The organism is Mesotoga sp. Brook.08.105.5.1 (genome assembly GCF_002752635.1).
Lineage (GTDB): Bacteria > Thermotogota > Thermotogae > Petrotogales > Kosmotogaceae > Mesotoga.
Map to the genome: position 1 here is coordinate 1 of NZ_AYTW01000021.1, position 57,671 is coordinate 57,671.

Annotated in this window: 46 protein-coding genes and 1 pseudogene (1 of these 47 running past the window's edge); 32 read left to right on the forward strand and 15 right to left on the reverse strand. The window is 47.1% G+C overall.

The window, feature by feature from the left end:
* The first annotated feature begins 105 nt into the window (after positions 1-105).
* Both V512_RS08545 and V512_RS08550 read left to right on the forward strand, forming a co-directional pair.
* Positions 106-663, forward strand: a pseudogene (locus tag V512_RS08545) (DUF6305 family protein).
* Positions 664-718: 55 nt separating this feature from the next.
* The gene (locus V512_RS08550; RefSeq protein WP_099830070.1) at positions 719-1,207 is read left to right on the forward strand and encodes a hypothetical protein; all 489 of its coding nucleotides are present in this window, start codon (positions 719-721) and stop codon (positions 1,205-1,207) included.
* 58 nt (positions 1,208-1,265) lie between these two features.
* Here the strand turns inward: V512_RS08550 and V512_RS08555 are convergent, their stop codons facing one another.
* Entirely contained in the window at positions 1,266-1,973 is a 708-nt protein-coding gene (locus V512_RS08555) for a Crp/Fnr family transcriptional regulator (RefSeq protein ID WP_099830071.1), read from the reverse strand.
* Between the two features lie 596 nt (positions 1,974-2,569).
* Here V512_RS08555 and V512_RS08560 point away from each other — a divergent pair.
* The 4 genes from V512_RS08560 to V512_RS08585 all read left to right on the forward strand — a co-directional run bounded on the left by V512_RS08560 (position 2,570) and on the right by V512_RS08585 (position 7,298).
* Entirely contained in the window at positions 2,570-3,289 is a 720-nt protein-coding gene (locus tag V512_RS08560) for a hypothetical protein (RefSeq protein ID WP_099830072.1), read from the forward strand.
* A gap of 1,245 nt (positions 3,290-4,534) precedes the next feature.
* Positions 4,535-4,810, forward strand: coding sequence for an AbrB/MazE/SpoVT family DNA-binding domain-containing protein (locus tag V512_RS08570; RefSeq protein WP_099830074.1), 276 nt, complete (start codon positions 4,535-4,537; stop codon positions 4,808-4,810).
* The gene (locus tag V512_RS08575; protein WP_099830075.1) at positions 4,794-5,219 is read left to right on the forward strand and encodes a putative toxin-antitoxin system toxin component, PIN family; all 426 of its coding nucleotides are present in this window, start codon (positions 4,794-4,796) and stop codon (positions 5,217-5,219) included. Before V512_RS08570 ends, V512_RS08575 begins: the two co-directional genes overlap by 17 nt.
* A gap of 1,488 nt (positions 5,220-6,707) precedes the next feature.
* Complete coding sequence (locus tag V512_RS08585) at positions 6,708-7,298, forward strand: plasmid pRiA4b ORF-3 family protein (RefSeq protein ID WP_099830077.1); 591 nt, start codon at positions 6,708-6,710, stop codon at positions 7,296-7,298.
* Positions 7,299-7,764: 466 nt separating this feature from the next.
* Here the strand turns inward: V512_RS08585 and V512_RS08590 are convergent, their stop codons facing one another.
* From V512_RS08590 to V512_RS08600, 4 genes are all read right to left on the reverse strand, one after another.
* Positions 7,765-8,028 (reverse strand): hypothetical protein, encoded by a 264-nt coding sequence (locus V512_RS08590; RefSeq protein ID WP_099830078.1) that lies wholly within the window; start codon positions 8,026-8,028, stop codon positions 7,765-7,767.
* A 48-nt stretch (positions 8,029-8,076) separates the two neighbouring features.
* Complete coding sequence (locus V512_RS14500) at positions 8,077-8,307, reverse strand: hypothetical protein (protein ID WP_133117330.1); 231 nt, start codon at positions 8,305-8,307, stop codon at positions 8,077-8,079.
* A 129-nt stretch (positions 8,308-8,436) separates the two neighbouring features.
* On the reverse strand, positions 8,437-8,661 hold the full coding sequence (locus V512_RS08595) for a hypothetical protein (protein WP_099830079.1): 225 nt from the start codon (positions 8,659-8,661) through the stop codon (positions 8,437-8,439).
* 5 nt (positions 8,662-8,666) lie between these two features.
* Positions 8,667-8,900: a nucleotidyltransferase domain-containing protein gene (locus tag V512_RS08600; RefSeq protein ID WP_099830080.1), complete on the reverse strand. Its 234-nt coding sequence runs from the start codon at positions 8,898-8,900 to the stop codon at positions 8,667-8,669.
* Positions 8,901-9,128: 228 nt separating this feature from the next.
* Here V512_RS08600 and V512_RS08605 point away from each other — a divergent pair, with 228 nt between their 5' ends.
* The 6 genes from V512_RS08605 to V512_RS08630 all read left to right on the forward strand — a co-directional run bounded on the left by V512_RS08605 (position 9,129) and on the right by V512_RS08630 (position 16,981).
* Complete coding sequence (locus V512_RS08605; protein WP_099830081.1) at positions 9,129-9,959, forward strand: ADP-ribosylglycohydrolase family protein; 831 nt, start codon at positions 9,129-9,131, stop codon at positions 9,957-9,959.
* A gap of 1,347 nt (positions 9,960-11,306) precedes the next feature.
* Complete coding sequence (locus V512_RS08610) at positions 11,307-12,956, forward strand: ABC transporter substrate-binding protein (protein WP_099830082.1); 1,650 nt, start codon at positions 11,307-11,309, stop codon at positions 12,954-12,956.
* A 110-nt stretch (positions 12,957-13,066) separates the two neighbouring features.
* Positions 13,067-14,047, forward strand: coding sequence for an ABC transporter permease (locus V512_RS08615; protein WP_099830083.1), 981 nt, complete (start codon positions 13,067-13,069; stop codon positions 14,045-14,047).
* Complete coding sequence (locus V512_RS08620; RefSeq protein WP_099830084.1) at positions 14,047-15,024, forward strand: ABC transporter permease; 978 nt, start codon at positions 14,047-14,049, stop codon at positions 15,022-15,024. The genes V512_RS08615 and V512_RS08620 overlap by 1 nt, the downstream gene beginning before the upstream one ends.
* Before the next feature lie 20 nt (positions 15,025-15,044).
* Entirely contained in the window at positions 15,045-16,016 is a 972-nt protein-coding gene (locus V512_RS08625; protein WP_099830128.1) for an ABC transporter ATP-binding protein, read from the forward strand.
* Positions 16,013-16,981 carry an ABC transporter ATP-binding protein gene (locus V512_RS08630; RefSeq protein ID WP_099830085.1) on the forward strand — a complete coding sequence of 323 codons (969 nt, stop codon included), beginning with the start codon at positions 16,013-16,015 and terminating at the stop codon, positions 16,979-16,981. The genes V512_RS08625 and V512_RS08630 overlap by 4 nt, the downstream gene beginning before the upstream one ends.
* A 179-nt stretch (positions 16,982-17,160) precedes the next feature.
* Here V512_RS08630 and V512_RS08635 read toward each other — a convergent pair whose 3' ends face one another.
* Positions 17,161-19,269 carry a tetratricopeptide repeat protein gene (locus V512_RS08635; protein WP_099830086.1) on the reverse strand — a complete coding sequence of 703 codons (2,109 nt, stop codon included), beginning with the start codon at positions 19,267-19,269 and terminating at the stop codon, positions 17,161-17,163.
* A gap of 745 nt (positions 19,270-20,014) precedes the next feature.
* The gene (locus tag V512_RS08645) at positions 20,015-20,431 is read right to left on the reverse strand and encodes a hypothetical protein (RefSeq protein WP_099830088.1); all 417 of its coding nucleotides are present in this window, start codon (positions 20,429-20,431) and stop codon (positions 20,015-20,017) included.
* Positions 20,432-21,309: 878 nt separating this feature from the next.
* Here V512_RS08645 and V512_RS08650 point away from each other — a divergent pair.
* The 8 genes from V512_RS08650 to V512_RS08685 are packed head-to-tail and all read left to right on the forward strand — an operon-like array spanning position 21,310 to position 29,850.
* Positions 21,310-22,290, forward strand: coding sequence for a LacI family DNA-binding transcriptional regulator (locus tag V512_RS08650; RefSeq protein WP_279300416.1), 981 nt, complete (start codon positions 21,310-21,312; stop codon positions 22,288-22,290).
* On the forward strand, positions 22,290-22,967 hold the full coding sequence (locus tag V512_RS08655) for a hypothetical protein (protein WP_099830090.1): 678 nt from the start codon (positions 22,290-22,292) through the stop codon (positions 22,965-22,967). Before V512_RS08650 ends, V512_RS08655 begins: the two co-directional genes overlap by 1 nt.
* A gap of 15 nt (positions 22,968-22,982) precedes the next feature.
* Positions 22,983-24,215, forward strand: a complete 1,233-nt coding sequence (locus V512_RS08660; RefSeq protein WP_099830091.1) for an ABC transporter substrate-binding protein — start codon at positions 22,983-22,985, stop codon at positions 24,213-24,215.
* 59 nt (positions 24,216-24,274) lie between these two features.
* Positions 24,275-25,162, forward strand: a complete 888-nt coding sequence (locus tag V512_RS08665; RefSeq protein ID WP_099830092.1) for a sugar ABC transporter permease — start codon at positions 24,275-24,277, stop codon at positions 25,160-25,162.
* Positions 25,159-26,013 carry a carbohydrate ABC transporter permease gene (locus tag V512_RS08670; RefSeq protein WP_099830093.1) on the forward strand — a complete coding sequence of 285 codons (855 nt, stop codon included), beginning with the start codon at positions 25,159-25,161 and terminating at the stop codon, positions 26,011-26,013. The genes V512_RS08665 and V512_RS08670 overlap by 4 nt, the downstream gene beginning before the upstream one ends.
* 16 nt (positions 26,014-26,029) lie before the next feature.
* Positions 26,030-27,358: an FAD-dependent oxidoreductase gene (locus tag V512_RS08675; RefSeq protein WP_099830094.1), complete on the forward strand. Its 1,329-nt coding sequence runs from the start codon at positions 26,030-26,032 to the stop codon at positions 27,356-27,358.
* Positions 27,355-28,776 carry a DUF4127 family protein gene (locus V512_RS08680; RefSeq protein ID WP_099830095.1) on the forward strand — a complete coding sequence of 474 codons (1,422 nt, stop codon included), beginning with the start codon at positions 27,355-27,357 and terminating at the stop codon, positions 28,774-28,776. The genes V512_RS08675 and V512_RS08680 overlap by 4 nt, the downstream gene beginning before the upstream one ends.
* A gap of 39 nt (positions 28,777-28,815) precedes the next feature.
* On the forward strand, positions 28,816-29,850 hold the full coding sequence (locus tag V512_RS08685; RefSeq protein ID WP_099830096.1) for a Gfo/Idh/MocA family oxidoreductase: 1,035 nt from the start codon (positions 28,816-28,818) through the stop codon (positions 29,848-29,850).
* 411 nt (positions 29,851-30,261) lie between these two features.
* Here V512_RS08685 and V512_RS14725 read toward each other — a convergent pair whose 3' ends face one another.
* From V512_RS14725 to V512_RS08695, 3 genes are all read right to left on the reverse strand, one after another.
* On the reverse strand, positions 30,262-30,717 hold the full coding sequence (locus V512_RS14725) for a hypothetical protein (protein ID WP_207759750.1): 456 nt from the start codon (positions 30,715-30,717) through the stop codon (positions 30,262-30,264).
* A gap of 54 nt (positions 30,718-30,771) precedes the next feature.
* On the reverse strand, positions 30,772-31,125 hold the full coding sequence (locus tag V512_RS14730) for a hypothetical protein (protein WP_207759751.1): 354 nt from the start codon (positions 31,123-31,125) through the stop codon (positions 30,772-30,774).
* 922 nt (positions 31,126-32,047) lie between these two features.
* The gene (locus V512_RS08695) at positions 32,048-32,269 is read right to left on the reverse strand and encodes a hypothetical protein (RefSeq protein WP_099830097.1); all 222 of its coding nucleotides are present in this window, start codon (positions 32,267-32,269) and stop codon (positions 32,048-32,050) included.
* A gap of 422 nt (positions 32,270-32,691) precedes the next feature.
* Here V512_RS08695 and V512_RS15045 point away from each other — a divergent pair, with 422 nt between their 5' ends.
* From V512_RS15045 to V512_RS08715, 4 genes are all read left to right on the forward strand, one after another.
* Positions 32,692-33,435 carry a GNAT family N-acetyltransferase gene (locus V512_RS15045; protein WP_243392339.1) on the forward strand — a complete coding sequence of 248 codons (744 nt, stop codon included), beginning with the start codon at positions 32,692-32,694 and terminating at the stop codon, positions 33,433-33,435.
* A 31-nt stretch (positions 33,436-33,466) separates the two neighbouring features.
* Entirely contained in the window at positions 33,467-33,904 is a 438-nt protein-coding gene (locus tag V512_RS15050; protein WP_243392340.1) for a sterol carrier protein domain-containing protein, read from the forward strand.
* A 37-nt stretch (positions 33,905-33,941) separates the two neighbouring features.
* Positions 33,942-34,454, forward strand: a complete 513-nt coding sequence (locus V512_RS08705) for a GrpB family protein (protein ID WP_099830098.1) — start codon at positions 33,942-33,944, stop codon at positions 34,452-34,454.
* A gap of 663 nt (positions 34,455-35,117) precedes the next feature.
* Positions 35,118-35,426 (forward strand): hypothetical protein, encoded by a 309-nt coding sequence (locus V512_RS08715; RefSeq protein WP_099830100.1) that lies wholly within the window; start codon positions 35,118-35,120, stop codon positions 35,424-35,426.
* Positions 35,427-36,189: 763 nt separating this feature from the next.
* Here V512_RS08715 and V512_RS08725 read toward each other — a convergent pair.
* Genes V512_RS08725 through V512_RS08740 form a run of 4 tightly spaced genes read right to left on the reverse strand, consistent with a single transcriptional unit; the run spans position 36,190 to position 42,117 of the window.
* A complete protein-coding gene (locus V512_RS08725; RefSeq protein ID WP_165775369.1) occupies positions 36,190-37,578 on the reverse strand; it encodes a sialate O-acetylesterase in 1,389 nt (462 codons plus the stop codon).
* On the reverse strand, positions 37,575-38,540 hold the full coding sequence (locus V512_RS08730) for an ROK family protein (RefSeq protein ID WP_099830103.1): 966 nt from the start codon (positions 38,538-38,540) through the stop codon (positions 37,575-37,577). The genes V512_RS08725 and V512_RS08730 overlap by 4 nt, the downstream gene beginning before the upstream one ends.
* On the reverse strand, positions 38,510-40,264 hold the full coding sequence (locus V512_RS08735) for a class I mannose-6-phosphate isomerase (RefSeq protein ID WP_099830104.1): 1,755 nt from the start codon (positions 40,262-40,264) through the stop codon (positions 38,510-38,512). The genes V512_RS08730 and V512_RS08735 overlap by 31 nt, the downstream gene beginning before the upstream one ends.
* Entirely contained in the window at positions 40,261-42,117 is a 1,857-nt protein-coding gene (locus tag V512_RS08740; protein ID WP_099830105.1) for a hypothetical protein, read from the reverse strand. The genes V512_RS08735 and V512_RS08740 overlap by 4 nt, the downstream gene beginning before the upstream one ends.
* Before the next feature lie 286 nt (positions 42,118-42,403).
* Between V512_RS08740 and V512_RS08745 the strand changes: the two genes are divergently transcribed.
* The 8 genes from V512_RS08745 to V512_RS08780 all read left to right on the forward strand — a co-directional run bounded on the left by V512_RS08745 (position 42,404) and on the right by V512_RS08780 (position 55,230).
* Positions 42,404-43,663: an ABC transporter substrate-binding protein gene (locus V512_RS08745; protein ID WP_165775370.1), complete on the forward strand. Its 1,260-nt coding sequence runs from the start codon at positions 42,404-42,406 to the stop codon at positions 43,661-43,663.
* Positions 43,664-43,745: 82 nt separating this feature from the next.
* The gene (locus V512_RS08750; RefSeq protein ID WP_099830107.1) at positions 43,746-44,633 is read left to right on the forward strand and encodes a sugar ABC transporter permease; all 888 of its coding nucleotides are present in this window, start codon (positions 43,746-43,748) and stop codon (positions 44,631-44,633) included.
* A 13-nt stretch (positions 44,634-44,646) separates the two neighbouring features.
* The gene (locus V512_RS08755) at positions 44,647-45,489 is read left to right on the forward strand and encodes a carbohydrate ABC transporter permease (RefSeq protein WP_099830108.1); all 843 of its coding nucleotides are present in this window, start codon (positions 44,647-44,649) and stop codon (positions 45,487-45,489) included.
* Positions 45,486-47,690 (forward strand): hypothetical protein, encoded by a 2,205-nt coding sequence (locus V512_RS08760; RefSeq protein WP_099830109.1) that lies wholly within the window; start codon positions 45,486-45,488, stop codon positions 47,688-47,690. Before V512_RS08755 ends, V512_RS08760 begins: the two co-directional genes overlap by 4 nt.
* Positions 47,687-48,673, forward strand: coding sequence for a LacI family DNA-binding transcriptional regulator (locus V512_RS08765; RefSeq protein ID WP_099830110.1), 987 nt, complete (start codon positions 47,687-47,689; stop codon positions 48,671-48,673). The genes V512_RS08760 and V512_RS08765 overlap by 4 nt, the downstream gene beginning before the upstream one ends.
* Positions 48,674-48,690: 17 nt before the next feature.
* The gene (locus tag V512_RS08770; RefSeq protein WP_099830111.1) at positions 48,691-51,375 is read left to right on the forward strand and encodes a hypothetical protein; all 2,685 of its coding nucleotides are present in this window, start codon (positions 48,691-48,693) and stop codon (positions 51,373-51,375) included.
* Positions 51,372-52,613, forward strand: a complete 1,242-nt coding sequence (locus tag V512_RS08775; protein ID WP_099830112.1) for a uroporphyrinogen decarboxylase family protein — start codon at positions 51,372-51,374, stop codon at positions 52,611-52,613. Before V512_RS08770 ends, V512_RS08775 begins: the two co-directional genes overlap by 4 nt.
* The gene (locus V512_RS08780) at positions 52,597-55,230 is read left to right on the forward strand and encodes a glycosyl hydrolase-related protein (RefSeq protein WP_165775371.1); all 2,634 of its coding nucleotides are present in this window, start codon (positions 52,597-52,599) and stop codon (positions 55,228-55,230) included. The genes V512_RS08775 and V512_RS08780 overlap by 17 nt, the downstream gene beginning before the upstream one ends.
* 675 nt (positions 55,231-55,905) lie before the next feature.
* Here V512_RS08780 and V512_RS08785 read toward each other — a convergent pair.
* A protein-coding gene (locus V512_RS08785; protein WP_099830114.1) for an amylo-alpha-1,6-glucosidase crosses the window boundary here: on the reverse strand, positions 55,906-57,671 show its 3' portion. It continues 46 nt past the right edge of the window; 1,766 of the gene's 1,812 nt are visible here — the last part of the coding sequence; the start codon falls outside the window, past its right edge; the stop codon is at positions 55,906-55,908.

The following is a 57,671-nucleotide window of genomic DNA, read 5'->3' on the forward strand; positions in this document are numbered from 1 at the left end:
CCAGAGTCTGAAGATTCAACCAAACTCATAGGTATAATTTGTCCGGGAAATTAGGTTCAGAAGAGAAGGAGAGGCCTCAGCTCCTGAGTATTGAGGAGAATGATCATGAGAAGAACGATACTAATAGTTGGATTGCTGATCGTCTGTATTGCCTGCTTTGCGCAGGAAAATGAGCAAGTAAGGTTCGAGCAGCCGGTGATAGTGACCTCCGCTGGTCAGTCTCCCGGTGCCCTTCAGTTAACTGTCGTAGCCAAAATGGCGAAGATCGAACACACTTTCGAAAAGCTGCTTAACGCCGATCAGTTTGAAATTGAAAGATACAAAACGCTAATGATAGTCGTTGGCGCAAGTGGAAGGGGTCTAGGAGCTGCAGGGATAGAGATTGACGCGGAACTTCAGAGAGTCTTGCTTCTCGCTCGGAAGGCCAAAGATTACGGAACCAAAATAATCGTTGACAACCTTCAAGGAGAGTCTCGGAGAGACTCTTCATCCGATGAAATCCTGTAGGCTCTAGCGCCATATGCCGACGCTCTATTTGCTAAAGTCGACGCTAATCAAGACGATTTGTTCACCAAGATAAGTGAGGAGAGATCCATTCCCCTCAAGCTTTTCGAAAAGACAGTGGATCTAGTTGAAGTTCTCAATGAATTCTTTGTGAGATAGATTATAGGGGCCTTAGGCCCCTTGCTTTTCTCTAAACGATCGGCGGTAATAGCAAATGAGAAAAACTCTTATCATCTTCATGCTGGTTCTCGTTGCATCATTTTCGATGGCAATTTTTTTCAGGCCTGACATTCGTGCAGGTTATGGTGTAACGAGCACCGGATGGCTCTCGGATTACTTCGAACCTCTCAAGGGAACGAACATGGATACTCCAGTCTATTACATGGACAGCGGAGTTCCCGGACCCACTTTTCTACTTATGGGTGGTACACATCCAATGGAGATCGCAGGAACCGTAGCCGCGACAATATTCGTTGAAAACGCTTTGGTGAAGAGCGGCAGGATAATTGTTCTGCCTTTTGGCAACAGCAGCGCGGCTTCAATAGGAACCGTATTCTATCCGAACCAGCCGGATCACTTTCTGCAAATTGAGTCGAAGTCGGGGCCCCGTTTCCTAGTATATGGAGACAGAAACACAGATGTAAACGATCAGGGCGTGTCTGACCCCGAGATCTTCATCCATTATCCTTTCGGTCAGGAATAACCAGGATACGAGTCGAGAAATCTTAGGGATGTTAAAGTCCTGAAGAGCGAGATTCGAATCACATCTCTGTTATCCTTTGCAGCTCCGATCTATCCTTGATCGAAATCTTCTTACGAGACAATTCAAGTATTCCAGATAATTGAAGTTCGTCAAGAATTGTGGTTACAGTCTCTCGAAAAAGACCAGTAGTGTCCGCCAGTTCTTGGTGGGTAATTCTTATAATAAGACTATCCTGCGACAGTCTCAAAAGAGTACTACATACTCTGATTGTGGCACTCTGGAGCACCGTTTCTTCTAACCTTAGGCGGGTCAAACGTAATCGCTGACTTACGATGTCGAGCAATCTTATTGCAACGATAGGCTTATACATAATCAACGCCTCGATATCGGATCGACCGAGCACGCATATTAGCGAATCTTCGATAGCTTCAGCAAAAGATTCTTGCATACTTTGTGCAGTCAGTGACATCTCTCCGAAAAAAGTTCCAGGGCCCAATGTATCTATGATAAGGCGTCTCCCGTCTTGATTGATCGTGTAGATCTGTACTTTACCTTTCTTCAACATATACAAGACCTCTACCTTTTCATCGGGACTGAAAAACACGTGTCCTGCTTTGCAGTAAGTCATTCTCACCATTGCTTCAACTTGCTCAACTTCTTCATCGGACAAGTCGCGAAAAATGTCGAGCTTTGAAATAAGGGTCAATTTCATCAACTGTTTAGATCCGGTCGTCGTTTTCAAGTTTGAAAGATTCTTACTCTTCATATCTATCACCTTCTGCGAACTCTGCCTATTCTCTTTTGAACTTCATCAGCAACTAGCTGCTGATATATTTGGGCGCTACAAAAAGGAGAGCATCCAAAAGACTCAATGATGATTGCATTAAATCAATTATGAATTTTAAGGAAGCCTGAATAAATCTTATCACAAGGATGGACAAGTTCATTGTAAAGGGAACTGTAAAGAATGAGAGGAGAAGGAACAAAGAGTACGATAAGATAAAGATACTGTAGTTGCTGGTTTTGTTGCTGACCAAGATACAAACCTAGATAAGAAGAATTAGAGAGAACCAATTCATACTTGAAGATATCATTGATGGTTCAGAATCCATATGGTACACAAGGAACAGAGACTTTGATATACCAGTCGGCCTCAAGATTCTCACTTACAATATTGTGGTCATTCACAACCACCTAAACCATCGCTAATTGAGAAAGATTATGGATATCATTCATTCTATCTATTTGATTTGTGAGACACCTCATCATCTCGTATTTGTCAGTTTTGTAGTACAGATTACAGAACCCACCTGTAATTGGTTGATACAATCAATTCATCTCAATAAAGGTAGGTGGATAGAAATGACCAGAAAACTGACCGTGAGTATCATATTAACTGTTATCGCAGCACTAGCAGTTTCGATTACGGGTTTTGCAGTAACTCCAACCCCTCAAGGCTTCGACAAGTACATAGTCTATATGGCAGCGGGTCGCTACAATGCAGATGTAGCGCCGGTTGAAGGAGATCTTTCGATGTGGTATCATAAAGATGTAATGGGGCGAAGCGACGAAGAGATTGCAGAAGTTCACGCTGAAGCAGATGCATATTTCGAGAAACAGTTTGGTCCCAATCTCCCCTCAGCAATGCCATTTGCTTTCGATCCCAGAGAAGAGTACCGCGCCTATGTAAGCTCAGGAGAAGAAGTGCCTTCCGAAGGCTGGGTTGTTAGAGACGGTGGATTCATGGTAATGCTCATGGAAGATACCGTTCTCTATGGCGAATATGGCGGCGAACAGGGAAAGTTTGTTCCGGCTGGATCAATGTTAGTGTATGGGGATTACAATATCGATAGGACTCCCTCCGGGAAAGATCCAATGATTATTCATTATCATTCCGCAGCGCCCATTATGATGCATCCATATGAACCAGGCTTCAAGATAGATTGTACAATCATCTCTGAAGAATTTGGCATAGGAAGAGCGCAAGGTTTTTCCAGTCCACTGATTGTTGATGGAATGACACAAGTCAATATACGAACCGTGTTGACATTCCCCGCATATGGACCTTCTATTCAGCACTAAATCCTAACGGTTAAGAAATAGTTAAGAAACTTTTAATTGCTTGAAAGAACTCCCGATTCAGAGAAAGCAGTTCTCTGAATCGGGGGTCTTATTCTTAACCCTGAGAGTAGAAACCAACCATATCCACGCCTAAGAATCTGAGAACGAAGATAATGCCCACTTTTTTGCGTTGCTACTCTGTGTTCGCAACAACTGAATCTTTTCCATAATGTCTGGAGACAGGATTTTTCTCTCAATCAGAGAAGAGTAGATGATTGAGGACAGTCAGATTTGACCAACGCCAAAATATTAAATAACCTAAACTAGAGAGGAGGGCAAAGTATTGGACAGCAGAAGATTCGACGCGATAGTTATTGGTTCGGGCAAGGCCTATCATTACCCATAAGTTAAGGAGCTAAAAGAAATCATATTATGCTTCTTCAACCTTGGCAGTATACCCTGTATTTGACTCCTGTTGATCTTGATCTTAAATCCTCCCTTGAGGGAGGAGGACCTAAAATCATCATCCAAAGAGCTTCATAGGTCTTGAAGCTCTGCTCGGAGAACGGTGAACCGATAACGGATAACCGTTCCTGCGACTTGCAACTTGCATCTTGAAACTTGCAACTGTTTCAAAGATCGAGATCCTGGCCAGAAGCGTGCCAGGATGACCTGAAGTAAGAAAGACCGTCATTCCGCATAGCCTGCCCTGAAAAGTCCCTGTTCAGTAGCCTGCCCTGAAAAGTCCCTGTTCAGTAGCCTGCCCTGAAATGCACCTGTTCAGGAGCCTGCCCTGAAAAGTCCCTGTTCAGGGTCATCCCGTGATGATCCTGCACGGGATCTGGTCTTGAAAGCGTACCTGCAGGCAGCACGAAGATAGGGACTGACCGGCTCCATAAGAATCACTGGTCGCTTGCTAAGTGACGCTATAAGCTGTGAGGGGACGTCCTTGGTCCTTCGTCCCGGATCAAGGACCCGTCCTTCGATAGGTTCAAAGAACTGATCGCGGGATGACTGCAGAGCAAATCGTCTCTTTTCGCCAAACCCCAGACTCCAGACCCGAACCCCCGCGTGTTGTTTCCTTCCCTTCTTTTGTGCTTGCCGATACAACAACTAACACCGCTCTGATGAAACCGACCTGCTTTGGGATGAAAGTTGTGTTGATTTCATAATTGATCTCGTTTAACAGCATCGTTGATGAAGAAAACTGATCATACATAGGAAATATGAATTCATGATATCATATTACTTGCTGGAGGTGATGGCGTGTCGACCAGATTACTTAGGCCAACGGAGAGAGGACAAATAACAATACCAAAGGAAGCGAGAGATAAACTGAAGATCACTCCCGACAGCAGGTTCAAGGTCTCTGTGGAAGGAGATAAGATAATCTATCAGCTGGTGTCGCCTTTCGACGTGATAGTCAAGGAGTTTCAGAAAGAGGCGGAGGCCAGAGGCTATACTAAGGAAGAATTGGAAAACGAGCTGGAAAAGGTCAGAAAGAAGCTCTTCACAGAGATTTACCATGAGAGTGATGATTGATTCGAACACATTCCTCTCAGGCATTGTTTTTGACGGAATGGAAAGACTCCTCTTGCATACCATGGTGCATTCCAATCATGTGCTTCTGCTGGCAAAGTTTAGTGTTTCAGAGGTTGAGAGAGTATTGAGAAGGAAGTTCCCAGGTGTGATCGAAGATTACGATTACGAGGATATTCTCGAATCACTTGATGCAGAAATACTGCCCTTTCCAGACAAAAGCGAAGTGGAGCAATGTATTGAGATAATCAGAGATGAGTACGATGCTCCGATTCTTGCTTCCGCTATTAAGGCTAGACCAGATGTGTTTGTTACAGGCGACAAAGACTTCTTTGAAGAGCGAGTAAGAGCATTGATCAGAGTCGCAACTACAAGAGAGACACTCAAGCTCATACAAGAAAGCGAGATATGAAGCAAAGCTCTTCTGAGCCAATTCCCCACCAATAACGTATGATCAACCGGTCAAAGGAGAAAGAGCATTGTCGAGACGTTCGTTGAGCTCACATGAAGATGGGAGAGAAGCCAGTCACCTTCGGTGGCCAGTCAGGCTTCGCCTGGCCAGTTTCGCGTTTGGCGAGGCCAGTTCAGCTTCGCGGGCTTAGAAACGCTATGAAGATCCGTTCTCCGTTGACCGTTCAAGATCATGAACCCGTTCACCGAGAAGGTCAATCGAGAAAGAGCATTGCCGAGACGTTCGCTGAGCTCACGAGAAGACGAGAACTCTCTCCTGTTTCTCGTCCTCTCTCCTCATCTCGTTCTCTCGATGCTCTTCTTTGAAACAAACATTCTCCGCCACTTTGTGGCACTCCTCCCTCAAGGGAGGACTTAAGATCATCATCCAAAGAGCTTCATAGGTCTTGAAGCTCTGCTCGGAGAACGGTGAACCGATAACGGACAACCATTTTCTTATTCAACTTGCAACATTGCACTTGCAACTGTTTCAAAGATCGAGATCCTGACCAGAAGCGTGCCAGGATGACCTGAAGTAAGAAAGACCGTCATTCCGCATAGCCTGCCCTGAAATGCACCTGTTCAGGAGCCTGCCCTGAAAAGTCCCTGTTCAGGGTCATCCCGTGATGATCCTGCACGGGATCTGGTCTTGAAAGCGTACCTGCAGGCAGCACGAAGATAGGGACTGACCGGCTCCATAAGAATCACTGGTAGCTTGCTAAGTGACGCTATAAGCTGTGAGGAGCGTCTTGGTCCTTCGTCCCGGATCAAGGACTTGTCCTTTGAAAAAGCAGTTCCAAGTTGCATGTTCCAAGTTGCAAGCGGTAGAGCGAAAAACTCAGATTCCGTCATGCTGTAAGAGCCGTCCTTCGATGAGCAGTGAGGAGTTGCTTGTTCCAGTTGCAGGCTAGAGACCTGAAAGCAAAAATGTCACAACGCGTCATCTGAACTTGATTCAGAGTCTTACCCTTCTTTTTTCGTCTCATGTAGCTTTTCTGGTTTGACCAAGAACGAAGAACAGATCCTCGCTCTGGAACGAAGCACTGGTTTTTCCCTCGGCTAAAGGAGAACCGTTTAACGGCCAACTGATATCGCTTTGCTCTTTCCAATCCCTACCGCAACCCCCGACCCCGGCCTTTTGCTTTTTCTTACTATGCATGATCTGCTTTCTCTTCCTGCTCTTGATACTCTCGAATATGGTTTTTCTAGAAGCGAGGCTTCACCTCAAACTCAAAGCGTCTTCCCCTCTCTAGGTTTTCTCGGAGAACCGATAATCCCAGCAACTTGCATCTGGTGGAACTGATTTCTCTCTCTTCTCCGAGGGTGGATCGCCTACAACCACAACTCTCGGTCTCCAATGTGTCTTTATGAATCCCATTAGCCAAACGTGTTGTCCCATGAATGGGTAGAGCACTATAATAGTTTATCCAACCATAAGCGAGGTGAAAAGATGAAGAAGGGATACAAGCTTATCTATCAGTTTAAGATAATGCTTCTTGACATCACACCGTTAATCTGGCGACGAATACAGGTTCCGGACATCTACACATTCTGGGATCTTCACGTCGCAATTCAGGATGCTATGGGCTGGTCTGATTACCATCTCCACGAATTCCAGGTCGTTGATCCGAAGAGTGACGAGCTTGTTTATATAGGGCTTCCTATTGAAGATGATTTCAAGGAGGTTCTCGATTCCAGAAAACTGCGCATTTCCGATTATCTCTCGATTCATAACCGAAAGGCGTCATACCTCTATGATTTCGGGGATAACTGGATCCACGATATTCTTCTCGAAGAGGTTCTCGGTAGAGACTTGAGTGTCAAGTATCCTAGATGCATCGCCGGTGAACGAGCCTGCCCACCTGAAGATGTTGGCGGAGTAATGGGTTATCGAGATCTTGTTGAGGCAATGAAGAATAAGAAGCACCCTGATCGAGAAGATCTGATCGACTGGCTGGGAAGAGAGTACGACCCCGAATCCTTCGATCGGATGCAAATCCACTTTGACGACCCTGATGAACGCCTGAAGAACACATATTAGAGAAAGCAGAATAGGACGTAAGACTAGACCGGAGCTATCGTTCCAACACAAATTACTGATAGCAGTAGTCTCCAAAGGGCCCTTTTCATCGACAAGAAGACATGGAACGGTACAGCTCGAAAACAGCTCCGTTGAGATCTTGCCAGGGCGAGAGAAGCCTTCTTCAAAACCGGGCGGTTCGGCTCGAAGCATCGAAGCTGGGCAGTCTCAGAAGGCAATCGACTCACTAAGCAGCTTATGAAAAGCGGATCTTAGAAGCCTTCTCTTTGAAGCTCTCAAAGAAGGACTTTACCGAGCATTCCAGAAGAAAAGCGGCCACTACATACGTAATACAGGGCAGAGGGTTTTCAGAGCCCCGAATCTTTCTTCCTGGAGATTCTTCTTTCCGATTCCCAGTCAGCAACTGGTCCGAACATCTTCATATAGTTTCCAAAGCATGTTGTCTCCAGTTATCCGGTTTATGAAGTTACGCAAGATGGTCTTCTTCGAACTCTTCGATTGTCCGATACTTCTTCACCTGGACGTTGTTTTCGTCATAGAGCAATCTGTACTCTTCCATTGCTTCGTCGAAGGTCCTCGCCGACCGCTGTAAATCGTTGATATCGAAGTGCTTCATCAGATCGATAGACACGCCTTCGTACTCCTCTCTCATTTCATCGTAGAATCGCTGGCAACTTGCGGCCGTCATGAGAGACAAGTACTTGTTGTCGGTCTTTGCGGCAAGCTCCATCTTGTTTCTCCAGTTCGAATAGATTTCCTCGTAACTACCTGTAAGAGCCTACGAATCAAGTTTCTTCTTGCCCTTAACTCTGTACTTGATCTCTTCTATCTTCTCCCCCGTACACCGCAAAAGCGAAGTTGCGCTCTCTTTAATTGAACGCAGTGTATCGGCCTCGATGAGTCGTCTGTAATGACCTGGAAATCCAATCGGTAATTCCCGCATCCTTTCGATCTCTTCAGGTATGTGTCTAGACCCAAGACTTACATATGACTTGTTGATTAGATACATGATCATTTCGATAGAGTTGATCAGTTTGGGCGACTAGTATTTGACTCTTCCGGACTCTTCACTCAGAACCAACTCTGCGTAAGTCTTCTGACCCTACCCGAAATGCATCAATATATTCCTCAGGTCGTGTTAATTCAGCAGGCTGTTCAGACGTTCCATAGCTTTACCGCGAAGCTCCATAAACCTCTGAAGTTGCTTGTAGTCACGGTAGTAGACGATGTTCAGGTCCATCAGCCTTGAGATGTATGGTGTCGAATATTTAGCCATGTCTTCAAGCTGCTGCCAGCTCGTGCAGTAGATATCATGAGCAACGTCTCCCAAAATGAAGGATGAACCTATTCTGTATCCTTTCAAATCGTTTATTCAATGAAGAGATCTAAATCAGACTTGTCGTGTATGTCTCCAGTGGCGAATGAACCATAGATGCCGACGAACGCTACCGAGTCCGGGTTGACACGCTTCGATTTCTCAATCACCGCCTTGATGATCCTCTCGTTCTTAATCACTAGAGCCTCTTTGATCTTCTCATCCACAACATCCGCTCCATTCTGCATACTGACTTCACTCACCTGGTTATTGCCAACATAACTCATTCAGCTCCCGCAAGTTAGTTTACAGGACGATTCTATCAAGTGGAGCGGATTTATGTTGACAAACAATACTGTGCTCCATGCAATCACAGGCGATCTCCAGGAAAGGATAAGAGCTGCTAGATTCATCTGAAGAGGCATAGGGTGGGAACCTCCAGCTGCGTTCAGGTCGATGATGTTACACTTGGAATGGAGAATCTCAAGCAACATGAAAGAGGCGGGGTGTGAACTTTGCTGGGAGCAATTGTCGGCGATATCGTCGGGTCGAGATTTGAGTTCAATAATCACCGAAGCAAGGCCTTTGAACTATTCACAGATGAGTGCTTTGCTACGGACGATAGTATAATGAGCCTTGCCGTTGCCAAAGCGATCATGGAAACTGAGAAGGTTGTTGACAAATCGCGAGAAGACTACAGGCTGAGTATGTGCTATAACCGTCTGCTAAGAGAGCTTACAGTGAAATATATGCAGCAGATCGGTCGAAATTATCCTAACTGCGGTTATGGGGGAATGTTTGGAAGATGGATATTCAGCGCCAACCCTCGGCCGTACAATAGCTTCGGCAACGGAGCTGCTATGCGCATTGGCCCTGTGGGATTCACTGCGCGAAATGAATTGGAAGCGATAAGCCTCTCAAAAACGATAACCTCTGTCACTCACGACCACCCGGAAGGCATAAAGGGGGCTGAGGCGACTACCATTGCCATTTTCCTTGCGCGTCAAGGCTTCTCAAAGCGGGATATTCGCGTCAGGATCTCAAGAGATTACTACTCTCTGGATTTCACAATCGACGAGATTCGTCCATCATATGACTTCAATGAAACCTGTCAGGAAACAGTACCACAGGCCATACAGTGCTTCCTCGAATCAAATTCATTTGAAGACGCCATTCGCACGGCAGTTTCGCTTGGCGGAGACACCGACACAATCGCAGCAATAACCGGAGCGATAGCCGAAGCTTACTACAGCATACCGTATGAAATAAGAACCAAGGCACTGCACTATCTAGACAAAGAACTCCTCGCGATCTTCTTTGAATGGGAAGCCCTCCTGAAATCATAAAAACTGTCGATAGCGAGATTTCGATTTGACCGTGGTAGGGGGTAGCGGGTAGGGGGTAGGAAAGAGCGGAATAAGACGCAAGGCGCCGGAAAGCATCGGCGGACGCAAGGCTGGCGAAGACCACGCCAGGTCGCAATGCCCGGAGAAGCATCCGGGGACGCAAGGCCCGCTTCGCGGGGATGAAAACTCTTGGAGAGCAAAAGAAGCTAGTTCGCCGTTGAACGGTTATCCGTTCTCCGCCGAAAAAACCTGTTCTTCGTTCCAGAGCGAGGATCTGTTCTTCGTTCCTAGATCCGCTGTACGCTGAAAGCTCAGTTGCCAGTTCTCAGTTCCGAGTTGCAAGCATAAGAACCGTAGTGCGCTTAAAAGCGGAGAACCCGCTGATCGCTTGTAAAAGCTCAGTTGCAAGTTACAAGTTGTGAGTTGTAAGGGAAGCAAAAGGCCGGGGTTGGGGGTAGCAATGTGCGGGTCGGAAAGAACGGAATAAGACGCAAGGCGCCTGAAAGCATCGGCGGACGCAAGGCTTGGAAGAACATCCCAGGTCGCAATGCCCGCTTCGCGGGGAAAGAGCCGCTTGCAAGTTAACGTGCAGAACGCCTGAACAGGTGTACCAAACAGAAGCCCCAAACATGAGCATATTGGGGCAGGCTCTACGGGATGACAATGTCATAAGGTTATGCAATTCTTTTGTAGGGGCGAACGGCTGTTCGCCCGAAAGATTCCGACCAGGAGCTTTGTCGGAATGACGGCATTTAACGTTCCTTTACTTTAGGGCTTACAACTTGGAACTGACAACTTGCAACTGCTCCATCTCGAGGACGGCGGACCGTTGACGGACAAAGTTGTTTTTCATCAGCGATCAGCGGGTCTTTGTTCTTAAGCGCGCAGCGGATCTTCAGGAGCCAGTCACCTTCGGTGGCCAGTCAGGCTTCGCCTGGCCAGTCTCGCCAAATCGGTTTGGTGTTCTTATAGTTTTTCTCGCCACTGCTTGCAGTGACTGTCACCACGAAGTGGTATTGGCGAAGGCGAAGCCTTCACTGGCGTCGATGATCTTTGCCTTTTGACTGGCCTGCGCCAGCAGACTGGCTTTTGCTTTTCTCCTTATGGCTTTCTCCGAAACTAGCTAATGTTTCGAAATAGTATGTGTTATTAACTTTCGTAACCGGATCTAGCGTGAAATAATTGTATATATGTATTGTCATTATAGAATGCCGGCGGTCAAACAGTTTTCTCTTCGTAAACGCCCGTATTTGCACTTGATTGGCCTTGGCTGACTTTGGAATTGGATATTGAAGTGTCTATAATATTAATGATGTATCAAAACCTGTAAAAAAGGGGGGGGAACTAATGAAAAAGGTTATAGTAATCTTGACCATCGCATCACTGGTGATTTCAGCAAGTTTGTTTGCCACCGAAATAAAGAGGGGAGGGACCCTCAGGATCACCTCCATTAAACAGGGTATCCTGATCGAAAACTTCAACCCCTTCTCCCCAAATACCAACGAGATGGCTATCGGAGGTTTTTACGAGACTCTTATCTACTTCAATCCCATGACCGGAAGGATCATGAACTGGCTTGCAGAAAGCTATGAGTGGTCCGACGACCTTCTAGAACTGACTTTCAACCTGAGAGAGGGCGTTTTGTGGAACGATGGGATGCTCTTTACTGAGAAAGACGTTCTGTTTACTGTAGAACTGGGAAGAGAGAATAGGGCGCTAGACGTCGCAAGTCTTTGGTCGACGGGAGTCACCGGAGTTCGATCGGACAAGCCGATGACCGTCACATTCGAGTTTTCGGAGGTCGATACAACAATTATTCAGAGATTCTCCAGTGTCTTCATAGTTCCAGAGCACATCTGGTCTAAAGTCGATGATCCTCTAACCTGGATAGGCGAAGGAATCCCCGTAGGCACCGGACCGTTTATTCTGAAGGAAGGCTCATTCAGCGAACAGTCGTTCAGCGTGGTTAGAAATCCAAATTACTGGCAGATAGGCGAAGACGGTAAACCTCTTCCTTACATAGACGAAGTCCTTACGCTAACCACAACCAACGAGCAGGTTTCCCTAAGACTCGCCAGGGGCGAATTCGACTGGGCGGGCTACTTTGTTGCCAATATCGATGAGGTATTTGTAAAGGCCGATCCCGAGCACTTCAAGTACTGGCTTCCCGAAGGAAACCTCGTTTTCCTCAATCTAAACAACCTTAAGTGGCCCTTCGACAGCTACAATGTGAGAGCAGCGATAGCTGCGGCGATCGATCCAATAGAGATAACTAGAATAATGGCGAGTGGAGCCGTCCCTGCTTCGCTGGCCGGTGTCAAAGCGAGCTATCTCAGACTTGCAGAAGAGGGGCTCAAGGAGTACGGCATCGAATTCGACCCCGATTACGCAAGCTATCTGCTCGAGAAAGAAGGCTACAAGCTTAACAGGAACGGGATCTACGAAAAGGACGGCAAGGCCCTCTCGTTGAATCTCTATGTCCCGACGGGGTGGACCGACTGGATAATGGGAGCCGAAGAGGTGGCAAGACAACTGAAAGAGGTCGGAATCGAGGCTATCGTTACTCTGGCCGCCTGGCCTTCTCCTTACAAAGACATGATGTTCAACGGAAACTACGAGATGCTTTTCGGGATCTCCGTTACGGGAACCAGTCCCTATTATCAGTTCGACAACTGGGTACATTCAAAGCACTGGGCGCCGATTGGAGAAAACGCGGGTAATTACTACGGAATGCGTTACAAAAACGACAGGATCGACGAACTCCTCGACAGCTATAAGAAACAGACCGATCCACAGGTTCAGGATAAGATTATGGAGGAAGTTATAAGCATCTTCCTGAGGGATCTTCCCTCTGTACCAATGTTCTTCAATCCTGTGTGGTTCGAGTACAGCACAAGGAATTTCGTCGGCTGGCCCAATGCCGACAATCCCTATGCCGAACCCAGACCGACAGGCATGGACAAGATGCCCATCTTGCTTTCTATACACTTGAGGTAATTTGCTGGATATAGCTCGCGGGCCCTAGTGCCCGCGAGGCTTATTCATATTCACGAGAGGGGGTAAGGAAGGCTCGCTTTCCTCAAGAGAGAGACGCTTTCTAAACAGCATTGGCTTACTTCGCTAGAAAGATCGGATTGTTGCTCTTCGCCTTGTTTGTTGCAGTCACTCTGAATTTCTTCATTCCGAGAATGATGCCCGGTGATCCTGCGCAGGATCTGATGGACAAGATGCAAGGTGTTCCTCTAGAATCACTCGAAGCAATAAGGGCTGCCTTTGGCGTCGATTCGTCCGATCCGTTGCTTGTCCAGTACGGAAAGTATCTTCTTAACCTCCTTAAGGGCGATCTGGGTATCTCTATCTCAAGATTCCCGACTCCTGTCTGGAGAGTATTGCAGGTCGCCGTACCCTGGACAGTTGGGCTGATGGGTACGGCTACGATAATCAGCTTCTTTCTCGGCACGATAATAGGTATAGGCGTTGCGTGGAAACGTAACACGAAGCTCGCTTCCTTCACTGTCGGACTCTTTATCTTCGTGCGTTCCTTTCCATATTTCTGGCTCGGGTTGCTGCTGATATACTTTCTGGCTTTCAGGCTGCCGATATTTCCCCTCGGAAACGCCTACACACCGCAGCTTCAGAGGGGGACGATGGAATTCTTCCTCTCTGTTCTGAAACATGCGATACTTCCTGCCCTGACAATCGTTATATCTTCTATGGGGGCATGGATACTAACTATGAGGAACAACATGATCAATGTGCTGGCCGAAGACTACATCACCGTTGCCGAAGCCAAGGGGCTCCCGCTGCGTAGGATCAAGACTCTATACGCCGCAAAAAACGCCATCCTGCCATCTATAACTGGTTTCGCAATGTCTCTGGGATTTGTCGTCGGAGGCGGCTTGCTGACCGAAATGGTCTTTGCCTATCCGGGAGTCGGGCTGATGCTCTATCAGGCGGTTCAGAGCAAGGATTATCCTCTAATGCAGGCTATATTCCTTTTCATTTCAGTTGCCGTTCTCGTAGCCAATTTCATCGCGGATATCGCGATTCTAATTCTCGATCCCCGTGTCCGGGACGGTGGTAAGTGATGCTAAAGGACACTCTTGCTCTATTCATAGAGAATCGAAAGGCTCTGTTCGGGCTTATGATACTTGTCTTTTTCTCAGGAGTTGCTATCTTCGCCCCTTTGATCGCGCCTTACGACCCAAAGACGAACAAGGTAGATGTCCTTAGAATAGTGGACGAAGAGATGGACAGAACCACAACCATCGAAAGGGAGAAGATCGATGAATTCACAGAACGAAGAGTCTACACTCAATCGATCGCGACCACATATGAGAGAGTAACAACAAAACTCCCGCTAAATGCAAAACCCTCAAGAGAACACTTGCTCGGAACGACGAAGGCCGGACAGGATCTCTTTTCTCAGATGGTTTACGGAACGAGAATTACGCTTACTGTAGGGCTTGTGACAGGACTGTTCACTACTGCTCTCGCCCTCACACTCGCGCTTGTGGCCGGGTATTTCGGGGGCATTGTGGATGACATCATCTCTCTGTTTACAAACGTCTTCCTTGTTATCCCGAGCCTCCCACTGATGATAGTCATTGCCGCGTATATAACAGTTAGGGGAGTTATTCCAATCGTCCTTATACTTGGACTCACAAGCTGGCCCTGGCCTACAAGGATACTCCGCTCTCAAGTTGTTAGTCTTAAGAACAGGGATTTCGTCAGGGTGTCAAGAGTCCTTGGTGAGAAGCCCCTCTACATAGTTTTCAGGGAGATTCTGCCCAACATGATCTCACTGGTAATGGCATCCTTTTTTACATCAACAATGGCGGCGATCATGGGAGAGGCTACCCTTGAGTTTTTGGGACTAGGCAATGTCTCGATAGTGAGCTGGGGAACGATCCTATACTGGGCTCAAAACAGTGGAGCCCTTCTGTCCGGCGCGTGGTGGTGGTTCCTCCCTCCGGGTATCTGCATTGCCTTGATCGGGACTTCGTTTGCGCTCATGAATTTTGCCATCGACGAGATCTCTAATCCCAAACTAAGAAAGAGATGATTGAGTTGGATAGAAGCCAGATGACTCCTTTACTTCAGTGCAAGGATCTTGTGGCCGGTTACAGGATCAAGAGCGGCTTCGTCCATGCTGTGGACGACGTCTCATTCGACCTCGATAGAGGTGGCTTCCTGGGCATCGCCGGTGAATCGGGATGCGGAAAATCAACACTGGCCTATGCGATCATGAGACTTCTCAAAGATAACGCCATTATAGAAAGCGGCAGTCTGATTTTTAAGGGCATCGATCTGGTGAAACTCAACGAAGAGCAGATGAAGAAGATACGATGGGTCGATATTTCGATGGCGTTCCAGTCTGCCATGAATGCACTCAACCCGGTTCTTTCAGTCGGTGAGCAGCTCATTGATGCAATACATGCCCACAGAGAAGCATCGCAATCAAACGCTCGCGACAGGGCTATCGAAGTGTTGAAGCTGGTAGACATTCCTAGAGATAGGTTCGACTCTTACCCTCATCAGCTATCGGGAGGGATGAAACAGAGGGTTATGATTGCTATGGCGCTGATCCTGAACCCCGAGTTGATTATTATGGACGAACCGACGACAGCGTTGGACGTTGTCGTGCAGCGAACGATAATCGAAAAGATACAGGAGCTGAGGAAGACTCTGGGTTTCTCGGTAATATTCATCACCCACGATCTCTCATTGCTTGTGGAGATCAGCGACACTCTGGCCATCATGTACGCAGGTAAGATAGTGGAGTATGGGTCTTCGGAATCTCTATTCAACAGTCCCTTGCACCCGTACACAAAAGGGCTGATGAATTCCTTCCCGTCACTCACAGGCAGGATAAAACGGATGGGCGGAATCGAAGGAAAGCCTCCAGACCTTTTGAAACCGCCTGACGGTTGCAGATTTCACCCCCGATGTCCGCTGGCAATGCCTATTTGTAGAGAGTCCTGCCCCTCGCTGGAGGAAATCGCCGATCGCCACAGCGTCGCGTGTTTTCTTCACAAAGGAGCCGAGGCCCAGTGAACGATAACATTCTGGTTCTTGAAGGAGTCAACAAACACTTCCCCCTGAACTCTTTCAGAATGCGTGGAAAGGTTGTTCATGCAATGGACGACGTGTCTTTTTCTCTGCGAAGAGGAGAAGTGCTCGCGATAGTTGGAGAGTCCGGCAGCGGAAAAACTACAACTGCAAACGTAATAAGCAGGATCTACAAGCAGACTTCAGGCAGAGTAGCGTTTGAAGGAAGAGAGTTGAGCGGCACCATGTCGCGAAAAGAAGAGCTGAAACACCACAAGAGGGTCCAGATGATATTTCAGGACCCTTTCGGAGCCTTGAATCCGACAAGAACGGTTGGCGGGATTATGGAACGGCCCTTCATAATTCACAAGATTGCAAAGGACAAAAGATCAGTAGCGGAAAAGGTCTATAACATACTAATTCAGGTAGGCCTTGAGCCACCCGAACAGTTTACACGGAAGTTTCCCCATGAGCTTTCAGGAGGTCAGAGACAGAGGGTGAATATCGCCAGAGCCTTCTCGATCGAACCCGAACTAATTCTGGCCGACGAGCCCACTTCAATGCTCGACGTTTCAAACAGGATGAGCATAATGAACATGATGCTAAACCTCAAAGAGCGACATGGAGTATCCTTCATATACATAACCCACGATCTGGCCGGCGCCCGTTATATGAGCGACAGGATAATAGTCATGTATGCTGGCATGATCATGGAGATCGGTCCGGCAGAAGAGATAATTAACAGCTCTTTCCACCCTTACACAAAGCTGCTTAAATCGGCGGCGCCAGCCCCAGAAACTGGTCTAAAGCGAAAGCCTCTCATAACGGGAGGAGATATTCCCTCCCTGATCGATCCACCTAGTGGCTGCCGTTTCCATCCGCGTTGCCCATTCGCCGGAGAAAGTTGCTCTCTCGAGATACCCCCTATGAAGAAGATCGGCGAGGACCACTATGCGAGGTGCCTTCTCTAGTCCCGGAGTTCTTTCTTTTCTCGGTGACTCCATTTTTAACATTGATGAGACAAACGCAGAAATGCATTCCCTGATTCCGAGCAGCAAACGATAGAGATTTTTGACCGTGCCCTCTAGTAAAAGCAAAGACTAGCCAGTAAAGGCTCTTACCGGCCAAGAAAACCGAGCCAGCGTATCGTTCAGTCGGATATCCTGCGGGTCTTGAGCCAGTTGTACGCCTTGGGGCTGGATTCCCAGACCTGACGATAGTCGAGCGCATACATTGCTGCTTCTCTTTCGTCATCCTCCTTCAGTTCTTCGAACTTCACAGATCCCATATCTCTGAAGAGCATTTCTACAATCAGAGGATTCGTTCTCAACGCGCGAAGCAGATATATGTTGGCATCTTGTTTTCTGTTTCTTATTGCACTGATGAAGGCTCGCCCCATAAGAAAATCTACATCTTCCTCTTCCAGGTAGCGTTCCAGCAACTTCTCGGCTTTCATGAAGTTTTTCTGCCTGAATAAGCTGTTGAGAAGCCCGTGCTTTGCATGCACACCATCTTCCCGGTCTATATCGAGAAGCATTTCATAGGTTTCTATTGCCCGAGTCTGATCACCGACCCTTATTCGAAGAAAATCCGCATAGTCAACGATTAGATCCAGCAGAGGCTTGTTGTTCGCACGATCATACTCGAGTGAGTAAGACTCCGATTCGATTTCCCCTAATAGAGTTTCCAATTTCGAATAACCGGCTTCCAGAATGTATTGACATTTATTGTCTAAGCCTATCTCAGTGTACCCATTAGCCAGCATTGAGTAGAGCCGAAACTCGTATGGGTCTCTCGCAAGTGCGTTTTCCATCCGAACAACTCTTTCAGAACTATCCGGTATCGAGGCAAGCCTCATCAATCTGTAATTTCCTGGTGGGAGGTTGTACTCGATTGTGGGGGAATCCCCAGAACGTAAAACGGTTAGGCCAGGAAGGAGAGTCTTTCTCTCCTCAAAAATGATCTTGTGGAGATACTTTGTTGAATGATAGGCTCGTTCAAGAAGACGGGCCATTTCCGTGCTCAACGAGAGATCTTTCGAAAGTACCGGTGGAACTTTCAAATCAGAAACGAACCGATCAAAACGCTTATGGTCAGCCTTCGAAAGCATTTCATAAAGAAGCTTTGCTTTAGATGAATAGCCTGCCTTCTCTGCAACAAGAGCTGCTGCCAATCTAGTATTTGAATCGGTTTTAAGCTCTGTGACAAATGAAACCAGCTCCTCGAGTGGTTCCGACTTTTCGAGGGATTCCTCATCGAGGAGAACAGAGCACACTCCACACACTATATCTGTCGCTTCTTTCTTTTCCTTGTTTTTCAGAAGCATTCTAATAAATTTCATGATCGGTCTTCCTGAATGAGAGAAATCTGTATTGCGTACGATTTCACCAAGAATCAATGGAAGAGAATCATCAACAATCGAATTCTTCACAATGATATACAGAGGGCTGACCTGGTCTTCACTCCACTCAAGCAGATTTTCCGCGACAGTGGCAGCGTTCCTCCTTATTTGCTGATCCTTATTTACCAGAAGGCAGATAAGGGCAAGTACAGACGCACCATATCCTGCCATCAACCCGGCAGGAGTATCTTCGAAAATATACTGCAGCAGTGACACTTCAACATTTTTCTTCAGACCAAGGGCATAGTGTGCCACCATAGGCTCAATAAGCCCGAACACGACATCGGAATAAGGATTAACGTACTGCAAGTAGAACCTTGGACAGTATTTCGCCAGCCTCACTGCTTGATACTCAAGTTCTTTCTCCTCAGAATCTTCAATATCCGAATCAATTGTTCCGGCATGCTGAAGGAAGTACGAAAGCGCGCTGAGACCCGCGAGATAATACCATCGGGCCATTTCAGGTCCTCTGAATTCATTTACCCCCATTGCTTCATAGACTGACGCTTCATCATCTGAACCCGCAGAATTTCTGTTGGAAGCGCTATTCAGATTCTCGCGTCGAAGCTTGTCGCCGATTTTGACGATCTCCTTCGCCGCAGCAAATCTTGTTTCGAAGGGAATGCTTTCGTCCCAGACGAAAACACTCCAATAATAAAGCAAAAACAATTCGCTCTCTATAACCGTCTCATACTCGAGATTGAACACTTCGCACAGTAGCTTCGCGAGTTCCTCGAAGGTGTCGGAAGAAGCCTCATAAAGAAGCTTCTCGCGATCAAAATCCGGCCCGGAGTATTCTGTACCCATCTCCATAAGATCCCGAAGATAGACAATTCTACTCTTCTGATAGGTATTCAAGATAGTTGCCCTCCTTGATCAAGTATCGTTAGAGGCTCTCCATATTCTCTTAGATTTCACAATTCACTCTGAACTCAAGAAAACCGCCTCTCCCTATCCTTTAGAATCAATTTACCCCCTATAACTGCAGCGGTCGTCCATAGCAAAAATCGTTAAGCCTCATATTTGTGATTTTTGGCTAGTCACATTAAGCAACTGCTTTTTCAATTATAAGGAATTTGAGTCTATCCATCTCCCTTTTCAAGAGTTCAGTTAAGAAGGAACTTTCGCTGAAAAAACTCAGAAACTCAACTATTCATCCATTCTCTTCTGCGTACTCACATAAGAGGAAATGCCGTTTCCGTGAGAGAGGGGTTCACTCATATCCCCTTTGGCCACCTTACTTTTGCCCAAAAGCGTTTCTGAACGAATGGGCTCAATTGCTCTAAAATCCTTCCTTGAGGAAGAAAAACGAAGAGCTGGAAGATGTGTTTCAAAGATCAGACGAAAGAGGATAGAAGTGAAGATATGCAGAGTGACAGACCTCGACCTTCGAAACCATCAGTTCGCACCTCTAGCCTCTTTCTTCAAATAGCTCATCGTAACGAACACAATCGGTCCACTCGATCGTGCGGGGTTTTAAGATCAATTTCTACCTGTTCTGCCGGCAATTATTGGTTGGTAACCATGGAAGGGTTGGAAAATCGCATTCTCCACCTGAGCAACCGTAAATAAGGCTCTCGACTTGTAAGAAACAACTGCAATCTCAACTGGAGACCTGCTCCAAGTTGGCCATCATGAGAGGGTTTTCGCTCTTCTTCATGTTTCTTTTCAAGTACGAGAGAAAGTCTTCGGGAGGCTGATGGTCTCTGAATCCTTCGGCGATCTCTTCGGTTTCTTTCTCTTCTAGAGTTACTGATACTGTCAGCTCATCTGAAATCAGCCGCAACTCTCTTATTCTTCCCGGAGGCACAAAGCCTTCGAACTCCAGGATTATCATGTTTTCCTCATCCCTCTTGAGAAGTATATCTGCAGTGGTAATATAGTCCTCAAAAGAAACTCTGGGCTTTTCAGAACCCAGAGCAGCGACCGCATAAATCGCTTCCATTTTGTCGATCTTTACCTCAAAACGATCACCTTCTAAACTGGCTTCTCTGTCCTTCAGAAAGATCCCCAATATCACTTTCTCCCTCCTTCAAGCGCCAGGCAGCAGGTCAAGATGACCGTATTCCAGGTTTACCTCTGCCAACGGCCTTTCCTCTCTCATACTGGACGATTGCCTCTCCATTCCTACCATTTCAGATTCCACTCTTGCTCACTTCCTCTGCCTCTATCTTCCCCCCTCCCTTCTCTGAGCTACCATCAAGCAAGCACGCTTTCACCTGCGAAGCGCCTTTCTAAGCACGTTTCCCGGATATCAGATACTTCACTTGGAATAAGCGCAGCATTACTAGAACGGATACGTTCTTCTAACCGGACTTTTCAAACAGGACAGACTTCTACGGAGTTCATGGAGACAATACTCAACTACATCATCAATATCACGATAGAATTGCAGCTGATTTACAGATACGCAACCTTGAATCGATTCTGTTTGACCATTGCCTGTTCAGTCAGTCGGATCTAGGACAGAAAGTGATGATGAGAACCGAATAACTTAGCGGGAGAACTGTTTTAGATGGAGATCCTTCTCAAGAAATCACTTTCGCGAGTCTACTGAAGCAACTTTGCTTCTAGAGATCTCTGTTGGGAAGAAAGTCGAAAGAACTGGAATTCGGGACAAGTAGCCAAGTTACCTATGACGGGTCATTTAGCAGAACGGATCGCTTACTCTTTTGCATAGTTTGCATTCGTTCGGACTAGCCTATCTTTCAAATTGATGAGAATAATGGCTCTAATCGCTGGTGATTGTGGATATACGTTTGCAGAGTTTGTTGATCAATCCTCATGGCATTAGTTTCGTCGACTCTTAATTGCTAGAATCATATGAAGAATTCAGCTTTGCACGATTTGCATTGAATTGACGAGTTAGGAGGTCTTTTTCTGCCAACTCTGAGAGAGATATCGGAAATCACTGGCGTGGCGATTTCAACCGTGTCCAGAGTACTCAATAATGACAGCCGCATAAGCGAAGCCACCAAAAAGAAGGTCTTGAGAGTCGCGAAGAAGCTTGGATACCCGGGCGAGATATCCAGTGGCCGCGGCAGTAAGGTTGTGATGTTCTTCGTTTCCAACCCTCATAAATCAATCGAAAGCGATGAATTCTTCTCAGGAGTTCAGCGGGGGATACTGAGAGGGGCCGGGTCATCGGATATTCACTGCCTGGTTCAGTCGATCAGAAGCAAGAAGAGCTTCGATGAATCTCTGATCCCTCTCGATCTTGTCGAAGGGTTGATCGTGGGAGGCATCCCAATGCCTGACGATCTGAAGACTTTCCTGTCGGCAATGAAGATTCCGGTCGTCTTGATCGGCAAATACTCGGGCCTGGAAAACCTAGCGTCTGTAAACAATGACAATGTCAGAGGCGGTTATCTCGCCGCCAATGAAATTATCAAGTATAACTACTCTACAGTTACCGTCATTACAGGGCCGAGAAACGTCTCGACATTTGCTGATAGACTGGAAGGTTTCTTCAAGTGTCTTAGTGAAAACAGGTTCCCAACTGAGCGGGTAAAGATTATCGAATGTAACTCCTTCGAAGAGAGAGATGGAAGAATGGCCATCGAGAGACACCTCAGAACACCTGGAAACAGAGAAGTGATCTTCTGCACGACCGATTGGCTTGCAAAAGGTGTGATTGAGGCTCTACAGGACAGGAAGGTTTCCATCCCTTCAGAGATAGGGGTTATTGGATTTGGTGGGCTAGATTTCTGCAAAATGACCTCTCCAAAAATAACTACCGTCGCACTGAATCCCTATCTGCTTGGAAGAATCGCAGTAACAATGCTTCAGGAATTGATGGAGGGAAATGCTGAATCAAAGGGAGTTGTGTTTGTGGAACCGTTCTTGATGGAAGGTGAAACTCTAAGGGGGGAGAAGTAATGCATTTCAGAGAGCTAATGGATTCTAAAGGCAGACTCTTGGTAGTCAGTCTTCCCGAGAACAGTCTGGAATACGCAAGGGCTGCAGTTGAGAACGGTGCGGACGCAGTTAAGCTTCACATAAATGTGAAGCACAGGGTGACTGGAAAGGTTCATGTCACATGGACCGACGTCAGAGAGACCGCAAAGAACATCCATTCTGCTCTTGGCTGCTGTATGGGAATCGTTCCCGGAGCGGAAACAATGGCGTCAGAAGAGGAACTAGGGGAAATGAGCAAATTCGGCCTGTCTTTCTTTGACGTCTACGTCGACTACGCCCCTCTATATGTTATGAAGAACGATCTCTGCAAGATGCTGGCTCTTAATCATACATATTCCAAGTCGATGGCTTCATACTTAAGGAAAGTTGGGGCAGATGCGGTAGAGATCTCGATCATCGATCCCAAGGACTACGGGAAGGATCTTTCGCTGGAAGACCTTCTCGATTATTTGGAAGTGCTTGAGCTTTCAGGACTGCCTTCCTTTATTCCAACCCAGAAGAGGATTACCGTGGACGAAGCAGATAGAATTCTAGATCTCGGCTTCAAGGGGCTGATTATCGGCCCTATCGTAACGGGAATTGAAATCGGGAGTTTTTCACGGATTGTCAGGGAGTTCAGCAAAATTACCAGAGACTAACAGGGAGGTGTGGTAATGAAGAAATGGATTTTGATTCTTATCATCTGTCTCGCTCTAGGCTTCACGGCAATTGGCAAGACGAAGGTTACGGTTTGGTTTGCGGGTACTACAGAAGCTTTGATGGAGGCCGTAGATGATCACCTGGTTCCTGCCTTCGAGAAAGCTAATCCCGACATTGAGCTCGCGGTTGAGTATATACCTTGGGGAGAGCTTTCCACAAAACTTACAACTGCCTTTGCCGGCGGAATAGGACCAGATATATTCATGCACGGCCAGGCTGCGATCGCGGGATTTGCTGAAACGGGCGTGATAATGGACATCGACAGTCTCATCGACAAGCTAGAGGACCCTGAAGACTTTGGAGGTACTCTGGGTGTTGGTCTTTACAGGGGCAAGAACTTCATGGTTCCTGTGTTCGGTTCGGGCAGACTTCTCGCCTACAGGGAAGACTTCTTCATTGAGAGCGGTCTCGACCCCGATGAACCGCCGGTAACCTGGGAACAGCTGAGGGCCTATGCCGAGGCGCTGACAGTCTATGAATCGGGTAGACTAGTGAGGGCCGGCCTGGACATTCCTGTATCGGCGATTGATCTTCAACAAGTATGGACAGGCTTCCTGATTGCGAACAACGGCGCTCTCTTCGACAACGACTTCAATCCGACTTTCAATTCCCAGTCGGGAGTGGAGGCTCTAGAGTATTACGTAGGCCTGATACGAGAGGCCAAGGTAGCTTCTGAATACGGTCTTACCCCGATCGGAAACCTTGAGCCGATTGCGGCTGGCACAGCGGCAATGTGTTTCATGAACAACGAATCTCTCGCGGCCATCAAGGAATACAGCCCGGATGTTTACTCCAAGATTCGTCTAGCCTTCCCACCCGCAAGATATGGGAGAGCCGCTTTCTACTCATTCGCGGGTTTCATGGTTTCCAGCAGCACAAAGGACCTGGAAGCAACAACAAAGGCCCTTTCCTTCATGACGTCGAAGGATGCGCTTATTGCTATAAACACGGCTCTTGGAAGTCTGCCGCCAAGACAGTCCGGCGTCGTGGCCGAGTACATTGCGAATGATCCAAATCTGATGAAGTTCGTGGAAGGCTCGAAGTATGCCTATGGAAATCCAAATGTTCCGTTCTGGGTTCAGGCAAGAGATATTATCTCCAAGTATCTCGAACGTGCAATTATGGGCGTAATGACTCCAAAGAACGCGCTAGACGGAGCGGCCGAAGAAATCAGAAAACTGAAGTAATTACCGAAGCCGGCTCTTCCTAAGGACGGGCCGGCTCATCTATTTCTAAGAGGTGAAGCGTGAGCGGTGCGGGCAGTCTCAAGAGGCGAATAACAGTAACGGCTTTGATATTCATTGCGCCGGTGCTTGTTTACAACATAATCTTCAAAATAGTCCCGATATTTGTCTCTCTCTTTCTGAGTCTAACTAAATTCTCGGGTTTCGGAGAGGCCAGGTTCATTGGCCTGGCGAATTACGCCCGAATATTCGGTGACTCAGAGTTCTGGAGAGCGGTTCTGGTGACTTTTCAGTTCTCAATTGAAGTCCTGCCTCTCAATATGCTGATCTCTCTGCTGCTTGCCTTGCTTGTCAACAGCGGGTTAAAAGGAATCGGGATTTTCAGGGCGATCTACTATCTTCCAGTCATTACTCCTATGGTTGCGGCAAGTATGATCTGGATCTGGCTCTATGATCCTCAAATCGGTATATTGAATTTCCTCCTTTCGCTTTTCAATATACCCCCTGTGAACTTTCTCAGGAATCCAAACACAGCTCTTCACTCCATTGTAGCTATGAGGATATGGAGGGGAGCAGGATGGAACATGCTCATCTATCTGGCCGGTCTTCAAGGGATATCTAAAAATCTGTATGAAGCGGCAGCGATAGATGGTGCCTCGTCTATTCGGAGGTTTTTCAGGATCACCCTCCCTCTACTTAGACCGGTTCATATCTATGTATTGATCGTCGGTATGATCAGCACTCTTCAGTCCTTCACGGAGATGTATGTCATGACGGGAGGGGGTCCGCTGCAATCTACAACGACGGTCGGGCTTCTTATTTACAGAGCTGCCTTCGACTACATGGACATGGGCTATGCAAGTGCAATGTCGTTCGTTCTTGGGATAATAATCATGACCCTGTCCGTCGTAAGTTTCCGATCACGTAGACAGAAGGAGGCCTTCGAATGAGGAAGAACAAGGTGAGGACCATATTACTTCTTTCGATCGCGGCAGTCATTTTCGGGTCGCCCTTCTTCTGGATGGCAATCTCCTCTCTAAAGCCAAACGCAGAGCTATTTACCTGGCCGCCTACATTCCTACCGAAGACAATTACTCTGGAACATTATCAGTCGGCGCTCACCACAAGAGGCTTCAGCAACTATTTCATGAACAGCGTAATCGTCTCACTTCTTTCGATGGCGTTCAACCTCGTGTTTTGCTCGCTCGCAGGCTATGCTTTTGCCAGACTTGATTTCCCTATGAAGAATGTTTTGTTCATCCTTCTACTGAGTACTATGATGATACCCGTTCAGGTGACTTTGGTTCCGACTTTCCTTATGGTGAAGTCATTTCCGCTCGTGGGCGGAAACGATATTCTGGGAAGGGGAGGCACCGGACTTCTCAATACATATGCCGGTCTTGTAATCCCTCACATAATGACTGTCTTCGGAGTTTTCATAATGAGGCAGTTCTATATGCAGTTTCCAAAAGAACTTTCGGAAGCGGCAAGGATCGATGGGGCCTCAGAACTGAAGATCTTCAGGAAGATCTTTCTTCCGCTTGGAAAGCCTGCGATGTCGGCCCTTGCGATCTTCACATTCACCCAGGCCTGGGATGATTTCCTCTGGCCCCTCGTAGTAACAAGCGACAGGTCTATGAGGACTCTGCAGCTAGGATTGGAAGTGTTCAAGAATAGGTACACAGCCGACTGGGGACCACTTATGGCGGCAACGACAGTTTCTATTTTGCCCGTTATTTTTATATTTCTCGTGTTTCAAAGGTACTTCACAGATACCGCTTTGAGTTCTGGAATCAAATAGACTGGGAAGTGAAGAAATGGATTTAGTTTATGATGTTGTAGTTGTTGGCGGCGGCGTGGCTGGCGTATCGGCGGCTATTGCTGCCTCCAGGACAGGAGCAAGAGTGCTTCTTCTGGAGAAGGATATGTCATTCGGCGGAGTTCTTACTACTGCCCTCGTAAACCCGATGATGACATTTCACTCATCTGAGAGACAGGTGATAGGCGGGATCGGACAGGAGATTATTGACAGGCTCGTTTCAATGCGTGGGAGTTACGGACACATAGATGATCCCATTGGATTTGTAAAGTCAATCACCCCTTTCGATCCCGAAAAGATGAAATCATTGCTGATTGAGATGCTCAAAGAGGAAGGCGTGGACTTTCTGTTCAACTCACTTGTCCTGCATGTTTCGAGAGAGGGAGACTCAATCACCTCTATAACAACTGTCAGCACAGGCGAGCAGAACAGAGTGAATGCAAAGGTTTTCATCGATTCAACGGGCGAGGGAAACTTTTCCATACGCGCCGGAGCCTATTACAACATCGGAGACGGAAGCCCTTCCAGCTGCCAGCCGATGACTTTGGTGATGAGAATCGGGGGCGTTGATAGAGAAGAGATAGTGTCTTATGTTACAAGGAACAGAGATGATTTCGTCATAAGTGAGCATACCGACCTGAGCTATCTGGGAATTGCCGGGTTCTTCAGCTTCATGAAAAGGCTTGACGACTACGGAATCTACTTCAAAAGGGACAGGCTCTTGTTTTTCGAAGTCCCCTACCATCCCGGGCAGATATTCATGAACACAACCAGATACGCCGGTTACGCCAACAAAAGCAAAGAACTAACTGAAGCCCAGACCAACGGGAGCACCGATGTCTGGCGATTCATGGACTTCCTCAAGAAAGAGATTCCCGGATTTGAAGACTCCTTTCTAATTCAGACTGGCTGTCACATAGGGGTGAGAGAGACCACCCACATAGTGGGAGATTACGTTTTGAGAACTAGTGACTTGATTGATAGAAAAACATTTGATGACGCCATTGCAGTAGGGTCGTATCCGATTGATATTCATCTGCCCGGTTCGGCACAACTGAAGACGATCTCAATTCCTTACCCGGGCGAGTACCATATTCCCATGAGTTCTCTCATACCAAAGGGCTTAGCTAATGTTGTTCTTGCCGGAAGAGCTATCAGTGCCGATCATACGGCCTTTTCTGCAGTAAGGACCAGCCCGCTGGCAACTGCAACCGGCATGGCGGCAGGGATTTCTGCGGCACTTGCCGTGAAACATCGAAAGCTTGTCAGAGATGTGAACATTGACCTGATACAGAGAGAGATCGTCGAGATGGGAGGAATTCTTTGAAGACAGTAGTTGTTCCAATGGATGAAAGACCCCCAAACTACCAGCTGGTTTCCATGATTGCAGATCTTAATGGTATCGAGATCGAGCTCCCGAAAAAGAGTCTGCTGGGAAGATACATGAAGCCGGGAGAATGCGAGGAATTGATCGGATGGATGCTTTCAAGGGAGGCAGACAGATTCATAATCTCTGTCGATATGCTATCTTTCGGCGGTCTCATAGCCTCAAGGGAGGAGGGAATAAGCGCTGAGACAGCTCTCGAAAGGCTGAGGTCGGTGAGAGAGCTGAGGAGAAGATTCCCGGATGCCGAGATTTTCCTTTCTTCTATTGTCAGGAGAGCGTCGGTCTCAGTTTCATCGGCTGGCTCGAAAGAACTGTGGACTATGCTTAACAAGTATCTGTGGCTCTCGGGCCATGGAAAGGTGGAAGAGGCTGAGACCGTAGAAGATGAACTACCCAGAGGATTTATCAGCAGATATCGTGAACTCCGTTTGAGAAACCACCGGGTGAACAAGGAATGCCTCAGGCTCGTCAAAGACGGCTGTGCAGATCTTCTTGTGCTTGCCCAGGAAGATACCTTCCAGCATGGCCCTCAGGAGAGAGAACTAGACATACTTGAAGGAGTCGCAAGAGACTTTGAAATCGAAGATAGAGTCTTCATTCATAACGGCGCCGATGAAGTACTCCAGGAGATGATTTGTTACAGACGAGACCAGGAATATCCTGTCGATGTCATCTTTGACTCTCCCGAAACAAGGGACAAGGTAATGGATTTCGAGGACCGGGAATTTGGCAAGAACGTAGAATCCCATATGAAGCTTCTAGGGATGAGGCAGTCTTCAGATTCTACAACCGGCATTCTGATCGCCGGGACATCTACAACCGATTCGATTGAGGCTCTGAAAAACCTGAGCAAACGGAAGCAGAGGGTCTTCATACTGGACGTTTTCTATCCAAACGGGTCCAACCCTTCCTTTGTTGAAGCTTATCTGGGGCTGGGGCTGAAAAACGTCTGGGGATACTCTGCCTGGAATACGGCTTCAAACAGCCTGGGGACGCTTCTTTCTCTGGCTTTGACTTCCGGTTCCTGTGAAGTGGAGAAAAAGGCTCTCGCCGAGTTTTATATCTCGCGGCTTCTTGACGACCATCTTTACCAGGGGGTTCTCAGAAAAACTCTGGAGAGAACGATCGATGAATCCGGTGGCGACGTATACAAGGTTAGCAAGTCCAAAGGACTCTTTGAAAGCTTCAGAGACGATGTTTTCGTACCGAAAGCAGAAGAGTTCCTTGAGAGATTCATTCGTGGGAGGAAACTGGACATCTATGATTTCTCCTCTTCAAAGAATCGGATCTCGATTGAGAAGTTCAGTCTTCCATGGGATAGGACATTTGAATGTGAAATAGAAGTCAAGATTAACTGAAGCAAATCTCTTCTCAACGAGAAAAAAGGGGGGCTCTTAGTGAAGAAAAGAGTAGCTATTGTAGGCGCAGGTGTATGGGGAAGAACGCACGCATTCCTGTATAAAGAGCATCCAGAAGTTGAGCTAGTTGGCATCTGTGATCATGACATAGAAAGAGCAAAGAGATTTGCCGAAGAGTTTGAAATTCCAAATGTATTTGAAGATCATCGCCTTATGCTAGATAGGCTTGGCTTTGATGCCGTATCTGTAGTCACACCGGACTTCGCTCATGGTGAGATAGTTGTCGATTGCGCAAATGCCGGAAAGGATATCCTCGTAGAGAAGCCGATTGCAACAACCAGAGAGGACCTGATCAGGATATCAGAGGCGGTAAAGGCAAACAACATACGGGTAATGACCGATCTTCACAATAGATGGAGTCCTCCCTTTGCAGTCGCCAAACAGATGCTTGATGATGGGGAACTCGGAACCCCGGTAAGCGCCTATTTCAGATTGAATGACGTTCTCTGGGTTGCGACAGATATGCTGCCTTGGTCAAGCAAATCGTCTATTCTATGGTTTCTGGGTAGTCATTCGGTAGACACTTTGAGATGGTTCTTCGGCGATGAGGTAGATGCGGTTTACTCTGTCAGTTCTTCCGGTGTTCTGAAAAATTTGGGGCATGATACAACCGACATTTATCAGACTATCCTAACCTTCAAGAACGGCGGGATAGCAACTATGGAGAACAGCTGGATAACGCCCAACACGAATCCGTGCGTAAACGACATTAAGTTCAACTTCACGGGCAGCAAGGGCATGGTTAATCTTGACCTCAGCAACAACCAGATGATCGAGAGCTTCACTCAGAAAGAGTGCAAACATCCCGATGTACTTGTAAATCATTTCGTTCACGGCAAGGCAAAGGGATTTGCATATGAGAGTATCCGCCATTTCATAGACTGTCTGGCGACTGGGGATGAGTTCCTTATAAATCTCGATGACGCCATCAACACCTCGCTTGTCGTTCTTTCGATCCTCGAGTCTGCCGAGAAGCGTCTCCCGGTGAAGGTGGAATACTTTGCCACAGACTGAGGAAGAGGCGTTCTAGCATCTGTTATTTGGTGAAGAGAATTCCAGAGTTCGACACTTCGCAAACAGGTGAATTCTCCTACTCTTTTGCTCTGGGGAGTCACAGAGATCACTTCAGATAAGTGTGTGACTATGTGTCTCTACACTTAAAAGAGATGCCTGAAGGGCTTGTAACTGTTATTATGTAAGGCTTTCATAGGGTTCTAGCGTCAACTTCTTTCAGAAAATCTCGAAATGTTTTGAGGGAGAACTTCGATCTGTATGAATCACTTGTATAATCGTTCCATTCGATTGATTTTTACGACTGACGCGCTTTGTGCAGATCTCGGTTCAAGAGAGGCAAATTGAAAAACCCTCCACTGTAAGCAGAGTTATTACGATTGCTCTGAGCACCGCGCCAAAGGCACAAAACCTCTATAGCTCGGCATAAAACTTGAGGATCTTAAGTGCCTTTAGTGTAAGCCATTTCGAAGGCTTTCCCTTTTCCTCGATGGGAACAAGCATCCTGTCGTTCAAGGAGTTTTGCATCTTCCAGAGTCCTTCTTTGTTTCTCTTGAGTGAAACGATTTCGATTGCATCCTGAAGCCTGGGATCTTTGATTCTGAGCTCGGCGAATATCTCAAGCAATTCCAGAACATCTGTCTGGTACATCAGGGGAAAACCAAGTCTTAACCAGCCCGGCTTTGCGACTTTCTCCGGATCATGACTCTTCATGTAGAAACGGTGTTTCAGGAAGTACTCTGCCAGCTCAGCTATCTTCTCGTCTATCTTCCTGTTCCGTTTCTCCTCCGAAATCGCAGCTAGAGCCTTCAAGGCCTGAGCTACGCCCATGTGGCATGAGTGGCGTCCCCAACAGGATTCGTATCTCATGTAGACCTCTCCTACGGGTGGTTTATCTACTCCGTCATCCGTCCGCTGAAAGGCCTATATCCAGCCGATTGCCTTCTGAAATCTCTCATCCTCAAGGTAGCCGAGCCTTATGAGCGAAAAAACCATGTTGCCCGTAAGGCAGGGGATTACACCTCCCGGGAGACCTGACAGTCTCTTGGCGCTTCGAGAATACGAAAAGCCTACTAGCTCTGTCTCTTGCGAATTGCTCAATATGAATTCACAGGCTTTCTTTACCCCAGGATTGCCTGGATCTGCCCTCATCTCTGCCAGAATGATCAGATTCCAGACGGTTCCGCGATACTTATCCGTGTAGAATCTCTCGGGTGTTCCCCACGAGCCGTCATCGTTCTGGAGGTCGAGCAAAGCAGGCACCACCCCACGCTTCATTTTTCATCTCTCGTTCTTCTGATTCGCTCGAATCTTCTGCATGACCCAGAAGAGAAGTCAACGTCAAATACCTTACAGAAGGATTCTCCTCTTCTAAAAGCAAATCACGTGTTTCTTGCACCACCTTGATCGTCGCCCGGAAATGCCCTATTCGATCATTTTTACGTCCCACATCTAGCGAAAGAGACTTGCATTTTCGGCAAAGAAGTGACCCTCGCTTCCACTTGCTAAACGGGGAGACTAGTGAAATCTGCCATCATTTTTGTGGGATCTCGCTGTAGGTTTTTGACAGACTAGGGAGAATCGACATATCCTACAAAGATAGGATAGTCGAGTTATTCCTGATTTCATTACTAATACCTCGAACCCGAAGGGAGCGAGTTCTTCTCATCCGATCCTTCTCTTCAATACTACTTTTGAGGAACCTTAGATAAGGAAAAACCGTTCGCCGTCTATACAGCCTAAAAGGGTCTTTCAAAGAGTTGGCCAGGATCTTATTTTCAAAGATCCTAGCCACAGAAGTCCTTTTTTTGATTACCTAACATCGCTGTACGTTGGTTAGTGGCAGTGGCAAGAACTAGAGATTGAAAGTCTAATTAGGATGTTGCTACTACTTGACTGCCGGTTCTTAAAGACTTAGGATAACTCTTTCGAGACATTGTGGTCTAAAGCAAAGACGATTTGTCTAGAACCGTCTTCGGATATTGTTGGACGAAAGTCCGAAGTCTTGAACTGGCAAGACACGCTTGAAATCCTCTAGATTTCACTTTCGACACATCTGCCCGGTCCTTGGATCTCTGCGCACATCCGTAATGCACCACAAGAAAATCAGCTTAAGAGATGACTATAAGTATTTGATAGAGTGGTGGTAGGATATGGAGACCGATTTCGAGGGTTTTCGTCAGCCGTCAGATAAAGATGACTAGCCTTTCTTAAGCGGCAAGAACAGAAGTACACAGCCAACTGCTATTGAGATAACACCTGCCCAAATCGGAATCTGTACAGTTTCTTTCTCCTTCACCTCAATCTCTGCTATGCCAAGATCGACAGTGTGACTATCTTTAGTGTATGTGAACGCTCCATACACCAAACCCAAGACGCCGGCTACAACAAGCACAATTCCAATAATCTTAACTACACCCATACGATCCCCTCCAACATTGCCATCAGGCAATTGTCGAGCTGTATTGTCTTTGCATGAATGTTTTGTTGGTCAAAACACTAACAGCTTCCTTAACAATTCACTCATATATTTATTATAGCCTAATAACCTACAAACTGTGTATCTTTTTAATACCCTCGCACTAGTATGAACTGAAAATCTCGTCCTCTAGTTCGGAAAGCTCAGTAAGCGAAGATGCTATCGGGATTTAATCAGTATACTCAAGGATTCTGTAAGAGGTTCCTCATTCTCTAGATAAATCAAATGTATTCCAATCAAATGGTTTACAAAGATAAGATAACCTCTCGGTTCTGATTCTCAAGCGGGGAAGCTAACAGTATGGCAAATACCAATGAGAGCATAGAATGATGATCTGGTATCATTGTTGGGAAAAGAGGTGCTTGATGGAGATACGAAGAATCGACAGCTCTTATAAAGACAAAATCGTAGAGATCTTCCTTATGTCGTTCGAATACTTCGAACCGGAAGAGAGCGAATTCTTCTTTTCTGATCCCTCGCTATGGGAATATGTATGGGGTGCATTCGATGAGGAAAAGCTAGTGGCCGCATACATAAGCTACAAGTATCTAGCGAAGATCCGCACCAAACCTTTTGAATGCAGGTACGTCGAGGCGGTGGCTACGCTGCCCGAATACCGTAACAAAGGTATAACAAAGGCGATCCTCCTGAAGGACATAAAGGAGGCTGTAGAAAATGGAGCCACTTTCATAATGCTTGATCCCTTCAAACATGACTTTTACGTAAGGCTGGGTTTCGGGCTTGGCTTCGAGAGCCTTGAGTTGACTTTCGATCATTCTCTTCTTTCAGATGAGATAAAAGACGACAGTCTCAAGCTACTTTCCGGCAAGCTTCTAAACAATGAAGAGATGAAAACGTTAATTGAAGAGGCCCGGAAAGTCATGTGGGAAACCTCTCGTTACACCGAGGCGCTGGAAATTAACGCTTGCAGCCAGGAGATATTCCACAAGAAAGATCTCTTCGGAGCCGTTGCCACAGATGGTAAGGGCACACCCCATGGAATGATGATTTATTCCAAGAAAGAAAGAAAGGAAGATGGTGATCGAGAAATTCAACTTCACCGATCTTGCCGGCCTTTATTCACTGAAGAGATTCTTGCTGAATCATAGGGACCAGATTGCAACTTTCGAAATGAGGACAATGCCACCAGATTTTCCAATAGAACTCTTCTTCCATTCGAGATGGCAGGCTGGAAAAGAGCTCAAGATGATAGATGCCTCATCGCGGATGGTTAGAATTCTCGACCCGCTTCAGGTTATCTCAAGACTCATGGATACTTCTGTCTCCGGAAGCGTTGTTCTGAAGATACATGACGGGCTGCTTCCCGAGAACAATGTGAAGATCGAAATCGGAGACGGTGTAGCGAAGACAACGGAAGCCGCAGAGGATTTCGAGGTAGAGATTTCGGATCTTGTCCCTCTCCTGACGGGAAGGCTTTCGCCGATAAGTCTGTGGCGACATGGGAGGCTTCGGAAAGGCTCCTGGAAGAACGTCCCATGGGGAATCTCAGAAGTTCCTGAGAAGGTTTGCATTCTCGAATCGATCTTTCCCAAAATCGTCACTCATAATGCTTTGTAAGGTACTTTTAGCAACTTAATCTAAAACGGTGATTTGAATGAGAGCAAAGCAAGTAATAGTAGATGAGTACAGTGCTGCTTGGCCTAGACTTTTCAAGGAGGAAGCCGGGCGGATTTCTGCCTCACTAAATGAGCTACAGAAGACGATAGAACATATAGGGAGTACGGCCGTTCCGGGGCTTAGGGCAAAACCGGTTATCGACATAATGATTGGCGTATCTTCACTTGAACAGGCCGACTCCTGCGTACCGCTCATTGAAGGAACGGGCTATCTTTACAGATCCGAGCACGAGGATTCAATGCCGGAGAGAAGATACTTTGAGAGATCCGGCAGCGAGATTGATTATCACGTACACATGGTCGTTTTTGAGAGCAAGTTTTGGAAAGAGCACATCTTCTTCAGGGACTACTTGCGCGAAAACAGCAAGGCTGCGGAACAGTATGCAGCTCTCAAGAAAGAGCTTGCCGAAAAGTTCAGAGACAACACAGAAACCTATACAAATGGCAAGGCTGAGTTCATCCAGGGGATACTAAGACGGCAGGAAGATTGATATTGCCGCAATACGGGCAGAGTATTCGTGAGCAATCGGGCATGCAGAGAGCACTGCCCCCTCAGAACCACAACGGAGACTGCTTCGCATTTTGGTCTCAGAACGGCTCCGTCTTGCTATTTATTTCGGGCATGATGACAACAGTCCAAATATGTCGGGCTCCCTGGAGATCACATCAAGGTCAAGCGGAATCCCTCTCACGTTTATTAGTCTCCTCTTCAGTGACAGACTCGCTTTCTTGCATTTCGTTGACTCTGAAACCGATCGAAGCTTCTCGATGGAGGATCCCGCTCTAGACTCTTCAATGGTCTTGAGAGGCTTTCTTCTCTAGCAAATCATACTATTTGAGCCACTAGTATAATTATGCTCACTCAATCCATGAGTTCAGTTATAGGAGCGGAACTGAGTCTAATAATCGAAATACGATGACTTGTTTGTAAAGTTTATGGCACAAATTCTTCAGTGATTTCTCCTTCTGAAGATGGGGTATGCTAGACTTTCATTTGTAAACAAGAAGTACTTCTTCACAACTCCGGGTTAGAAGTCTCTTTATTGAGAACCGGCGTGCTCTTTATCTTGCACTGTAAGATGAGCTTATGTTTTCGGCCCCGAGATATCGCCGGTTCATGTTCAGAATATCAAGAAGGTTTTCGGGAGGTTATTATGGCTAACAAGAAAAGAGAGGAAGAATGGAAGGAAGTCAAGAAGAGATGCAGAGTCGGTGATGAAACGATACGCATGGCGAAGGAACTGGGAATAAGTCCAAAGACGATGATAAAGAATATACCCAACAAAGCGGAGAAGTGGAAGGCGCCTGTCGATGTCTGGATAAGAGACATGTACGAAAAGATGAAAGAAAAGAGCGCAAAGAAAGCAAAAGCGAAGGCAAAGCGGCTGAGGAAAGAGAGTGAGAAGTCAGGAGACAGTTCATTGAAAGCAGACGACAGCAATATACCTGACAAGCAAGACTAGAGGTTCTCTTCATTTGAGTGAACAGTTTGCTGGCAGTCAGAGAAATACAGCTCTTGATCAACAGTTCATGCTTAGGGAAACAAGTGAAGACTTACGCCTGACTTTATGTCAGGACCAGAAGCCTTTGCATCTGAAATTGAGGCGTTCTGGTTTCTTGGTTGATCTTCATGTTTTCATCCTAATGACAGGCTTCTTCGCGGAGAATTCAGCAGGAACTCAGTAGAATTCCAGACAAGACCACAGGTAACCAACGAAGTCCGTTTTACGGAATCTAATAGGAGCTGATAACCACTACTTTGTGAATTCATACATCATGACAATTTGACGGCAAAATGAACTTCATGACTAGAGAATTACCTCCTCAGATTATGGAGCAAGAGTGCAAGCGGTTGCCGGCTAAATTCACCGAGAATAGCATTGAATTGAGCCACTGAGTAGAAACCTGTCGAAAGAGCGCCTCGCCAGTGAATGTCGGTATAAGTCATGAATGAATCCTCTCAATGACTTGCTTTGGAAACGTCGAGAGATTTCTTCATTCTTGACTCTGTTTGTTGTTCCGAGAGCTTTCGCTGACAAACGCCTTGCGTGCGCGGTCACTAATTCCAGGCTCCCCGAGGAGTCCTCCGCACTCTGACGTCTTGTCGTTCAACTGCACGAATACCATATAATAACCAGAAGAGAACCTTTCTTCATTTCTGGCTCGGCGTTTCATATTCAAGAGAATGAAAAGATGCCCCTAAAGGAGTCGTTCTTAAGGCGCGTCCTAGAATCCTTCCTTCGAGATCTTGAATCCGTAGAATGCCAAAACCGGAAGATGACTAACTGCGTCAATAATCGAAAGAGACTTTGGATTCGTACCATGCTGATTGTGGACAACACCCTCCCCTATGAGTTCTCTAGAGAGCTCCAGATCTATCATGCTGTCCCTAATTGAATATCTCACTATTTCAATCTTTCCCTCTTCATCATAAATGGAGATGGGTAAATCATCTGCCTTGAGATCAAAGGCATAAAGCCTGGAAGAAACGTTTTCAAAGGAAAGACGTACTTCTTTGTCACCTGTTAGAACAGCTTCATTGATGTCCGGTGCATCGGCCTGAATGTCTCTTCCGAAGAGATGTTTAAGGGCGCTTTTTGCAAGTCTTTCTCCGAGCATTACATTCCCGTAAGAACTGTTGTGGATATTGTCTGAAAGAGGTATGTCAATTGCTGGAATTACGAAGACTCCTTTGAGCTCTCTCCCCGCCTTTCTTTGGGCCTCTCGCACCCTGGACCAATTGTCATCGCTCATTCCCCAAGGTTCCTGATCTGCTACAAAACGGTTGAGCTGTACCGTAAAGAAAGCTAAGCAAGGATCATTGAGATCTTCTCTCAAGCTGTTGACGAAGTTCGCAAATCTCTTGCCATACGTGATGCTGAGATCATCAGAAGTATCGGAGCATCCCTGATACCACAGGACACCTGCGAGATCTCCTCCACATCCCGTAGTAATCTCAAGTAGATTAGTATAGAGCTCTCCACTTTCGGCCGGATTCCATTGACTGAGACAGGAGCCTCCGAGAGATGCCTGGATAAGACCAATTGGTCTATTCAATTCTCTCTTAAGATATCTGGCAAAGCTCAGATAAGGTGAATGCCCAGGGTTTATTGTCTCCATGTTTACAGGGTGAATCGTTCCTGTCGAGTCGTTAAGAGGGTGCGAGGCCAGATCCCATTTGCCTTTGTTTCTCAGCACATGAACTCCGATCTCCGGAGGATCGTATATCGGATCTTTGCCATAACCTGCTGAGTTGCTTTGACCGGTAATGACAAAAACCTCACCCACACCGAGATGATGTATGGCATCACCCCTGAAAGCGTATTCTATACCAGAACTATCTGGTTTCAGGGAGGTCTCTATCCTGTAGAGTCCCCCCACGGGGAGCTCGAAAGATATCTCCCATCTTTCGCCTTCAAGCATTGTAGCCGGGAGCCATGGCAGTAGCGGCTCTGAGCTTGCTTCACAGACCACCCTCACAAATACCGCTTGACGATCGGAGATCTCTATAGAAGGAATGTAGCTGCCTGAGAGTGTTACAGAAGCTATTCCTTCCTTATGTTGAAGAATTTGCCAATCTTGGGGTCCACAGTTTATTTGGCAACCTGGTATCATATACTCCCTCCTCCAAAGCATATCTCAGCTAAATGAAGAGCCAATCCTGACAGTGTTGAGCTATCGGGATCGATCGCCTTCAAGATTTTCGGCAGGTTGATGCTCCCCAAATTCGCTTCAAGCTCTTTCCTCAGAGCTGGACCAATAAACTCATAGGCTCCCGAGATCTTGCCTCCAAGAACAATCACATCCGGATAGAAGATCTTGATAAAGGGTATGAGGGCTTCTGCGAGAAGGCTTCCCGTTTCACAGAATAGCTTCATGCAGACAGTGTCGCCCTTGACGGCCAAGTTATAGAGATCCATCACATCTAGATCTACCTGAAGCGAGTCTGAAATCTCCCGGTACCTTGCAAGTATTCCCCTCCGGGAGATTCTGTCGTCAAGTATTCCTTTGCCAAAAGGAAGGTTTCCAATCCAGCCGTAAGGAGGTATTCCTCTTTCATTCTGGACTATTTTCCCTTCCTCCATAAAAGCTGAACCCAGTCCTGTACCTATTGTAATTCCAATGATCCTCCTCGCACCAATAGCTGCACCTTTGAGATACTGGCCACGAGTAAAGGCCCAAGAATCGGCATCGAATATCACGGGAAACAACTCGGTTACGGTGACTTCATTACGGAAGAAACCGGATAGATCCATTCCGTAAAGCGCCTCGTATTTGTTAACACCTTTTATGAGGCAAATTCCTTTTTCGTAATCGAATGGCCCGGGAAAGGCAACTGCGAGGCCGACAGGCTCAAGGTTCATCTTGTTTGACTGCCCGACCAAACCAGTTACGATCTCGGAAAACCGCTTTAGAATAACTGCTCTGGAACCTCTCGAATCAACGGAGGTTATGTTAACGCCTGAGACCAGTTGACCATGCAAATCACAGAGAGCGGATTTTACTGTTGTCCCTCCGACATCTAGAGCTAGTATGATGTGTGAATTCACTTCAAGCGAGCCTTCACAATTATACACTTCTCCCCACTCCCGGCCTCGATTGTGTAACTACCTGCGCAAGCAGGCACTATTACAGTCTCGGAGTAGTTCATCTTCCGCCTGTTCTCCCCCGAGATAAGGATCACACTCTCTCCGTCAACGAGCGTCAATATGTGGAATCTACCTTCGGTTTCGAATTCCACCTTGCCCTCTATTTCAACCCGAAAGACCTCATGGAAGAAGTCTCTGCTTGTCGCGATAAGGTATTCGGCCCAACCATTACCCGAGGCCACTAAAGATGGCTTTGGTTTCAAATGTCTGTCTACCCAGTTCCCCCGTCGCTTCCTATTCAAAACTTTGAAGGCGTGCTCAATGTGAATCGGCCTCATAACACCCTGTAAGTCAGGCCTCAGATGGTCGTATATCTTGAATGTGTACCTGTATGTGGTCGAGCTGATCTCAAGAACGACCAGTCCTTCTCTAGACCCATGCACCGTGCCGGGAGGTATCATTAGTATGTCATGCTTGTCTACGGGAACGCTGTGGACGTAGTTGGTGTAGTCGAAGGCAATACCTTCCTTTTCGGCACTTTCTGCAGCTGCTCTAAACTCTTCAACGCTTGCGTCGCTTCTCAAACCGAGATTGACCCGCCTACTTTCTTTGCAATCGACAATATAGTACATCTCTCCCTGGTGGTAATTCTCATTGAAATTCTCCTTTATGTAGGTAGTCTGCGGATGCACCTGCACCGAAAGATCCCCGCCATTCATTGTATCTAAATAATCAAACCTGATCGGAAATTCGCCGCCAAACTTTCCTCCGCTCTCTACACCCATGATTTTTTCATACGCGAGATCGAAAAAGAGATTCCACGGTAGTTCCAGAGTAGTATTTCGGTTCTTCACGAGTATAGACATCTCCGGCGCAATCACCTCATAACTCCAAGCGCAATTTGGCCATTCTTCAGGAAGATGACGTACCCTCTTGAGCCATTGACCTCCCCACGGACCCGGTTCATAGATAGGTTTCAATCTGAAAGGTTTGGATGCGATTTCCCTGGAAATCTCTCTTAGATCCCCTGCAGCAATTAGTGCCTTCGAATCTTCCGAGTTTGCATCAACATAGTAGTCAAGTGAATCGAATAGATTCCTCCTATGCCTTTCCGAGACGGGAAAATCGATGTAGTACAGTCTCTTGGGCCCAATACTCTGGGTTCCGAAAGAAGCTCCTGTCTTCTTGTAACGCTTCATGGTCTCTTCTCTCGTGAGGTCGAAATACACTTTCAGGTCATACGAGCCTCTCATAGGGCTAAGCATACATCCCCAACCAATTACCAGTATTGCATCCTGCCGCTTCGAGTTCCTCCCTCGACTGATTTCCCTTTTCAGAGTTGAGATCTTTTCTTTTGAGAAGAACGTTGCTATGCTTCTTCTGAAAACCCTGCCAAAAACCTCATCCTGACCAAGATAACGAGTTAAGAGATTTTCAAGTTCTTCATCGTTTCTCCTACATGTGTCGAAATCGTACACTTCAATGGTCAGAGATTTGCGGTCAACGATTTTTTTAGCAGTCTGTATGATCTCTCTCCAGTCGTTCCCGGGGAATCCGTCGATTGCAATAACAGGAACCGTTCCACCCGGCCTTCTCCGTTCGGATAAGAGGAAGTCCAGTATCTCTTCTAGACCCTCTATGGTATGGGCGTTCATCTTCTCGGAGACGTTTGTCGGGTTGAACTGTTCGTGAGAAGGAATCATCTCTATCATTCCCTTCGGCTATTTTCGCTTTGTGAAAGCAATCTGACAAACCTGACAAGTTCATGGGGTTTTAGAAGGAAGAGCCTCCCGCTCTCACCGCCAGATATCACATACTTCATTGTTTTTGTGAGGGTAGTCAGATCCAGCCCTTTCGAGGCCTCTCCAAAGTAGCACGGCGTCATTCCCCAGAAAGGTGAATCCAAACCAATCACGGCCCATGCGCTGGACAGGCTTTCGCTTAGCTTTCTCTCCCATCTTCTCACGTCGCTCATGGGATCAAAACTCCAGTGTTCGGTCTGCTGATTCAGCACAATGAACTCCCCGTCATCGTAGAGCGTTCTGGGCCACTTTGCTTCGTCTTTGTAACTTATGGCATATTGAAAGCCTGCCTCCTTCAGCACTATGAAATCTGGCTCCGCGGTTCCATGTCTGTATTCCGGGCAGGCATCCTGGAACGAGTAATGCCCGATCGGAACATTTGCTTCTCCACAATGTTCAGCTATGATACTTCTGGCCATCAGAAGAGATTCAAAGTAGACGTTTCGCGGCAAATAGCCTTTTGCCTCGGTCGCTACACCCAAACCGGCGCTGCTCAGGAGGATCTCACCCGTAGGAAAGATGCCTCCCCTTTCGCGCGGAATGAAGAACTGTTCAAGGGTCTCGGGAGCGTAATCCCACCAGTTTGACGGGAAAGCTATTCCATCCTTTATTCCGTCAATTGAATGCAGGTCCAGATATCTTGGCAGCACAGGAAGATGACCGAGATCAGCAGCGTAGTTCACGAACACAATGGGAATATCGCCATTCTCAATCCTCTCGAGAAGAAAGCCGTCCGAAACTTCTTCCTTCCACGGAGCCTTCGCTTCCTTTAGCCACAGTACCGGCAACTTCACCTCATTCTTAATGGTCACTCCAACCTCGACATCATGGGCCAGGACAAAGACAATTCCCCGCCTGGATAGTTCAGATATAACTCCATCATCGTATATCTGACTTCCCCAGACTATGTTGTTGCCTGTACTTTTCGCCAGTTCACCAATTACGGGCACACTTTCTCTCAGTGTGCCTAGAGCTGCAATCGGAAGTATATCCTCTCTCATGTACTTGGCAATCCAGCGAAGAGTAATGGGATCGTTTCCCAGCGAAACTCCCTTCCCTCTGTCAACCCATCTTCTGGCCATTCTACCGGTAAGACTCAACAGTGTTTCACCGTCACCAATTCGCTCTATCGTATCGACTTCGTATCCCATTCTTTCGAATCTCTCTGCTTCTTCATCTGAGCAACACGCGAGATGAAGCCTCTCAACCCCCAAATCACGAAGCTTCTCAAACTGACTATCCCCCGCCTCGAGATGAATTGCCAGAGATTTTCGGTAGAATATCTCAGGATACAGAAAAGTGTCTATCCTCGAACGGCCTGGTAACTTGAAAGAACCCAGTTCGACCATCTCAAGCGGAAAGTCAAGCTCACATGAAGGATATACAACTGCATCTTTCGGGAAAGTTTCTTCGAATAAGTTGAAGAGCTCTATATACAGTTCAATCAGTTCCTCTGAAGAATGGTTGAGAGAAGGACATCCTCTCGCACTGAAAAACCTTTCAAAAGGCACCTCCCTACCCTCGCTCATGGAAACAAAGAGTATCTCTTCGTAGAAATTGGTCAAGAAATACAGCTGCTCTTCATGTCTGTTTCCGGCGAAAGGGAGGTGGTCGCCAATACCTGCGAGGCTTGGTCTGACAGAGAAGTAGGCGTCATAATCGATATTCCTGTCCTTACACAACCAAGCAATTACGGGAAGGGAAGCAACCCTCGCCGGACAGCTTTCATGACTGTAATAGAAAATGAGATGGGGACTTTTCATAGATACCTCCTCTGGACTTCAATACATACAATCATTTGTATTCAAAGAGAGTTTATATATCCCATCAAAAAATTCATACGTCTATACTATACAACAGAAGTAATATTTAAAAGAACATAGTTATGGCTTGAAAAAATGCAAGCGTTTGTATTTATTGATGATAATCGTCAATTATCTGCCACCGCGAACCGTAAGACCGCATGAACGGATTCGAATACAAGGGTTCCAAAATGATAGAGTTTTCATGCACCACTGGCACCGAACGTATTCCGGGGAGGGATTAAAAGTGAAGAAATCGTTACTGATTCTTTTTTTGATCACGTTGATGGTGGCCGTTAGTTTTGGTGCGGCTGCGAAAGTGAAGTTCTGGCACATGTATCTTTCAGGTCCGTCGAAGGAAATCATGGACGAGATCATAGCCGAGTTCAACGAGACTAACAAGGGAGCTATCGAGGTCGAGGACCTCGCAATTTCCTTCTGGGACTACTGGGACAAGATCAGGGTCTCTATGGCTGCAAAACAAGAGCCTGATGTCTTCCTGCATGATCTGGGTAACGTGGGAATGAGAGCTTCGACGGGCATTCTTCTTGATCTGAAGCCCTATTTGTTGGCAGCTGGCTTTGATCCTGAAGAAGTCTTCTTTGAGGGACCTTTGAAGATGTGTTCCTACGAAGATGGGATCTACGCTCTTCCCCTTGAGACAGACGTTAGGCTGCTTTTCTACAACAAAGACCTATTCAGACAGGCTGGCCTGGATCCCGAGAAACCGCCTACTACCTGGGAGGAGTTACTCTACTACGCCGAGAAACTGAACGTTCTTGACAAGAACGGTGATTACGAGGTTGTTGGGTTCAACCCGCTATACGGTCAATCTTACTTCTGGATGTATGTCTGGGGTAAGGGAGAAGACTTTATCACTGAAGATGGAGATATTGTTGTAAACAGTCCGGGTATAATACAGGCGTTAGAGGAATGGGTTGCCCTGATAAACGAACTCGGTCTGGAGAAGCTTCTCTCTTTCGGCGCCAATTTCGGCTGGGGTGCGGCCGATGCCTTCATTGCGGGCAAGGTTGCAATGGGAATACAGGTTGGTAATTTCATAGCCGATCTGGCAATGTACGCACCGGATCTAGATTATGGAATCGTACAGATACCTTACCCCGTGCAAAATGCTACCTGGTCCAACGGATTCTCCCTTGAACTATCATCGAGATCCAAGAATATCTTCGCTGCCGTCGAATTCGCCCTATATCTCTTGAGCGACGAGGTTCAGCTGAAACTTGCCGAAGGCATCTCTTCTCTCATAGGTAACAGGAGGGCGGCATACCAGTCCGATCTAATCGAGGATCCTCAGTGGAAGATGCAGATCGAGGCTCTGGAGTTCACGAAGTTCAGGCCTTTCATTCTTGAGGCACCGCTGTGGTATGAGACTTTGCAGGTTGCCACTGAAGAAGCCATTTACGGTACAAAAACTCCCGATCGAGCTCTAAATGATGCACAGAAACTAATAGAAGCCGAGATTCAGAAATACAAGATGACTCACTGAAAGTAACGACGGATAGCAGGACCCGGAAATCTCTTCGGTGTCCTGCTTTCCGTAATCGCTCTGTGAAGGGAGAGCCTGAAGGATGGGAAGAAAACGAAGCAAGTATTTCAGAAGGAAGAACCTCGCCGGCTACCTCTTCGCGGCACCCTGGCTGATCGGGCTGTCGGCCTTCGTCCTCGCTCCGATACTGGCAACACTCTTTCTCAGTTTCACAAGTTACGACATGATCAATGCCCCGCGCTGGATAGGGCTGACTAACTACAAAATACTCTTCACGCTCGACCCCGGATTCTGGAAAGCGCTGGGAAATACTTTTTACTACATGTTCGGGTCGGTTTTTCTCAAGGTCTTCACCGGCCTTATCTTTGCTCTGCTTCTAAGTAGTGCCCTGAAAGGGATGCGGATTTTCAGAACCATCTATTTCCTCCCTGTTGTCCTTCCCTCGATTCCGGTGATGTTCTTATGGATGATGATGTTCAATCCCAGGAGCGGTCTAATAAACCAGTTGCTTGGATTCATAGGTATTAAAGGTCCCCTCTGGCTGAACTCGCCTCAGTGGTCTAAACCGGCTATGATCCTTATGAGCCTTTGGGGGATAGGCGGTATTATCGTCATCTTTCTGGCTGGTCTTCAGGACGTTCCCGAGTATCTCTACGAAGCCGCAGAACTTGACGGGGCTAACAAGCTTCAGATGTTCTGGCGTATCACTGTCCCCATGATCATGCCAGTCATCTTCTTCAATACCGTCACTGGTCTCATAGCCGCTTCCCAGGTCTTTGCAGAGTCCTACATAATGACTGCAGGTGGCCCATTGGAATCGACTACCTTCGTGAACCTTAAGATATACCTGCTAGCCTTCAAAGACGTTAGGATGGGATATGCTTCGGCAATGTCATGGGTGATGTTCATGATACTGGTCCCGATGACGATCCTTCTTTTCAGAATCTCCAGAAAATGGATGGACTACTGAGGGAGTGATTGTCATGAGAGGTTTATGCAGAGCGAAATCAATAAGAAGTTTTACGATATATGGGGTCCTCGGTTTTTTTAGTGTGGTCTACTTGATACCGCTCTTCTGGATGGTGTCGACTTCACTCAAACCGGACGCACAGATCATGTCTATACCGATGCGTTGGTTTCCCGATCCTCCCCAGTGGAGCAACTACGCAAAGGCAGTGGATAGTTTTCCCTTTTTCAGATATTTCTTCAACACACTGTTCCTAACCTCAATGAATGTTCTGGGCAATACCCTCACGGCCTCACTGGTCGCATACAGTTTCTCCAAGTTGCAGTGGAAAGGCAGGAATTTGATCTTCTACATCACTATTGCCACTATGTTCATACCCGGCCAAGTTCTCATAATACCGGTCTATATACTCTTCACTCAACTCGGTTGGGTGAACACCTATCTTCCCCTTATAGTACCGGCCTTTTGCGGGGGAGGCGCTTTCAACATCTTCCTCTTGCGGCAGTTTTTTATCTCCATTCCAGACGAGTTAATGGAATCGGCCAGGATAGACGGAGCTTCGGAGTTCAAGATCTTCAGAAAGATAATACTGCCACTCTCGACACCGGCTCTCTTTACGGTGGCCCTTTTCACCATCGTTTTCACCTGGAACGATTTCTTCGGTCCACTGATTTATCTCCATGATCCGTCCATGTGGACTCTTGCAATCGGGTTGCGAGGCTTTCAGCAGCAGTATTCGACAAACTGGAATCTTTTGATGGCCGCCTCTACACTCACGGCCCTTCCGTTGATAATTCTCTACTTCGTCGCACAGGACAAAATGATGCGCGGCTTCACGCTGAGGGCAGGAATAAGATGAAGAGCACCGGAATGGATCCCTTCAAAAGGATTGCAGCCATATTGGGAGTCTCCTTGCTGGCAGTCATATCTCTTGGTAAGATTGAAAAAGTGTACCTGATTCCCTTCAGTCATCAAGATATCGGCTTCACGGGAACGCAGCTCGAGGTAGAAAGATACTACATTGAGATGTACAACGACCTTCTAGACTTCATGGATAGTTTCCCTGACTTTAGATTCACCGTCGAGACCTTCTGGCAATTTGATTGCTGGCTGAGATCTAATCCCGAAAGCGATCTGGTTGAACGGTACAGTGCTTATGCCAGGGAAGGCAGACTGGACTTCGGGGCTGCATACGGGTCAATGCATACGGGGTTCACAAACGATTATGTGATCTCGAAAAGCCTGGAAATCGCATTGAGTTTCGCTGAAGAAAATGGTCTGGAGATTTCAACCTGCCTTATGAACGATGTTCCCGGCTACACGGCCGATCTTCCCGATATACTGGCGGAGAAAGAAATAGACTATTTCGTCAGCGGGATTAACGATGCCTATGCGGAGGCGCTGGGTCTTGAAGGAAGCCATAACCTCTTCTACTGGGAGGGCCCGCTGGGGAATCGTGTCCTTTGCTGGGTCAGCAAAGGCAGTTACGCGGAAGGGTATTGGATCAAGAGCCCCTCTCTTCTTCAGAACTACCTGAATAACCTCGAGTTATCGGGCTACCCTTACTCCGAGGTAGCCATAATGGTCGCCTTCGATAACGCAGGATACTTCCCGGGCGCCGTTGCATATCTCGACCTCTACTCGAACTGGAACGATCAAGAAGTCGAGCTGATCGTCTCAACACCTTCAGAATTCATGAGGATTATGGAAGAGAAATACGGAGAAACTGCCAGGGTATATAAAGGGGATTGGTCAGGATGGTGGGAAGTGGTCAAGACCGGAGGGCCGTTCTCGGCAGGTGCATTTCGGCGTGTCCAGGAATTCGCCAAAGAACTCGACGAGGATCTGGAAAGGACCGATGCCCGACTAAAGTCTTCACTCGATATCAACCTGATCCTCTACGGCGAACACACTTCGGCCGTAACTGCCGGATGGCCTGGCAAGCTAACCCTTGAACAAAACATAACATCTAATGCGAGTGTTGTGGAATTATCCACCAAAGCTTATTCCCAGCTTGAGATGCTTTTGCGTGAGATGGCTGACGAGCTTTTGCCACAGGAGATTTGCGTTATTGCTCCGGGCGAAGGTCAGTATTACGTCGAGATACCGGCTGATATCCCTAAGGGCGAAGACCTCTGCCTAAAGATCGGGGGTGAGTTATTCGCGGGAACTCCTTTCCTTCGAGAGTTCACGGATCACTGGAACACTTACAGTGAGGGCTATTGCTTTCTTCTACCGCTGAATAGAGGAGTAAATGTTGTTGAAGTTGCAGGTTATGGAACGAACACCGAAGAAGAATTCGATGTCGACAAGCATACGCTTCTCGAATGGAAAGAGAGTGAGAAAGGTTCAATCGAAGTCATTGCTCCATGCAGCGACGGAAGCTATTTGCATTTCGATTTGCGCCTGGAGTCATATTTGACTGGGAGTCCCAAAACCTTTTCACAAATAGATGCTACAATGTCCTCATATAATAGATCTGTAAACGCGCTGAAGGAGATCATAACGCTGAACTACTGTTCTCTACCCATTTCTCAGATAACGCTGGCTGCAGGTTTGCTGGGCGGTATTGAACTAAGCGTTGTTATTGATAGAAAGGAATTGCCGACCGTATCATACAAAGACCATTCGATAAACTATGTTCTTTCACTGGGAATTGAAGGAGTCGCAAATGTTGAGTACAGAGGGGCCAGATCCTTCTCTACTATGGAAAGCGAGTTAGCTGGGTCGAGACCGCCTTTCTTACCTTTCCAAAGCTACATGCTGCTGGATAGATCAGATGGGAAGACCGTCGTGGCCAGCCGCCAGAGTTTTTCTTTCAGTCTGGATGAAAGGTTGAGGTTCCAGCTTCTAAGGCATTATTCTTACAGTGCCACTTCGAACCTTGGAATTGTACCTCTTGGCGAAAATGAACCAGGTACCCCTGATTATCTGGTCTTTTCGTTCTATATAGATACGGTCGAAAACGGTGGATTTGAAAAAGCCGTCGCATTCGTGAATCTCCCATTCGTGATAGCCGTTGAAACAGATCTGGCAAGCGAAGAAAGGTGGTTGCAATGAGCGTTGGTCTCAAGGAGATAGCTGAACTTGTTGGAGTCTCGGTCTCTACTGTTTCAAGAGCCCTTAGAGATGATCCCAGGGTCAATAGAAAGACAAAAGAAAGGATCGTCTCAATAGCCAGAAATATGAACTACCTGCCAAACCAGGCAGCAAAAAGCTTGATAACGAAGAGAACAATGACAATAGGTCTGGTTCTCCCAAACCTAAGGTCTTTCATGCATGATATATTCGATGGGCTCGAGAGTGTATGCTCACCAGCTGGTTATAACATCCTGCTAGGAGTCTCCGACAATGATCCGGCGAAGGAATTACGAGAACTGAAACTACTGCTTGAGAAACGAGTGGACGGCCTCATTCTTTTCTACGTCGGTGGTATCTTTAACCAGGCATCTATAAGATTCCTTAACAATGTAAGTGTACCGATTGTACTTCTAGACAGGTACATACCCCGATCAAGATTCGACTTCGTCGTGAGTGACAACCGCAACGGCTCGCGGATACTTGTTGAACACCTCGTTTCAAAGGGCAAAGAAAAGATAGCATTCATAACACAGAAAGAAGACGCGACAGCCATCAAGGAACGGATGGACGGCTTCCTTGACGGAGTGCTAAAGTGCCGGACAAGACTACATCCCGAATACCTCGCGTGTGAAACAATGCCAAAGATGGAGAACGGTTACGAGTGTACAAGAAGACTCATGAACCTCGATGATCCACCGCAGGCAATAGTTGGATGCACGGGCGACGTCACTCTTGGAGTTGTCAAATACCTGATCGAACATCCTGAACTTGAGGGAAAGATAACCGTAAGCGGATTCGATGACTTCGACTTCCTCTCTTTTCTCAAGATCCCCGTGACCACGGTTGCACAGAAGACAGGTGAGATGGGCCGACAGGCAGCCACGATTCTCCTGGAGAGGCTGTATGGAGATCCAACAGGGCAAAGAAGAGTCTTCCTTGAAACGGTGCTTGTGGAGCGGTAAGACTGTGGGGCAATAACGTGAAATCTGTTTTGGTCAAAGGAGATTCAATAAGAATAGATATTCAGTTCACAGACCTTCTGAAGAGATCCGAGCTTCGGCCTCGCTTGGTGATAATTGCCAATTCGTCAGAGAAGAGATGCAATATAACTATCTCACAGAGAGAACAAGAGAGCTCAACATCTGTCGCTCCGGGTGAGTCGGAAGAGTTGTTCACAGTTGAGAGTGGCCCGGTCAAGATCATCGTTGCATCTTGTCAGGAGAGGTTGGAGGAGAGTATAGAGCTTGACCGGCCAAGGATAATTGATTTCAATCTACTAATGTTTTCTCACGTTGACCTTGGTTACACGGCCCCCATAAAGGAAGTCGAGAGACTCCAGGCTCATTACACCGCAAAGGCGATTCAGTTCTACAATGACAGCTTGCCCTTGCCGGAAGAATCGCGATTCAGGTGGAATATTGAAACGACCTGGGCCTTTTCGTGTTTCGAAAAGAGATACGGTCAAGCCGATTATGAGACGGCCCGTGATCTGCTGAAAAGGGGAGAATTTGGAATTGGAGCGCTATTTCTTCACCATTATGCAGACAGGACAGAGTTCGAGGAACTCTTCCATTCTCTGGAGAGAACCAGGTCGCTAAGAGCATCGGGTATGAAAATCAAGAGCGCCTTTCTCAGCGATGTACCAGGGGTGAGTACCGGACTCCTGGAGCTACTCTTCGATACAGGTGTGGAAAATTTATTCATGTCGATAAACAATTTCGTGGCCCCTTTCAAGGAATACACGAACCTGAAGTCGCCTTTCTGGTGGAGGCTTCCGAGTGGAGCAAAGATACTCGCCTGGTTCACGGATGATCCTAAATGGGCCTACATTGAAGGACATAGATTCTTCGGAAGCGATATTGAAACCTTGAAAGGCGAGGTTATAGACAAACTCGCTTCACTCGATGTCAGAGAATATGAATTCCCGGTCTATGCAATTCCAATGGCAATCGACAACAGAGAACCTATATTCACGCCGGTCGAACTGATAAAAGATTGGAACGCCTCGTGGAGAAACCCGCATATCTCCACAGCAACGATCGATAGTTTTTTCGATAGACTTAGACCTTGGTGTTCAGTAATTCAAGACGTAGAAGGTGAATTCAACGGATGGTGGACTTCTAATATTCTGGCTTATCCCAGGGAGAACTCACTTTCTTCGCATACCTTCTCCATTCTGCATGAAGCTTCGATTCTAAACGGGCTTTCAAATGGGGAGAACCATAAAGAGATCGAGGAAGCTTTTGAATTGATCGGGGGATTCGACGAGCATTCGGGAGGTGGAGGTCTGTATCTCTCTAAAGACCCCGAGGCAATCCTTGATGCAGTAACTCAGGGTTTCGGCTGGGTATTTCGGGCTAACCGCCTGGCCTGCAAGACAATCAATAGTCTACGAGAGAGAGTCTTTGGTTCTGGCAATTACATTACGGCGTTCAACCCAACAGGGCTGACGCGCAATGATTTTTGTGTTATGAATTGTGACGATCCGGAACTTTCTTTGGAAGCTCCCGATGGAACTGAGGTCTCTTCATTATTCTACAGCGGGAAGCTCTTTTTCGACCCTGGCGAACTCAAGGGCTTCGAGCACAGGCGTTTTCTGCCACGGAAGAAAGCTGGAAGAAATTCAGTTTCTGAAAGCTCGACAGGTAACTTAGAGGTTTCGACCGATCACTTCGATCTATCCTTCAACGATCGGGGAGAACTTGAATCAATCGTGGCCAAGGAGAACGGGCGAGAACTCCTTTCTTCATCTCTGACGGCTGGAAAGCTCAAAATAGTGCGTACCGCTGTCAACCCGACAGAAAACTTGGCAGACGCTATAGAACACGACGAGTTGTACACAGGAAAAGCTTCTCCAAATAGAGAAGAGGATTATCTGCCAGTCAAGTGTGGCTTTAGGGTCTTCGAATCACGGTGGGGTAAGGTGATTGAATTCCAGCCCATAGATAGATTCTGCAGGCCCTTCAGAAAATCCTTCATATTGCCAGCAGAATCTGCGGAGATAATCTTGTCTGTAAGAATCCACTACATCTACGACGTCGGTCCGTCTGACTTTCTGTTTCTCGAAGTTCCGCTCAACGTTGAGCGGCCGGAGATCAGCTACTCCACTCCCGGAAGAATCGCCCCGCAGGGTGATCTAATCAGCGGAAGCGGGACGGATACTCTGACAGTACTCGGGGGACTTAGAATCGATGATACTGGCAGTGGATTTTCGGTGAATATAGGCCTCGAAGGCATAAACCTGGTTGACTTCGCCTCTCCTTCACCTTTACGATTCAGACGGGACCTTCCGGCAAGTGGGAGATTGTTCTTCAGACTTTTTAACGGCAACCTGCAGAACCGCTTTGCCAGCCCCTTTCTCAACGGCGAACCCATGGATTTCGCTGTTAGGCTGTCGACTGGATCGACCGGATTGCACAAGTATTCCGTTACCATGAGAAATCCAATCTCAGTATTCAAGAGTGGCCGAAAGGCTGCTCCTATCCTCGCAGGACTGAAGGCGAGCGACAATGTCGAACTGTTTCTCGCTCAGGATAGATCAATGAAGCCGGTCCTTCTTGCTAAGGAAGTTGCTGGAGAGAAAGGCTATCTCATCGCAGGTGATGGGAGAAGATATGACCTGAAGGCATATGAATTCCTTCGCACAGATCTTCAAGTGGGGTGATCGAAATAACTTCAAAAGAGAGAATAATAGAAGCCCTGAACCACAGGGAACCGGATCGGGTCCCTATAGATTTTGGTGGAATGAGATCGACTGGAATCCATGCAATAGCATACAGGAAGCTTAAGGAGTACCTTGGACTATCAGACACATCGGTGAAAATCTACGACGTTTTCCAGCAACTGGCCCTGGTCGAAGAAGAAGTAAGAAAGAGCATGCATTCTGACGTCGTAGAACTCAAGAGACTCGACGGCGGCTTTGATACAAGAATAGATGAATGGATAGAGTTCGACTTGTTCGAAGACGGCGGAAGGTATCTTTTGCCTGCGGGTTTCGATCCAGTCACGTTAGCCGATGGTTCTAGAGTCATTATGAATGACGGCCGGATCGTAGCCAGCATGCCAAGAGGCGGATTCTACTTCGACGGGAAATACTTTCCCTTGGCTGGCACAGAAGACAAAAAGGCAATTGACGGACTCGTCCGTTCTGGTCTTTCAGAGAGGGAGATCGCTTTTCTGAAAAGCCAGCTTATGGAAATTAGGAACTCCGCTGACTGTGCGGTAATGGGAACGTTTGGAGGCAACTTTCTCGAGGCAGGACACACCTACTTTGGTTATCAGGAGTTCATGGAGAGAATCATAACGGATCGACCGTTAGTCGAATACTTCCTTGACAAGCTTCTCGAGAAGTACACCGTTGAGCTCGAAAGGTACCTTCATGAATTCGGTGACGAAATCGACCTTATACAGATTGGAGATGATTACGGAACACAGGAGAATACGCAGATTTCGTCTCGGCTTTTCAGAGCGCTCTTCAAACCACGTTTGCAGGCGCTGTGCAATTATATTCATTCGAAGAAACCCGGGCTGTTTATATTCCTACACTCCTGTGGTTCTGTTTATCCCTTCATCGGTGATTTCATAGAGGCCGGCGTCCAGGTCCTCAATCCCGTCCAGACGAGTGCAAAAAACATGGAACCTGCGATGCTCAAACGGGAGTTCGGAAAGGATATCGTATTCTGGGGAGGCGGATGTGACACTCAGCATGTGCTGCCCTTCGGAACATTGGATGACGTTAGAGATGATGTAAAGAGGCGTATAGACATACTCTCTCCCGGAGGTGGTTTTGTCTTCGCTTCGATTCACAACATTCAAATGGAAATAGCTCCGGAGAAGGTTTTTCGACTATTTGACACGGCTTATAATTATGGAAGAGGTGTGTACTGTGGCAGGAAAAGATAGAATCGTGCTCGTCCTCTCCCACACCCACTGGGACAGGGAGTGGTACGAGTCGTTTGAATCCTTCAGGTATAGACTTGTAAAGGCAATGGATAAGCTAATAGAAATCCTACAGAGTAGTACAGAATACCGTTGCTTCAACCTTGATGGACAGCTAGTGATACTGGAAGACTATCTGGAGATCAGGCCGGAGATGCGCCGAGTTCTCGAGGAACTTGTGACATCAGGTAGGATTGGCGTTGGTCCCTGGTACGTTCAGGCCGATGAGTTTCTCTCCGATGGCGAGTCGTTGATCCGCAACCTTCTGCTTGGTTCCCAGATAGCACACGAGTTTGGAGATCCACAGAAGCTGGCCTATCTTCCCGACACTTTCGGACACAATTCTCAAATTCCGCAAATAGCTAGACATTTCGGGATCACTTCGTCACTAATTTGGCGCGGAGTGTCTGGCGATGACTTGCCATGGGAATTCATCTGGGAGGGAGCCGATGGGAGCAGTCTGTACACTTACAGACTCCCGGAAAGACTGGGTTACTGCAACATGGCATTCACACCTGAGGGTCAACCTGTCGATTCGGCATTCTTTATAGGCTCTGCAAAGGAGTTCATGGAAAACTCCGCAACCGGCATGGTGGTGCTGATGGATGGCTGCGACCATGTTCAGCCAAGCGAGTCGATTCTTCCGTTCATAGATCAGCTAAAAGAGACCGACAACTGTCTTTCCTGCAAACAGGCGCTTTTCAATGACTTGGCGGCGGAGCTGAAGAAAAGGATACCTGCCACCGAAGGAATAAGAGTTCTTCACGGGCAGCTGAAAAACGTTAACATCTCCAAGAGGGGATACTTCAATTTCATTCTACCCAACGTCCTCTCCTCCAGGTGCAAAAACAAGCGCGAAAACTTTGACGCGCTAAACTGGCTAGAGAGTTATGCTGAGCCACTTGCGTCGTTCGCTCTACTCTTAGGAAAGCGGCATCCGGGAGGCTTCTTGCAGAAGGCTTGGAAGCTGGTTCTTCAGAACCTTGCCCATGACAGCATAGGTGGCTGCAGTGTGGATGAAGTCCATTTAGACGTATCGCGCAGATACTCCCACAGTATTGAGATAAGCAGAAATATAGCAATGGATTCGCTTTCAAGCTTGAGCGGAGCCGCTTCCGAAGGAGAAAATGACTTCTTTGTTGTCTTCAATCCATCACAATGTCCGACTAGTCCTGTGGAGATAGAGATTGATCTTCCTCATATTGCATTCGACAACCTCTCAAAGAGACCTGTTGTGAAGAACGAGACAGGTGAAGAAGTGGACTTCCAGATTTCTTCTTTACGCGAAACCGAGAAGTCTCTGAACTATCTTGGCGGTTCGGCGCCTATAGAGAAAGTTGTCTCTGTGAAGGGTTATCTTGGGTCGCAAATTGACGGGCTTTCCTTCGACAAGTTCCAGATATGCAGTTCGAGCAGACCGATCAATCATGACCTGTATAAAGCAAATAACAGTCGATGTCTTGAGAACAAGTTTTTGATGGTCACCGCAATGCCCGATGGAAGAGTTGAGATAATGAGCAAAGCCACCGGTGAAAAGCTCTTCACGAACCTCTTCGAAGACGGTGGCGATTGTGGAGATGGTTACGTTTATTCAAGGCCGCTTACCGATACCATTGTTACGAGTTCCGGCTCCCTAGAGACAGTAGAAGTAATAGAAAACGGGCCACTAGCAAGGGCTATAAGACTTAGTTACACACTTTCGGTGCCAGTCGGTCTTGTTGAGAACGGACGCAAGCGCTCTCTTTCAAGAACTGAAATGCCAGTTCACTGCACTCTGAGACTGATGGAATCGAGCAGTATTTTAGAAATCGAGACTGAGATTGCTAACAGTTGCGAGAATCACAGACTTCAGGTAAATTTCTGGAGGGAAAAACCAGGGAACGCTCTCTTCTACAAAACTCCGTTCGACATCGTAACAACACCAAAGAGCCAGCCCTCAAAAATCAACCCGAATTGGATCGAGGATGAACCTCTTGCCAGACCCAATAACGGTGTCTTCGGAGAAATCGAGAACACTGACAGATACAGCGGTTTCGCAGTAAGCACCAAAGGAATAAACGAGTTTGAAAGTTTCGAGCAAGGTCTTAAGTTAACCCTGTTCAGGGCAGTGGGCCACATAGCTTCTCCCTATCCTCTATCGAGTATGAAACGGCCTGCAGGGCCGAAGATAGAAACACCCGGGGCACAAATGAAAGGGAGTCTCACCTTTGAATACGCCGTCTTCTTCATAGATTCCCTTGAAGACATCGTAAAGAGAAGTTGTAGCTATCTGAAGAAGCCTCTGTCGATAGGCTTCGCAGGTAGGCGGCCTGAGACACCACTGACCGTAGATAGTTTGACGACGGAAGTAACTGCAATAAAAAAGGCTGAGAATGGGGAGAGTATTATCCTCAGATTAGTCAATTTCTCAGAAGAGTCCGATAACGTCAAGATTCGACTGAGAGAAGGTCTGTTTAGCAAAGCCTGCTTGTGTACAGCCGCTGAGAAAAGAGAAGAAGAGATACCTATTCAGAACAATCTCGTCTCAGTTGCGTGTGGACCGAAGAAGATCGTTACGCTAGAATTTGAAATGAGCAGCTGATTGGTATTGCTCATTCTTTATAGAGGGCCGATATTTACCGAAAGTGCCGTAAAGCCCCTAGCTTCAGCTATGGGGATATAAGGCACATTCATGGCATATTATAAATAATCCATCAGTCGATGGCGACAAGCAGAAGTCATAAAAACGTTCTTTGAAAATTGGATAGAGTATGGGGTTCTGATAGCTAATCATCTATCAGGTAAAACTCTATATGTCGTCATGTACAAGACCTAAAAACAAATTAGCGGACTAATAAGTCTGTGGCAGATGGTGTAGCGTAAGCGATAGTCTGCCAGCCCTAGGAGCTAATATGCTCTGCCTAGGGACGGGCTGATGGCACAGCCCTGAACTTGGGGTCATACTCCGATACCAGAAATGGACTTCGGTTTAATCACCCAAGAATCCCCTGCCTTTAGACATGGGGAGTGTCAATAAGTCGTTCTTACCCCAAGAACTCCTACAGAGAGGATGACTACCTAAGAGTTCTCACATATCTCCTTCCAGAATTCCGTAGACCCAATTCTCGTATTTGAAGGCATCGGTGAGATTGGAAGAACAGGTCGATGTCGATATCGCCATCTTTATCGATGTAAGGGTCCGGAGGCTGAACTTGCTTCGAAAACCGTTAAGCCCAGAAGGCTTACCAAAAGCAGTTTCCAGGATAGATTCTCTTATTCAGGCGTCCAGTACCCTAGATATTACAGAGAGCGTTCCTGTTGACCACAACTGAGGTGAGCAGCTGGCGGGATACTCTATTAACTTTCCTGACGTCTCGATTTTTGACAGACCGCTGAAGAGTTCGAGGAGGCGATTGTCATGATGCCTTTCCTTCGCCTTCAAGAGGTCTAGAGCGAGCCCTTTGGCCTTTTCCGAAAAACCGTAATTCATAAGCCCAAGCAGAATAAGCGAGTTGTCGTGCGGCCAGACGCTACCGTTGTGGTAGGAGAAGGGATTGTAGCGCTTCATTCTGCTCGAGAGCGTTCTTATTCCCCAGCCGGTGTACATTTCTTCGGAAAAGAGCCGTTCCACTAGCGCCTCTGCTTTGTCTTCGTCCACTATCCCTGTCATGAGGCAGTGGCCTGGGTTTGAAGTTATCGAATCGACCGGGTTCTTGTCTTTGTCGAGAGCCGTAGCGAAGTAGCTCTCGCTCTCGAGCCAGAAATCACGATTGAAATTGATCTTTAGAGTTGCCGCTCTAGAGGCATAGAGCGAGGCCATCTCTCTTTTGTCAAAGAGAACCATGAGCTTTTCGAGGCATTTGAAAGCGTCGTACAGATATCCCTGAACCTCTACGAGGGCAAGGGGCGGTTCTGCAAGCCTTCCGTCTGCGAAGCTCACCGAATCTGAGGAATCCTTCCAGCCCTGATTTACGAGGCCGCTGCCCGAAGGAGCAAACTCGATATATCCGTCGTTATCTGGGTCGGCATAATCGTCGATCCATTTTGCAGCTGCCACGATGTTCTTCTCAATGGATTTCACGAAGTTATTGTCATCTGTCTGAACGTAATACCTGTGAGCTAGCATTATGAAGAGAAGGGTAGCATCGATCGTGCCGTAGTATCTTTCGAAGGGGAGTTTTCCTGACAGAGAAAGCTCGTTCAGGCGTGTCTCGTGAACGATCTTTCCCGGCTGCGCTTCGGTCCTGTGATCTTCCTCTTCACTTTGAAGGTGAGCATGTGCCGTAAGAATATTTCTCGCTATTTTGGGAAGGAGATCAACTGTCTGAAGGCCAAAGATGAGGCTGTCCCTTCCGAAGACGGTCGCGTACCAGGGAAGACCGGCTCCAGGAAAGTCCCCATAGATCGTGGGTATCATGAGAGTCTTGAGATCCCCCAGCTCCCTTTCATTCAGCAGCGGAGTGTTTTTGACAGGTGAGATGTCCTTCACGGGTCTTTCCGACAACATCTTCTTGAAGATCACTTCTTTCTTCAATTCTTTGCTGAGTCTGAGCTTCCCGGAAAGGCTGGAACTTCCGCCAGACTTCATTTTCATTGAAAGAGCCGGTAGAGAGTTCTCAACGATGTCTTTCTCGAAATCACTTTCAAACTCAAAGTTATTCGTTGTAGATGATAACAGCGTCCTAGATATATCCAACCCTTTGTAAGCGTCGTTTTCTCCTCTAACAGAAAACATGTCTTCAAAGACGCAGCTGATTTCAAATTTGAAGGACACTTCTATATCCTCTGCCGAATAGTTCCTGACCGTGAGCTCTGTGTAAAGTGTGTTTCCCTCCGCGCGGAGGCTTTCAGTTACGTAGATATCGAAATGTGGAGCCTCGGGTTTAGATAGGCCAAGATAGCGGACTTCAATCCCGTCCCATGAAAAGTCAGAGTGAAGTCTTCTGAGTGGTAACGATGATTTGAGGACCATTCTCGAAATGAAACGGGTGTCCTCCAGGTAAAGTCCGGCAGCCTTTTCGCCGTCGCAGTCGATGATCCCTT

What these genes read in the sequence shown, in the direction of transcription:
- V512_RS08765 (WP_099830110.1), top strand. Translation starts at nt 47,687, where the DNA reads ATGAGCGTTGGTCTCAAGGAGATAGCTGAACTTGTTGGAGTCTCGGTC.
- V512_RS08760 (WP_099830109.1), top strand. Translation starts at nt 45,486, where the DNA reads ATGAAGAGCACCGGAATGGATCCCTTCAAAAGGATTGCAGCCATATTG.
- V512_RS15045 (WP_243392339.1), top strand. Translation starts at nt 32,692, where the DNA reads ATGGAGATACGAAGAATCGACAGCTCTTATAAAGACAAAATCGTAGAG.
- V512_RS08610 (WP_099830082.1), top strand. Translation starts at nt 11,307, where the DNA reads ATGAAAAAGGTTATAGTAATCTTGACCATCGCATCACTGGTGATTTCA.
- V512_RS08560 (WP_099830072.1), top strand. Translation starts at nt 2,570, where the DNA reads ATGACCAGAAAACTGACCGTGAGTATCATATTAACTGTTATCGCAGCA.
- V512_RS08670 (WP_099830093.1), top strand. Translation starts at nt 25,159, where the DNA reads ATGAGGAAGAACAAGGTGAGGACCATATTACTTCTTTCGATCGCGGCA.
- V512_RS14725 (WP_207759750.1), bottom strand. Translation starts at nt 30,717, where the DNA reads ATGAGATACGAATCCTGTTGGGGACGCCACTCATGCCACATGGGCGTA.
- V512_RS08715 (WP_099830100.1), top strand. Translation starts at nt 35,118, where the DNA reads ATGGCTAACAAGAAAAGAGAGGAAGAATGGAAGGAAGTCAAGAAGAGA.
- V512_RS08660 (WP_099830091.1), top strand. Translation starts at nt 22,983, where the DNA reads ATGAAGAAATGGATTTTGATTCTTATCATCTGTCTCGCTCTAGGCTTC.
- V512_RS15050 (WP_243392340.1), top strand. Translation starts at nt 33,467, where the DNA reads ATGCCACCAGATTTTCCAATAGAACTCTTCTTCCATTCGAGATGGCAG.
- V512_RS08590 (WP_099830078.1), bottom strand. Translation starts at nt 8,028, where the DNA reads ATGGAGCTTGCCGCAAAGACCGACAACAAGTACTTGTCTCTCATGACG.
- V512_RS08555 (WP_099830071.1), bottom strand. Translation starts at nt 1,973, where the DNA reads ATGAAGAGTAAGAATCTTTCAAACTTGAAAACGACGACCGGATCTAAA.
- V512_RS08725 (WP_165775369.1), bottom strand. Translation starts at nt 37,578, where the DNA reads ATGATACCAGGTTGCCAAATAAACTGTGGACCCCAAGATTGGCAAATT.
- V512_RS08625 (WP_099830128.1), top strand. Translation starts at nt 15,045, where the DNA reads ATGACTCCTTTACTTCAGTGCAAGGATCTTGTGGCCGGTTACAGGATC.
- V512_RS08705 (WP_099830098.1), top strand. Translation starts at nt 33,942, where the DNA reads ATGAGAGCAAAGCAAGTAATAGTAGATGAGTACAGTGCTGCTTGGCCT.
- V512_RS08585 (WP_099830077.1), top strand. Translation starts at nt 6,708, where the DNA reads ATGAAGAAGGGATACAAGCTTATCTATCAGTTTAAGATAATGCTTCTT.
- V512_RS08675 (WP_099830094.1), top strand. Translation starts at nt 26,030, where the DNA reads ATGGATTTAGTTTATGATGTTGTAGTTGTTGGCGGCGGCGTGGCTGGC.
- V512_RS08740 (WP_099830105.1), bottom strand. Translation starts at nt 42,117, where the DNA reads ATGAAAAGTCCCCATCTCATTTTCTATTACAGTCATGAAAGCTGTCCG.
- V512_RS08750 (WP_099830107.1), top strand. Translation starts at nt 43,746, where the DNA reads ATGGGAAGAAAACGAAGCAAGTATTTCAGAAGGAAGAACCTCGCCGGC.
- V512_RS08575 (WP_099830075.1), top strand. Translation starts at nt 4,794, where the DNA reads ATGAGAGTGATGATTGATTCGAACACATTCCTCTCAGGCATTGTTTTT.
- V512_RS14730 (WP_207759751.1), bottom strand. Translation starts at nt 31,125, where the DNA reads ATGAAGCGTGGGGTGGTGCCTGCTTTGCTCGACCTCCAGAACGATGAC.
- V512_RS08600 (WP_099830080.1), bottom strand. Translation starts at nt 8,900, where the DNA reads ATGAGTTATGTTGGCAATAACCAGGTGAGTGAAGTCAGTATGCAGAAT.
- V512_RS08550 (WP_099830070.1), top strand. Translation starts at nt 719, where the DNA reads ATGAGAAAAACTCTTATCATCTTCATGCTGGTTCTCGTTGCATCATTT.
- V512_RS08620 (WP_099830084.1), top strand. Translation starts at nt 14,047, where the DNA reads ATGCTAAAGGACACTCTTGCTCTATTCATAGAGAATCGAAAGGCTCTG.
- V512_RS08655 (WP_099830090.1), top strand. Translation starts at nt 22,290, where the DNA reads ATGCATTTCAGAGAGCTAATGGATTCTAAAGGCAGACTCTTGGTAGTC.
- V512_RS08755 (WP_099830108.1), top strand. Translation starts at nt 44,647, where the DNA reads ATGAGAGGTTTATGCAGAGCGAAATCAATAAGAAGTTTTACGATATAT.
- V512_RS08735 (WP_099830104.1), bottom strand. Translation starts at nt 40,264, where the DNA reads ATGATAGAGATGATTCCTTCTCACGAACAGTTCAACCCGACAAACGTC.
- V512_RS14500 (WP_133117330.1), bottom strand. Translation starts at nt 8,307, where the DNA reads ATGTATCTAATCAACAAGTCATATGTAAGTCTTGGGTCTAGACACATA.
- V512_RS08695 (WP_099830097.1), bottom strand. Translation starts at nt 32,269, where the DNA reads ATGGGTGTAGTTAAGATTATTGGAATTGTGCTTGTTGTAGCCGGCGTC.